Source organism: Sphingomonas lutea (assembly GCF_014396785.1).
Lineage (GTDB): Bacteria > Pseudomonadota > Alphaproteobacteria > Sphingomonadales > Sphingomonadaceae > Sphingomicrobium > Sphingomicrobium luteum.
In genome coordinates, this window is the sequence record NZ_CP060718.1 from 1 (window position 1) to 55,231 (window position 55,231).

The window sequence follows — 55,231 nt, forward strand, 5'->3', positions numbered from 1 at the left end:
CGAAGCGCCAATGTCGGCTCATGCACCGCGCGGTGTCCGAGTCGAACGATTCGGGAACAAACGGCCTTCGAACGGGTCGTAGCAGGACGGGGAAGCGAGATGGATTTCAGCACTGGGACCGCAGTTCCGACCGACGATGCCACGGCCGCCGCGACCGGCAGCAAGGCGGTGCACGCGCCCAAGTTCGCCGTGACCACCGACGACTCGCGCGATGCGCTGCTGACCGAGTTCGGCAAGGACACTCTGCGCGACCGCTACCTGCTTCCGGGCGAAGGCTACCAGGACCTCTTCGCGCGCGTGGCCGCGGCTTACTCCGACGATGCCGAGCATGCGCAGCGCGTCTACGATTACATCTCCAAATTGTGGTTCATGCCGGCAACCCCCGTGCTGTCCAACGGCGGCACCGGCCGCGGCCTGCCGATCAGCTGCTATCTGAACAGCGTGTCCGACAGCCTGGAAGGCATTGTCGGCACGTGGAACGAGAATGTCTGGCTCGCCTCCAAGGGCGGCGGCATCGGCACCTATTGGGGCTGCGTGCGCGGCATTGGTGAGCCGGTCGGCCTCAACGGCAAGACCAGCGGCATCATTCCGTTCGTGCGCGTGATGGATTCGCTGACGCTGGCGATCAGCCAGGGCTCGCTTCGCCGCGGCTCGGCCGCTTGCTATCTCGACGTTTCGCATCCGGAGATCGAGGAGTTCCTCGAGATCCGCAAACCCTCGGGGGACTTCAACCGCAAGGCGCTCAACCTCCACCACGGCGTGCTCGTCACCGACGAATTCATGCGCGCGGTGCGTGACGGCGACGAGTTCACGTTGCGCAGCCCCCGCGACCAGTCCGAACGCGGCAAGGTCGATGCGCGTTCGCTGTTCCAGAAGCTGGTCGAAACCCGCCTCGCGACCGGCGAGCCGTACATCATCTTCATCGACGCGGTGAACTCGACGATGCCCAAGCATCACCGCGATCTCGGCCTCAAGGTCACCACGTCCAACCTGTGCAGCGAAATCACGCTGCCGACCGGCAAGGACCATCTCGGCGCCGATCGCACCGCCGTCTGCTGCCTCAGCTCGCTCAACCTCGAAACCTGGGACCAGTGGAACGGCGACAAGCAGTTCATCGAGGATGTCATGCGCTTCCTCGACAATGTGCTCTCGGATTACATCGCCCGCGCGCCGGACGAGATGGCGCGCGCCAAGTACAGCGCCGAACGCGAACGCTCGGTCGGCCTTGGCGTGATGGGCTTCCACAGCTTCCTCCAGGCGCGCAACATCCCGTTCGAAGGGGCGATGGCCAAGAGCTGGAACCTCAAGATCTTCAAGCACATCCGCGCGCAGGTCGACCAGGCGTCGATGATGCTGGCGAAGGAGCGCGGGCCCTGCCCCGACGCCGCCGACATGGGCGTGATGGAGCGCTTTTCGTGCAAGATGGCGATCGCGCCGACCGCGTCGATCAGCATCATCTGCGGCGGCACCTCGGCGTGCATCGAGCCGATCCCGGCCAACATCTACACCCACAAGACTTTGTCGGGCAGTTTCTCGATCAAGAACCCCTATCTGGAGGCCTTGCTCAAGGACAAGTCGAAGGACGCCGCGACCGTCTGGAATTCGATCCTCGAGCAGGGCGGCAGCGTCCAGCACCTCGACTTCCTGACGCAGGAAGAAAAGGACGTGTTCAAGACCAGCTTCGAGATCGACCAGCGCTGGCTGCTCGAGCTCGCCGCCGACCGCACGCCGTTCATCGACCAGGCGCAGAGCCTCAACCTGTTCATCCCCGCCGACGTCGACAAATGGGACCTGATGATGCTCCACTTCCGCGCGTGGGAGCTGGGCATCAAGTCGCTCTATTACCTCCGCTCTAAGAGCGTTCAGCGCGCCGGTTTCGCCGGCGGGGTCGAGGCCGACAACACGCCTGAGTTGAAGGAAATCCAGCTCGGCGCGTCGACCGACTATGACGAGTGCCTGGCATGCCAATAATCCACGGTCAGCCGTCACGGCCTGATCCAGGCCTGTCTCCACGCGCGCAAGCGCTCTGGTTGGCGGCAATCCGCCAGCGCCAGCTCGCGGACGACGCGGCGCGCAAGGCTGCGCGATGATCCGCACGCGCATCTTCAAGGTCGGCGGCGGGATCGTGCTCAGCTTGCTCGCGCTCGAGCTGATCGGGTTCGCCGCGACCGTCTATTACGGCCCGCAGCTGGCCGAGATGCTGAAGAGGCAATCATGAGCGGCCTGACCACGTCCGACATCCTCAAGATCGCCGCCGCGCTGGCGCTCATCGTCGCCGGCATCTGGCAGTACCGCCGCCGCTCGGGCACGGGCGAGAACGCCAGCTACGGCAGCCAGTCGGGCGTGCTCCTGCTGGTCGTCGGCATCATCCTCATGATCTACGCCGTCGGCGGCCTCGAATACCGCCCCAGCCCGGCCGAGCAGGAGGCGCTCAGCCAATGACGCGCCCCATCCTCCACCGCGCCGCGGTTCACACAACTTCATGGTTCACGCAAAGGCGCAAAGGCCGCCAAGAGGTCGCAATCGCGCCCCACGCACTGCCGCCTCTTCGCGCCTTGGCGCCTTTGCGTGAAACAATTTCTCTCTTTGCCGCGCCCGCGGCCGCTCGCATCCAAGGAGCCTGACGATGCCCCTGCTCGAAGCCCGCAAGCAGTACAAGCCGTTCGAATACCCCTGGGCGTTCGAATATTGGAAGCGCCAGCAGCAGATCCACTGGATGCCCGAAGAGGTGCCGCTGGGCGAGGATTGCCGCGACTGGGCGCAGAAGCTCGACCAGACCGAGCGCAATCTGCTGACGCAGATCTTCCGCTTCTTCACCCAGGCCGATGTCGAGGTGCAGGATTGCTACCACGACAAATACGGCCGCGTGTTCAAGCCGACCGAGATCAAGATGATGCTGACCGCGTTCAGCAACATGGAAACGGTGCACATCGCGGCTTACTCGCACCTGCTCGACACGATCGGCATGCCCGAGAGCGAATATAGCGCCTTCCTCCAGTACAAGGAGATGAAGGACAAGCACGATTACCTCAGCACCTTCGGCGTCGACAATGACGAGGACATTGCCAAGACGCTGGCGATGTTCGGCGGCTTCACCGAGGGGCTGCAATTGTTCGCCAGCTTCGCGATGCTGATGAACTTCCCGCGCTTCAACAAGATGAAGGGCATGGGCCAGATCGTCAGTTGGTCGGTGCGCGACGAAAGCCTCCATTGCGAAGGCATCATCAAGCTGTTCCACACCTTCGTGAAGGAACGCGATTGCCTGACCAAGTCGGTCAAGGATGACATCCGCGACATCTGTCACCAGACGGTCGCGCTCGAAGATGCGTTCATCGAGCTCGCGTTCGAACAGGGCCCGATCAACGGCATGAGCCCCAAGGAAATCCAGAAGTACATCCGCTACATCGCCGACTGGCGCATGGGGCAGCTGGGCTTCAAGCCGATCTTCATGGTCGACGAACACCCCCTCCCCTGGCTCGCGCCTCTGCTCAACGGCGTCGAGCACGCCAACTTCTTCGAAACCCGCGCGACGGAGTATTCGAAGGCGGCGACGCGCGGCGACTGGAACACCGTGTGGGACAGCTTCGACCGCCGGCAGAAGGCCAAGGGCGATGCGGCGAACGATGCGGTCAGCGCAGGTGATGGACCGGATATGTTTGAGGCTGCTGGGGTGGCGGCGGAGTAGTCCGTTTTTATTGCTGGCGCCGCACCAAGCTTTTGCACTAGGTTTGTGCCGCTCGGCACACCAGTCCTATCTGGGTATTACTGCGTGTCGAAAAAGGTTTTCATCTCTTATTCCCATGTCGATCAGGCGCTGATCGACCGCCTTCACAAGCATTTGGCGCACTTGCAGCGGGATGGAACTATCTCGGAGTGGTATGATCGCGAGATTCATGCGGGTGGAAACATAGGCAATGAGGTAATGGCCGCGCTCGACAGCGCCGACATCTTTATAGCTTGTGCCAGTCCGGACTACATTGCGTCGAATTACTGTTACGAACGCGAGCTCAATCGTGCTTTGGAGCGCGAAAAGACTCCCATCGGAATGGCTTGAAACTCCATTGGCTCAATTCAAGGCTGTGCCGCACGACGGCAAAGCCGTGTCTGAGTATACCAACCAGAACCTTGCACTACTTGAAGTGGCAACAGAGCTACGTCGGCTCGCCAATCGTCAGCCAGTCGTCCCCAAGCAGGTAGAACGACCTGACACAAAGGCGGAGACGCTTCCTCAGGAAGCTAGGTATCGCATTCGGAAAGACTTCGATCAGGTCGATGAGCGTGATTTTGTCGAGCGGTCATACAACGAGATTTACCGGTTCTTCGAAGCATCGGTCCGAGAGCTTGAAGCGCTGCCTGATATTGAAGCTCGGCTCTCACCACTAGATTCGGGTTCCTTTTCGTGCACACTCATAAACCGGGGCTTTGGTCGCGGTTTTGAGACCATTCATGTCCGCCGCGGTGGTAGCTGGGGTGCGATTGAGTACCTATTCGGCGAGGAGAATTCGCGAACAGCTTCGAACGGCGGTTTTGCGGTCGAGGCTGACGACTACCAGTTGCATCTTAGGTCCACCGGGTTTCGTATATCCGGCGGCCGAATGCCCATGGATCGAGAAACCGTAAGCGCTTCCGAGGCCGCCCAACTGATGTGGGATGAACTCTTGAGCAAGGTGGGAATCGACTATGCCTGAAATGGTTGGCTACCGGTGTGAGACCTGCGGCCATGGGTTCGTTAAGCCAGTCCTCACCGACCGCGAGAAAGAAGAGGCGCGTCGCGAACGCGTACAGCTCTACTCAATTACCTGTGAGAAATGCGGCAGCCCCAAAATAGTACGAGTTTCGTGAGAATGACTACATTTCTTAATGCAGAAGGCCTCGGTTTCACAAACCTCTCCGCCGATTTGCCCTGCGGCTTATTCCTTACCAGACAGTATGAAAATGCCGCTTTTCTAATCTGTACCGCCTCACAAAAATTTGCTGTTTGCTTGGAAAAGTCGTCCGGTTTCAACGCAGTTGAACTTGAGGCGACAAACGAGGCGTGGCGTGGCTGCTTTGTGTCGAACGTCGAAGTTCAGGCCGATCTTTCAACAGCATTTACCAGCGCACAACAAGACATTGCTGCAGGCGATCTAGTCATCAACAAAGACGGAGTTTTTGTCGCTTCAAGGCCTGTCCGCATCGGCCAAGGACCTCATCTTGTCCGATGGACTGATGCTCCAACATTAGGAAGCGGAACTATCACGGGTGCATTCAACCGATGGCGCGTAATCCGCAGAGAAAACGACAATCTGCAAATTCTCAAAGAGGTAGACTCGGAAGCGTAGCCTCTCTTGAGACTTCATTTTTGCGCGATTGACTTCGCTCAGGACATATCGCTCTCCCCCTGAATGATCCAACCCACCCCCATCCAACCCCACGGCGCCCCACCCCCGCACGCGCATTACGTGCCCGCGATCTCCCATGCCGGCCTGGTCTTCACCTCGGGCCAGTTGCCGCGCCTGCCCGACGGCACGCACACCGCCGACCGCAGTTTTGAGGAGCAGGTGCGCCTGACGCTCGACAATCTCGACCGCGTGCTGACCCTCGCCGGCACCAGCCGGAATCGCGTCCTCCACGTCACCGCCTTCCTCGTCGGCATCGACCATTGGGAGGCCTTCAACCCCATCTATGCGGAGTATTTCGGCGACTGGCGCCCGACCCGCACCGTGGTCCCCGTCCCTGCCCTCCACTTCGGCTATCTGGTCGAAATCGAGGCGATCGCCGCGGCCGGCTAGGCCGCCCAACCACGGCTGGGCCGAATGTTCGGCCCCGATACCCCCTCCCCGCGCGTTCCCACCGTCATGCACAGCACACGCACCGGCTCCGGCCCGCCGCTCATCCTTGTCCATGGCCTCGGCAACACGCCGCGCGCGTGGGATCCGATCGTCCCCGCGCTCGCCGCCCGGCGCGAGCTGGTGATCCTCACCTTGCCCGGCCACGACGGCGCGCCAACCGAACATGACAGCGGCACCTTCGACGGGCTTACCCGCAGCGTGGCGGAATTCGTCGCCGCGCAGCGCCTCGACCGCGCGGCGATGGTCGGAAGCTCGCTCGGTGCGCGCATGGTGCTGGAACTGGCGCGGCGCGGCCATGCCGGGCCGGTCGTCGCGCTCAATCCCGGCGGCTTCTGGCGCGGCGGGGAGCGGACCTTGTTTCGGTCGACCCTGCGCGCGTCACTGGCGCTGCTTCACGGCCTTGCCCGCACACGCACGCTAAAGCCGCTGGCGCGCACCGTGCCCGGTCGGTCGTTGCTGCTTGCGCAGCTGTCGGCGCATCCATGGAAACTGGACGGGAACATCGTCGCCGCGGAGCTCGACGCGCTCGCCCACACGCCCACCGCCGCGGCGCTGATCGACGATCTCGCGCGCGGGCCGGAACAGCGCGGGCCTGCCGCGCCCGGCGCCGGCGCGGTGACGATCGGCTGGGGTCGCCACGACCGCCTGTGCCTCGCCCGCCAGGCGGCTCGCGCCCGCGCCGCCTTCCCCAGCGCGCGGTTTCACTGGTTCGCGCACAGCGGCCATTACCCGATGTGGGATGAGCCCGCCGCCACCGCGCGCCTGATCCTCGATTCGATCGCACCGCCCGCCGCTTAGGAGCGTGCGGCCTCAGTCGCCCCGATCGCCCCGATCGCCCTGATTGCGCGGCTTTTTGGTCTTGGCGTGCTGGCGGACATCCTGGCTGAGCGACTCGCCCTGGTCGTCGCTTTCCTTGAACTCGCCGTCGGTGTTTCGCCGCGCATAGCGCTTGTCCGTGCCGGTATCGATCAACTCGCGCTCGTTACCCATCGCAACCTCCATTCGCACACACCACGAACGCGTGAATCTTCCGCCGGTTCATTCGCACGCCGTCACCTTCGCGCCTTTGTGCCTTGGCGTGAAACCACTTTCCTACAGCAACCCATTTGGTTCATGGCTTTACGATTAGGAACCATAGGAGACGCACATGGGCGCACCATCGCAAGACCAAATCGACGAGGCCATGCGAACGGCCTGGCCCGCGGGCTGGATGAAGGCACGATCGTCAAGGAACTGGCGGACCTCAGCCGATTGTCGGACGAGGAGCTGGCGGCGTTCGGCATCGACGTGCGCGAAGCGCCGCCGCGCCCGGGCCGATCGCGTTCGAGCCCGCGCCGGTCCGCCGCCGGGTCGATGGCTGGACCGCCGATCGCCAGCGCGACTTCATCAATGCGCTGGCGGAAACCGGCTGCGTCAGCGAAGCCTGCGCCGAAGTCGGGCTCACTGCGCGCAGCGCCTATCGCCTGCGCGCGCATCCGCAAGGCGCGGCGTTCCGCGACGCATGGGACCATGCCCAGCACCTCGCCGCCACCCGCCTCACCGCGATTGCGTGGGAACGCGCGGTGCACGGCGGGTCCGACCGCCTCTATCGCGATGGCGAATTGGTGGCCGAGCGCCGCAAGCCGAGCGACCGCCTGCTGATGTGGCTGCTCAGCCATCACAATCCCGAAACCTACGGCTGGGCGGCGCGGCCCAACGCCGGCGCGCCCAACGTGAGCTTCTTCCCCACGATTCACGCCCGCCGCGAGCTTCCGGGCGCGCTTGACGCCCTCACCGACATCGACCGCTCGGCCTGCCCGGCCGAAGGGCTGGTCCTTGGCGATTTCCACGCCGGCGACGACCCCCCGCCTCGCGCGTAGCAAGTGCGACCTTTTGTGACCTTCCGCCAAGCCACCGAGCGCAGCGAAGCGATTTTCACCCAAAAATCGCGCCGCAGCGCGAAGAGCTGGCGAAGGCCGGCCAGTCGGCGCCGCAGGCGACCGGACTGACGTCACGGGATTCACTCCCGTGACGGCCCCACGCCAAGCCACCGAGCGCAGCGCCGCCACGAAGGTGCGGCGCGTGACCGACGGGGGCGAGACGCGCGGCATGGGCGCACCCCAACCGATCGGCGGCGTTCCGCCACGTTCGCTTTCCACCGGCCGCTGTGTTACAAGGGCAGATCGCACGGATACGGTTCGTAAGCCTGTGCGGCTGAGAGATCCCACTTCGGTTCGCATCGATGGCGCGCTCCCGCTTACCCTCAGGGAGTGCGCGTCATGGACCTCAATGATCTCTATCATCGCCGCGGCGTGTCGCTGATGCTCGCCGCGCGGGCGACGGGCCAGGCCGCGCGCGACGCGCATCGCCGCTTCGCTGCGGGTTATGCCGACAGGATCCGGGCGGCGATCCGCACCAACGCCGCGCCGGCCGCATGATCGACGGCGTCTCGCCCCAGGATGCCGCCGAAGGCCTGCGGGATCAGGCGGCGTCGTGCCGCCGCCTCGCCGCCCGCGCCCGCACCGATGCCGGCGGCGTCGCGCTGCGCGCCGTGGCCGACCAGTTCGACACCGACGCCCGCCGCCTCAACCCAATGAGCGAGCGTCGCGACGCGCCCGCCCCACCGACAAAGGACCAACCCGCATGACCAGCTACAACGAACCGATCGATGAGGCGGAGCTTGCCCGCCTCGGCATCAAGCGCGTGCCCGCGGACACCTTTCATTGGGGCGAGTTCCGCTACAGCAACGCCCGCGATGCGCTCGCCGCCGCCCGCCGCGGGGCGCGCAAATGAGCCGCGTGCTGTTCCTCGACATGGCCGAAGGCGACGTCGTTGCCCGCTGCCTCACGGAAAAGGTCGGCGTTTCCGCGATCGAGCGCCTGCCCAATGGCGGCACCCGGCTGGTGTGCATGAGCCGCGACGGCGCCGCGACCATGAACCACAAGCTCAAGAAGCATTTGATCGCCGGCAACGTCGTCCGCGCCGCCTATCGCCCCGCCAGCCCGCTTTGGTAGGGAGCGCCCGCGTTTCAGATTAGTGGCTGGTCACCTCGCCGATGCCGATCGACAGCGCAGTGAGGCCGATGGCGAAGGCGATCACGCCGACGATCACGATCCAGCTTTCCCATTCGCCGGGGTCGAACCACGCCTTTGCGGCGGGTCCGGTCGGGACCTCGACGCCCCGCGGCTCGCGGCGGATGCGCGACGGCTTCAGTTCGACGGTTGGCTTTTTCGACGACTTGCTCACTCGGCTACCCTAGCGCGCTTTGCTTACCGGTCGGTTATCAGGCGGCGCGTGGCTTGCCGAACAGCGCCGCTTCGTTCTGGCGGCGGCGGCGGGCAAGGACTTCGGCGGTGTGGTCGGCGCCCGCCGCATGGCAGCGGCGGTGGGTCAGGCATTGCTCGGCCTCGCCGTCGCCGGCTGCGATCGTCGGGCCGAGGTCGTGGCCGTCGGGCAGGTCGAAGCGCAGCAGGCGGCGGCAGCGGCGGCACGAATCGCCGTCACGCTGGCGAAGCGCGGCCACTTGCCGCGCGGTCTGCTCGCGCTTGTAGCGGAACGGGCGGAGGAAGCGGGCGGCGCTCATGGCCCTGGCTTAGCGCCAATCGCTTACCGCCGGGTTAGCGGCGCGTTGCGCGCGGCCTTGATTGCTGTAGCATCGTTCGAAGGGGGGATTCGGCATGTTGCTACTGGCGCTCCTGATCCCGCTGGGGATCGCGGCCTCGATCTTCATGGCCCTGCTGATCCGATCGGCGATGGCCCGTGGCGCGCTGCCCAAGGCCGAAGCGCTGGTGCTGGGCGCAATCACCAACTTCTTTGACACGCTCGGCATCGGATCGTTCGCGCCGACCATGGCGTGGTTCAAGTTCCGCCGCCTCCTGCCCGACCGCCTGATCCCGTGCACCATGCTCGTCGGCCACACGCCGCCGTCGATGACTCAGGGCATCATCTTCCTCATTCTGCTCGGCGTCTTCGTCGATCCCGTGCTGCTCGTCGGCTGCGTCCTCGCCTTGCTGCTCGGCGGCATCTTCGGTGCGCCCCTCGTTGTCCAGTCGCGGGTGTGGATCATCCAGTTGATCGTCGGCATTTCGCTGCTCGTCGCCGCAGGCTTCTATGGCCTCGCGAACCTCAACCTGATGCCGGGCGGCGGCACCGCGACGTCCTTGCCGCTGACACTGATGATCGTCGCCATCGTCGCCAACTTCATTTTCGGGCTTCTGCTCAACTATGGGGTCGGCAATTATGCGCCGTCGCTAGCGATGTTCAGCCTGATGGGCATGGACCCGCGGATGAGCTTCCCGATCATGGCGGCGGGTGCGGGCATGGCCGGCGCGGCAGCAGGCATCCGCCACATCAAATATGGGGAGATCGACCTCAAGCTTGCGCTCGGACTGACGATCGGCGGCATTCCGGCAGTGTTCGTCGCCGCCTTCATCGTCAAGGAGATGCCCTTGGCGACGCTGCGCTGGCTCGTCCTGGTCGTGGTCCTGTACGCCGGCCTCGTCATGCTCCGATCGGCACTCGGCGGGCGGCGCGACGAGCAGAAACTGACGCCCGAGGCCGCCGCCGGTCCGGTTTAGGGTGCAACGACGCGGCCCGCGCCGCGTTGCGGCAGGATCGGTTCGAAGAAGGAGGGCGACATGCGTGGATTGCTGTTGAGCACCTTGACGATGACCGCGTTGGCGGCAGCAGCACCGGCGACGGCGCAAAGCTGGACGAGCGGCGCGATCGGTTCCGGAAGCGCCTTTGCCGGCAGCCAGGGCGGACCGGGCCATGCAATCGGCATCGGCAGCCCCGAACGCCAGCACGGCGATCGCCGCAATCACCGCCGCGGTCGGGGCTTCGACGGCCCCGTCGTCTTTGGTGGCTGGGACCGGGACTATCAGGGCGACAGTGCATGGCGGGCCAACAGCTTCAACGATTGGTGGCACGAGCGCCCTAACCGCAGTTTCCCGCGCTGGATGCAGAACAACCAGAATTGCGAGCGGCAATGGTGGGGCGGCGGCCAGTGGCGCTGCTAGGCCGGAACTAGCACCAACTGCGCTTCCGACCGAGGTAGCGGTGGGCAAGCCCGCTTGCCCGCATATCGTCGGCAATCGATTGATAGCCGCCACCCGGAAGCACGCGGCGGACGATGCGCAGGTCCCGGCCGTAGCGGTCCTGCATCTCGTCGAACCGGCCGACCATCTCGAACGGGCCCTGGTTGAGCAGTGCCTGAAGCTTGCGGGTCGATTCCTCGGCCAGCCTCACCTCCTCGGCGCACGCGCCCTGCACTTCAGGGGCGTCGATGCCGATGATGCGGACCTTGCGCTGCCCGAGCTTGAAGGTGTCGCCGTCAACCACGCAGGCATGGCCCCGACCCCGGCCGCAGCGCGTGAAGGTCTCGTCGACCCGCTCCGGGTCGGTCGACAGGAACGCCGGCGGCTCGACCAGCGCCGGATCGAGCGTCGGCCAGATGCCCAGGGCCACGGCGCCGAGCAGGAACGGGCGCAGGTTGCGCAGCCAGCCCCGCCGCCGATCACGGCGCGCATCTTGCGGCCAAAAACGCGGGCCTGCGGCAGGGGCGGGTCGGCCGCGCCGCCAGCCGTTGCGCCTCAGTTGCGGAACTCGCGTTCGGCGTCTTGAAACCAACCCTTGCGCGCCATGCCTACTTCTTTCGTCTCGGCCTTGGCAGCATTGCGCTCGCTCCCGTCATGGAGCGGCAACGCGGCGATGAAAATGGCGATGGTCAGCACGGCCAGCGCCAGCATCAGCACCAGGAACGGCAAGGTGCTGAGCGTGAAGCGCGGCGTCTCGGGCGAGGTCCGCGGTCCAGGATCGCGGGCCCGCCGCGCGGTTCGCCGCCGCGCCAGCGACGCCAGATATTCGTCGGGCTTGGTCCAGCTCCGGGCGGCCGGGGGCGCGGCCGTATCGTCCTTGCGCGGCATGCCTCTCATCTCGGCCAGCGCTCGACCGATGGCAAGTCTAGCGGGCGGGCTGCAGCCCCAGTTCGGCGAGAAGTTTCGATCCGCACTGGACCTTGACCGTCGTGACGGCGCGGCTGTCGGGAATGGTGGCCGACACATCCCACCAATTCTCCGGCGCGGCATATCCGCCATTCTGGGAGATCGTCGGCGAAATGGTGGCCGTCGTCCCGCTGATATCCGCCGGCGCAAGCTCCGCCTTGTAGCGCGGGTCGGAGCGGTAGGCGCGCCCCTCGACCACGACGTTGCCCTGCCCGTCGCGCGACGCGCGCCAGCCTTCGGTCTCGGCATCCTTGAAGAAGCAGTAGGCTGGCCGCTTCTTTTCCGTCGCGGCGGCATTGGCGACGTTTGCGGCCGCATTCTCCGTGTCAGCAGGCGGCGCGCTGGTCGTTGAGGAATCGCAGGCAGCTGCGCCCAGGGCGCAGGTCAGGACAAGCATCGTTCGCATTCTCTTGCGCCTCTCCAAATGATCCCGGCCACAGTCACGCCCATGCCAGTACATCGCAAGCCCGGCTCACGCCGGTTGTGAGGGGAGCACGCGCGCCCTAAGTCGGCGGGCATGGCCGATGTCCGCTCCCCAACCCTCCCCGGCGACCCGCAAAGCGCCGAGGCGCCGCCGTCCCCGACCCATGTCACCACCCGGCGCGAGGATTATCGCGCTCCCGACTGGCTGGTGCCGGAAATCGCGCTCGATTTCTCGCTCGATCTCGAGCGGACGCGCGTTCGCGCCATCTTGTCGGTCGAGCGGAACGGCGACCACGACAGGCCGCTGAAGCTCGACGGCGACGGGCTGGCGCTGCTCAAGGTCAAGCTCGATGGCGCGGACGCTGCGGCGCGGCAAGACGGCGAGCAGCTGGTCATCGACATTGCCGGCGATCGCGCCACGGTCGAGACCGAGGTCGAGATCTCCCCCGCCGCCAACACGCAGCTGATGGGCCTGTATGCCTCAGGCGGAATGCTCTGCACCCAGTGCGAAGCCGAAGGTTTTCGCCGAATCACCTTTTTCCCCGACCGGCCCGACGTACTGTCGCGCTACCGGGTTCGGATGGAAGGCGACGCGGCGCGCTTCCCGGTGCTGCTGTCGAACGGCAACCGCGTCGCCACGGGCGAAGCGGCGGACGGGCGGCATTGGGCCGAATGGGAAGATCCGTTTCCCAAGCCCTGCTACTTGTTCGCGCTGGTTGCGGGCGACCTGCAGGCCAACAGCGACCGATTCACCACCGCGTCGGGGCGCGAGGTCGAGCTCAACATCTACGTCCGCGCCGCCGATCTGCCCAAAACGGCGCACGCCATGCACAGCCTCAAGCAGGCGATGGCGTGGGACGAGCAGGTCTATGGCCGCGAATATGACCTCGACCTGTTCAACATCGTCGCGGTCAGCGACTTCAATATGGGAGCAATGGAGAACAAGGGCCTCAACGTCTTCAACACGGCCTATGTCCTGGCCGACCAGGACACCGCGACCGATGGCGATTTCGACAATATCGCGCGGGTCGTGGCGCACGAATATTTCCACAATTGGTCGGGCAACCGGGTCACCTGCCGCGACTGGTTCCAGCTGTCGCTCAAGGAGGGCTTCACCGTCTTTCGCGACCAGGGCTTTTCGGCCGACATCGGCAGCGCCGCGGTCAAGAGGATCGAGGATGTGCGCGTGCTTCGCGCGGCGCAATTTCCGGAGGATTCGGGGCCGCTGGCGCATGCCGTCCGGCCCGACAGCTACCTTGAGATTTCGAACTTCTACACCGCGACCGTGTATAACAAGGGCGCGGAGCTGATCCGCATGTTCCACACCCTTCTGGGACCGGAAAAGTTCCGCGCCGGCACCGACCTCTATTTCGACCGTCACGATGGCGAGGCCGCGACGTGCGACGATTTCGTTGCAGCGCTGGAGGATGCAAGCGGGGTCGACCTGTCTCGGTTCAAAATCTGGTATTCGCAGGCCGGGACGCCGCACGTCCGTGCCCACATTTCGCATGATGCCGATGCCAAGGCGGCGCTGCTGCATTTGTCCCAGCATCTGGCGCCGACCCCGGGCCAGGCGGTCAAGCAGGTCATGCCGATCCCGCTTCGCACCGCGCTGATCGACAGGCACAGCGGCGAGCAGATCGGCGACGAACGCTTGATCGTGCTCGACGAGGCCGAGCAGGCGTTCCGCTTTGACGGCGTCGGCAGTGCGCCGATGTTGTCGATCAATCGCGGCTTTTCCGCGCCGATCCTCCTCGATGTCGCCCGCGGCCCGGGCGAGCTCGAGCGGCTGGCCCAGGCCGATGGCGATCCCTTCGCTCGCTATGAAGCGATTCAGGAATTGATGATGCGTGCCTTGGTCGCGGGCGCGCAGGCCAATGCGGTCGATGCCGATACGGTGGTCGAAGCGATCGCCGCGACTCTGGCCGACGACAGGATCGATGCGGCGTTCAAGGCCGAAGCCATATTGGCGCCGAGCGAGGCGTTGATCGCCGACCGCCTGGACGTTGTCGTCCCCGATGCGGTTCATCGCGCCCGCGACGCCCTGCGCGCGGCAGTGGGTGCGCGCTTGTCGGACGCGATGCTGGCCGCGCATCGGCAGGAGGGCGGAGCCGGAAATGATTTATCGCCCGAAGCTAAGGGCATTCGCCGGTTGCGCAGCGTCGCGCTCGGCTATTTCGCCGCCGGCGATGCGACGGCTGGCGCGGCGCTGGCCAAGGCGCAATTCGATGGCGCCGACAATATGACCGACCGGCAAGGCGCTCTCGGTTTGCTCGTCTCGCTCGACGGGCCGGAGCGCGTGCAGGCGCTTGACGCCTTCTACCTGCGCTTTCGCGAGGATCCGCTGGTGCTCGACAAATGGTTCGGGCTGCAGGCGATGGCGCAGCGGGCGGAAACGGTGGATGAGGTTCTCAAGCTCGCCGAGCACCCCGACTTCACCATTTCCAATCCCAACCGGCTGCGCGCGCTGGCCGGATCCTTCGCCGCGAACCATTGGGCGTTCCATTCGCCCGACGGCCGCGGCTATGCCTTTCTTGCCGACATGATCCTGGCGGCGGACAAGCTCAACCCGCAGACCGCGGCACGGCTGGTGCCGCCGCTCGGCCGCTGGCGTCGGTTCGAACCGCACCGCAGCAAGCTGATGCGGGCACAGCTCGAGCGCGTCGCGGGGACGTCAGGCTTGTCGAAGGACGTGTACGAGCAGGCGTCGAAAAGCCTGGTCTAGAGCGTCAGCCGCCGATCCACCGCGCGACGTCGGCGGCGACCTGGTTGGCGGCGCGGTTCAACGCCGGACCGACGGTGAGGTTGGTGCCATCGGCGGGGACGTTCGCGGTGAAGCGGCGCGCTTCGACGCGGGTACCGCCTTCGGTCGACAAGGTCGCGTCATATTGGACGACAACCTGGCCGGTCTGGGCATTGTAGCCGAACTGCTGGAGCTCGCCGTTGACAACGAGGCCGGGATCGAGCGCCGATTGCTTGGAGCCAAGCACCACGCGCCCCGTCGTCCGGCGAATCGTTTCAGCAACCAGGTCGGCAAACAATTTGTCGGGCGTATCCACCCACTGCAGGTCCTTGACGTACTGGACATCGGTCGGGCTGACCTGCACCGGCACGCGATTGCTGCGGATTTCCTTGGCGACCGCGGGCACGGCGATGGTCACGGCCTGCCCGGCGTTCGCCGTCCGCGCGATCGAGCCGGGATCCGCCGCTTCGGGCGTCAAAGTCAGCAGGGTCGCCGGCGTCTTGCCACCGCCGAGCAGTCCACTGAGCGAGCAACCCGCGACCGCCAGCGCAAGCGCAACCGGGGCGAGGACACGCAGCGCATTCGTCATCGCCGTCTCCTGGGATCGTAATCGGGGAGTTTTTCAGGCCCGAGCGCACCACCGATGCCGCCCTGCTCGACGCGCTGCGTGACGCCCTGGAGCGATTCGGTCAGGCCGCGCAGGTCACGAACCAGCCGGTTGACCTCGGGCAGGGTCGACTTGCTGAGGTTCTGCACGCCGGGCCGCGCATCGGCGATCATCGCATCGAGGTTGGCCGTGGTCTGCTGGATGGCGGCGATGGACTTGCGCAAATCCTGCGCTGCCGGCCGCCCCTCTTCATTCACCAGGCGCGTCGTGCTGTCGGCGAGGACGCCCACGCGCTGGGCAGCAACGCCGGCGTTGCGCGCTGCAATGCGCGCATCGGCAATCGCGTCGGCAAGCTCGGGCGCGCGCTTGGCAAGCACGTCCGTGGTGACTTCGACATTCTCAAGAATGTCGGACACGGCATTCTGGTTCTCGTCGCTCAGAAGTTCGGTCAGGCGCTCGGTCAAGCGATTGATCCGCTCGAGGACTTCCGGCGCGCTGTTGAGCAGGGCGCCAAGGCCGCTCGAGGTGGACGGGATGACTGGGCAGCCCTGCGGACCGTTCTGCGCGATCGGCCGGCTGCCGCGGGCGCCACCGTCGAGCTGGATTTCGCGCACGCCGGTGAAGCCGATGTCCTTGATCTGCGCGGTCGTGCCCTGAAGCACCGGCGTCTGTTCATCGACTTCGACCCGCACCCACACGAATTCGGGACGATCGGGCAGCAGCGAAATCTGCTTCACTGCGCCGACCGGCACGCCGGAGAAGGTCACGTTGGACCCCTTGTTGAGCCCGCCGACCGCCTGGCTGAAGTAAATGTCGAAGCATTTGACCGACCTGTCGGACAGGCCGGCAAGCCAGACGATGAACAGCAGCACGCCGGTGAGCAGGGCCACGGTCACCGCGCCGACCATCACATAGTTCGAACGCGTTTCCATCAGGTCCCCGCCTGCTCCTCATGACTGACGGCTGCCGCTCTTCCGCGCGGGCCGTTAAAATACTCTTGTATCCAAGGATGATCCAAAGCCAAGAGATTCGGAATCGTATCGACCGCGATGACCTTCTTGTCGGCAAGAACGGCAACCCGGTCACAAATTTCATGCAGCGTGTCGAGATCGTGGGTGATCAGGAACACCGTCAGCTCAAGCCGCTTCTGCAGCGAGCGGATTAGCTCATCGAACGCGGCCGCGCCGATCGGATCAAGCCCCGCGGTCGGCTCGTCCAGGAACAGCAGCTCCGGATCGAGCGCAAGGGCGCGCGCAAGCCCGGCGCGCTTGCGCATGCCGCCCGACAGCTCCGACGGGAACTTGGGCCCGGCGTTGGCGGGCAGGCCGCTCATCGCGATCTTGTAGGACGCGATCTCGTCGAGCAGCGGAGGTTTCAAGAACGGGAAATATTCGCGGATCGGAACCTCGACATTCTCCGCGACCGTCAGCGTCGAGAATAGCGCGCCGTTCTGGAAGAGGATGCCCCAGCGACGACGAATATTCTTGGCCTCATCGTCGTTGCGACCGACCATATTCTCGCCGAGCACCTCGACTTCGCCCGAATCGGGCGTCTGCAAGCCGATGATCGATCGCATCAGCACCGACTTGCCGGTGCCCGATCCGCCGACCACGCCGATGATCTCGCCGCGCCGGACGTCGAGATCGAGGCCATCGTGAATGATCTGTTCGCCGAAGCTGTTCTTCAGCCCGCGCACCTGAATCACGGTTTCGCGTTCCATCAGCGCCATCCGATCGAGCTGAAGAAAACGGCGAAAACGGCGTCGAGGACGATGACGAGGAAGATCGACTGGACGACGGCGGTAGTTGTGCGCGTGCCCACTTCCTCGCTGTTGCCCTGCACAAGCATGCCCTGGAAGCAGCCCGACAAGGCGATGATGAATCCGAACACGGGCGCCTTGATGAGGCCGATCCACAAATCGGTGATCGGGGTCACTTCCTGCAGCCGCTGAATGTAGGTGCCGGGGGCGATCCCGATGTCGAGCCAGACGAAGATGCCGCCGCCGATCAGCGCGGTCAGCATCGCCCAAAAGGCGAGCAACGGCATCATGACGATCGCGGCGATCATGCGCGGGATGACCAGCGCTTCGATCGGCGAGACGCCGATGGTGCGCATGGCGTCGATTTCCTCGGTAATCTTCATCGTCCCGATCTGCGCCGCGAAGGCCGAGCCCGAGCGGCCCGCGACCATGATTGCCGTCATGAGGGTGCCGAGCTCCCGCACCGTGATGCGGCCGATCAGGTTGATGGTGAATATCTCCGCGCCGAACTGCTCGAGCTGGACCGAACCCTGCTGCGCGATGACGATGCCGATGAGGAAACTCATCAAGCCGATAATTCCGAGCGCGCGGACGCCGACGACATCGAATCGCTGAACGACGGCGTTGACGCGGAATCGCTTGGGCCGGCGGATAACGTTGGCGAAGCCGACCAGCACCGCGCCGAAGAAGCCGAGCAGGCCCACCATGGTGCGGCCAGCCTCGAAGACCCATTCGCCGATTTCCTGGACGACCCGGACGGCACCGCCCTTCTCCTCCGGGCGGACGCGGGCGGGGACGTCGAATTCGCCGACCTGTTCGAGCAGGCTGACCTCGTTGCGGCTGGCGCCGACGACCTTGGCGCCGCGGTCGCGGACGGCGCGATAGACCAGCCACGCGCCAACCGTGTCCATGCGATCGACGTCGGACAGGTCGATGACCAGCGGATCGGACAACGCATCGATTTCGCGCTGGGTGGTCGCCGCGCGCGTGATCGTCAGCGCGCCCGCGACCTTGTAGGTCGAGGCTTGGCTTGCGTCCGTCGCGCTTTGCTCTCCAGCGTCCATCGGTGCGCGAGTGATGCTCGAATTGCTTCGGCTCGGCAAGTCGCACCCCTTCCCTGCCTCGTTCGCGCCCTCTATCGCGCAGCGCCATGAGCGAAGCGCCACTGCTGTTCGTGCCGGTCGGAGACAATGGCGCGATGATGTTCGGAATGCCCGCACGCGACCGGGCATGCCGGCTCGCGACCAATGCCGGCTTTGCTTGCGCGGATGCCCCTGAACCGGGTCGCGCAATGCTCCTCGCCAACATGCGCTACACCTGGGACCCCGCCTGGATTCGGGAAATGCGGGACCGGCCCGGGACGATGCTGACGCTCGGCGGAGAGCCCGTTCTGATCCACGTCCCCGTCGGCGCCAACCTTGCCGAGGCCAAAGCGGCGCTTGCCGAGAACCGGGCCGCGCAAGGCTACGACCTGATCGCGGCGGAGGACGTCGAACTCGAGAACAAGGTGCTGCGCAAGCGCGAACGCCCCTTCGTCCTGCCGCTCGATGCCACCGACCCCGAGCCCGCCGAGCGTGCTGCCTATGATGCCGCCTACAAGGGCGTCACCGACGCGCTGACGCTCTACCTGTGGCGCCGGCCGGCATTCCACCTGACGCGCTGGGCGGCGCAAGCGAAGCTGACGCCGAACATGATCACCAGTGTCGGCGCGGTGTGCTGCGCACTGGCCTTCTATCTGTTCTGGATCGGCGAATATTGGCTTGGCGTCGCATCGGGCTTCACCTTCATGGTGCTCGACACGGTCGATGGGAAGCTCGCGCGCTGCACCGGCGCCTCGTCGAAGTGGGGCAATGTGTTCGACCACGGCATCGACCTTGTCCACCCGCCCTTCTGGTGGTGGGCGTGGGCACACGGGCTTGCCGCCTATGGCACGCCGATAAGGCCGCCGGTGTGGGAGACGATGCTGCTTGCCGCGATCATCGGCGGCTATGTCGCCCAGCGCGCGATCGAGGGCATCTGGATCAAGCGCTTCAAGGGCATGGAAATCCACGTCTGGCGGCCGCTCGACAGCAAGTTCCGGCTGGTCACCGCGCGGCGCAATCCGAACATGGTGATCCTTGCCGGCTCCCTGCTGTTCGCACGGCCCGATGTCGGGCTTGAGCTGGTCGCCTGGTGGACGATCGTCAGCCTGATCTTCCACACCGTCCGGCTAGCGCAGGCGACCGAACGGTTGCTGCGCGGGCAGCCCGTGACCTCGTGGCTCGAAGCATGACCCACAACGCCATCGTCCTCGCCGGATCGCGCCCCGGCACCGACCCGTTCGCGCAAAAATATGGCGCGGAGCTGAAAGCCCTGATCCCGATCGCGGGCGAGCCGATGCTGGCGCGCCCAGTCCAGGCGCTCCTCGCCAGCAAATGCATCGGCAAGGTGATCGTTCTCGCGCAGGAGCCCGACCGGCTGCGGAGCGCGTTGCCCGGGGATGCGCGGGTGGAGCTCAGGCCGTCGGGCGCGACGATCGCCACAACCATCCGTGCGCTATGCGACGATCCCGCGACGCCGTGGCCGCTGCTCATCACCACGGCGGATCATGCGCTGCTCGAACCGGCGATGGTCGAGGAGATGTGCGCCGCGGCCGACGATGTCGATGTCGCCATCGGCGTGGTCGAGCGGCGCGCGCTGATGCGCCGGCTTCCGGGGACTCGGCGGACGTGGATCCGGCTGCGCGGCGGGGCCTACACCGGCGCCAACCTGTTCGCGCTGCGATCCCCCGCGGTCGCGCCGGCGATCGAGCTGTGGCGCAGCGTCGAGCAGGATCGCAAGAAGGGCTGGCGGATCGTTTCGGCGATCGGGCCCGGCACGCTAATCGGCGCAGCGCTGCGGCTGCTGACGCTCAACGACGCGCTCGACCGTGCAGGGCGGCGCGTCGGGTTAACGTTCAAGGCGGTGCGGCTCGACAATCCGCTTGCCGGCGTCGACGTCGACAAGCCCGAGGATCATGCGCTGGTCGAGGCCATATTGGCGGGCAAGGCATGAGCGATCTTGCGGTTTACGACATGGACCGGACGGTCACGCGCCAGCCGACCTACACCTATTTCCTGCTGCATTGCGCGACACGGCGCGCGCCGTGGCGGCTGGTGTTCGTGCCGGTCGTGGTGCTGTCGATGCTCGCCTATCTCGCAAAGCTGATCGACCGCGCCAGGCTCAAGGAGATCAACCACCATCTGTTGCTTGGGCGCACGATCCATCCGCGCGAGCTCAAGCCGCTGGTCGATAGCTTCGCCGAGCGGCAAGTCGCGACCAACATCCGTCCCGGCGCGCGCGACGCGATTGCGCGCGACAAGGCCCAGGGGCGGCGCCTGGTGCTCGCCACCGCATCGTACCGCCTCTACGCCGACGCCATTGCCGAGCGGCTCGGGTTCGACGACGTCATCGGCACCGGATCGATCATCGGCCTTGACGAGCGCGTCCATGCCCGCATCGACGGCGAGAATGCCTATGGCGAGGCCAAGATGCGGATGATCTCGGCGTGGGTCGAGAAGTCCGGCCTCCTCGGCAAGCACGGCCACGTGCGCTTTTATTCCGACCACGTGTCGGACGCGCCAGCGTTCCAATGGTCCGACGAGCCGGTCGCGGTGAACCCGCACGGCAAGTTGCGGCGACTGGCGGAAGCGCGCGGCTGGGCGGTCGAGGATTGGGGTTAGCTTTACAATCTTTTCACTACACGATTGCAAAGTGCGACATGGATTTAATTCAGGCCCTACGCGAGAGATTGGAGCGCCTGCCCAAGGTCATCGAAGCTCAAGTCCCGGGTGGTATCCGCTTGGCCGCACCTGATCCCGACGGCTTCGCCATTGAGATCTTGGACGGCCCAGACGAATGGACAGTCTTCCTTGGAGATGGGGCTTTCCACGATCATTTCGATACGGCCGATGAAGCACTCAGCTTCGTAGTCTGGTGCTACTCCGGAAAAGCTCGCCTCCGCGAATTTTCGCGCGGCAATATTCCGTCTGGCGCAGTTCTCGAGAGCCTTGAAGACAACACGTGGTCCGCAGTCTCTGAGATGAAGTTGATCTTCGTTCCCTTCTGGCGCGCGCGAACAGAAAGTGTCTTTCGGAACCCTAGCCTCCTGAAAGCGCGCTAAGCCGCAAAGCAAGGTCCGCTTGGACGATATGCGTTTCTAAAGTAGGTCCACGGCGCCGCGCACCGCCGCCGTGTAGGTCCGCCCCACGGGGACCGTCAGCCCGTTCATAAGCCTCAGCTGCGATCGCTGATCCGTGCGGACCACTTCGCGGATGGCATCACGCGCCACCCACCAGCTGCGGTGGACCTGCAGGCCGAGATCGGGGCCGATCGCGGCAATGGCGTCCGACAGGCGCATCAGGACGAGGTCCGAGCCCAGCATGGTGTGGACGCGCAGATAATGGTCCTCGGCTTCAAGCGCGACGATCTCAGTGCCGAGGCGGCTCGGCAAGCGCGACAGCAAGGTGCGCGGAATCGTGGCCGGCCCATCGGGCTTGTTCGGCTCCCCGTCGGGACCGCCGGCACGTTGCCGGGCGAGCGAAGCAGGATGAAGACGATCGCCAGTTGCACCGCGGCGACGGTTGCGAACAGCGCCGGGAGCTGGAGCGGCTGATAGGCATGGCCGGGCCGAAGAAGCGGCACGATCCAAGCGGCGACGAAGGTCAGCGGGAGAGCTGAGGCAATTGCCACGGCGATCAGACGCGGGCCGGGACGCGCGATGGATCCTGCGGGAATGAGCTTTCCCGCAACCAGCGCCGCGCCATAGCCGACGACCACCATGCCGACCCAAAAGGCGAGGCGAACCGACAGCGACAGCGGCGGATTCGACGCGAACGGTCCCGCAAATCCCAGCAACACGCCCAGGCCAAGTACGGGCACGGCGCGCTTCAGCAAGTCCCCAGCATGTCGTTGGCGCATCGTGAACGGCATCTCCGAAGTGCGAAAGGCTATTGGCGAAACGGTGGCTTGTCGAGGCGATCGGCGACCGATCAAGCGGGGCGACGCGGAACGATCCGCGACGCATAAAAAGGATTGAATCGATGAAACCTCTCCCCGCACTCCTGATCGTATCGGTCGCTGTTGCGCTGGCCAAGCCAGCGTGCGCCGAGCCCGCTACGCCCACGCTTGAAGCGTGCAAGGCAGCGCGCTTCGCGCCTAACGGGAAGACGCCCAATCTGCAGGGGCAATGGGATTTCCTGATGCAGGTCGGCAAGGCTTCCTCACCCGGCGTCATCGCCATTGGGCCGATGGACGGCGCGTACACCGGATCGCTGCATCCTTATCGCACCAATACCGTGGTCATCCGCCGCCTGACGCTCGACGGCGACGGCGCGGTCAGGATGTCAGTCGCCACGCGCGAGGGCGAAATCGGCTTCCGGGGGCAGCTGACCGGCGGGCCCGACACCATTTGCGGAAGCGGGCTGTATCACGGCGGCGTCGACTATCAACTCGTCGCGGTGCGCCGGCCGACCAGCTACGTGCCACGCTAGGCGCTAGTTTGCTGTCGCGCGATGGGAGTGGAAGAAGTCGATCTTCCACGCCTTGCCGTCATGCACGAGCACAGCGGACTCGAGCCAGGTCACCGGCTTCACCTGGCCGGCCGGGCCGGCGCTTCCGCTGTTTTGCCAGGCGGTCCAGGCAACATTGCACTGGCGCTGCGTGTCGAGCGGACCGACCGACCAGGTGAATTTCCGGCCGGCCGCGCGCGCGTCGCGGATGAGTTCGGCGAGCGCGATCCCGTCGTAGCGGTCGCCGCCATCGAACGAGTAAAAACGCGCCGTGGTTACCCGCCGAAAGGCGCCGAGGTCGTCCGTGCGCAGCGCCTGGTAGAAGGCCTGGACGGTGCGCTCAATCTCGGCCTCGGCGCGCGGTGACGCCGGGCAAGGCGCGGGGACGGCGTGCGCGCAGCCGGCCAGCATTGTCGCCGATAGGATCGCGGCTAGCGGCCGCTTCAAACTGCGTTCAGCGCGTTGGCGAAGTCGGCAATCAGATCGTCGGGATCTTCGACGCCGATCGAAATCCGCACCAGATTGTCGGTGATGTCGAGCGCCTTCTTGCGTTCGTCGGGGACCGACAGGTGGGTCATTGCCGCGGGCGCGCTGGCGAGGGTTTCGGTGCCGCCGAGGCTGACCGCGAGGTTGGCGATCTTCAGATTGTCGAGGAAGGCGAACGCCTCCTTCTCGCCGCCCTTCAGATAGAGCGAAAAGGTCGATCCCGCGCCAAGGCAATGGCGGCGATAGATGTCGGCCTGCGTCGAGCCCTCCTCGAGGAAACCGAGGTAACCGACCTTTTCGACCTTGGGGTGATCGCGCAGGAATTCGCACACTTTCCGCGCATTTTCGCCCGCGCGGTCCATGCGGAGCTCAAGCGTTTCGAGGCTGCGCAGGAGCATCCACGCAGTGTTGGGGTCGCAGATCGTTCCGATCGTGTTGCGGAACATCCGCACCTGATTGATCAGCCCCTTTTCACCAACCAGTCCACCAGCGACAAGGTCGCTGTGCCCGCCGACATATTTGGTCAGGCTGTAGATCGACAGATCGGCGCCCTGTGCCAACGGCTTGGCCCACAGCGGCCCCAGAAAGGTGTTGTCGATCGCGATCGGCGGCTTGTCGTCCGCGCCAAAGGCGGCGTCGCGCGCCGCAGCGACCCCTTCGACATCGACCAATTGGTTGGTCGGGTTGGCCGGGCTTTCGAGATAGATGAGCGACACACGGCCCTTGGCTTTCGCCTCGGCAATCACCGCGTCGATCTGTTCGCGCGACGCTCCCGACGGGAAGTCGAGCCACGACACGCCGAACTGGCCGAGGATCTTGGCGATCAACGTCTCGGTCGCGGCATAGAGCGGCCCCGAATGGACGACGACGTCGCCGGGCCGGACGAAGGTCAACAGCAAGGTCGCAATCGCCGACATGCCGCTCGAGAAGGCGAGCGCGTCATCGGCGTCTTCCCACACCGCTAGGCGATCCTCGAGGATTTCCTGGTTGGGGCCATTGAAGCGCGAATAGATCAGCCCTTCCGCGCCGCCCGGACGCTTGCCGGTGACGCCTTCGAAGAAGCGCTTGCCCGCGGCCGCAGTCTCGAACACGAAGGTCGAGGTGAGGAAGATCGGCGGCTTGAGCGACCCTTCGCTCAGCTCCGGATCGAAGCCATAGCCGAGCATCAACGTCTGCGGCTTCAGCTTGTGATTGCCGATGCTGGTCGGCGACGGCCGCGGCGTCCGATGCTGCGAGGTTTCGGCGCTGGCTTCATTTTCGGTGGGCAAAAGGGCTCTCCTTGGATGATGAGCGCTAGGCCCGTCGTCCGAAGAGGGTCAAGCCGGTTTCGGCGGCAGGCCGATCAGGCTGACTTGTCGCCCATAGTCCGCCTCTCCCCGGTGTGTGGCGCGGCGGTAGGAATAGAATCGGTCGGGATCGGCATAGGTGTCGAGGTGGAGCGCTTCGACCAGAGCAATACCCGCTGCCCGCAACCGTTGACCGACATAGCCTTCCAGATCGAACTGCCGGCCAGCGAAGAAGCGCGCGTTACCGGCATCGGCGGCGATAAAGCGGTCGCGGAAGCCGTCGTCCACTTCATAAGAGGCTTGCGCGATGCATGGCCCGACGGCAGCAACGATGCGGTCGCGGCGCGCGCCGCGCGTTTCCATCACGGCGATCACGGCGTCGGTGACACCGCCGATGGCGCCTTTCCAGCCGGCATGGGCGGCGCCGATCACGCCCGCCTCGCGGTCGGCGAGAAGCACGGGCGCGCAGTCGGCCGTGAGGATGCCGAGCAGGATGCCGGGGCGGTCGGTCACCAGCGCATCGGCGTGCGGCCGATCGTCGTGCGGCCAGGCACGCGCGCAATAGACGGCTTCCGCGGAATGGATCTGATGGACCGTGGCAAGCTCGGCGCCGGGAAGGACGGCGGCGACGGCGCGCCGGCGATTCTCGACAATGGCCGCACGTTCGTCGTTGCTGCCGGTGCCGACGTTGAGGCCCGCGAGATCGCCCGTCGAGATCCCGCCCCGGCGCCCGAGGAACCCGTGCGGGTTCCCCGGCAGGGTCGACGCCATGATGACTTCGACGGAGCTCATGCATGCCCCTGCATGATGACGTGCCGCAGGATCAGGTCTTCATCCGCGTGGCTGCCGACCATGAAGTCATACTTCCCTACGATGTCGAATCCGTAACGCTCATAGAACCGGCGAGCTCGATGATTGTCGATGAAAACGGAAAGAACCAACTCTTGCGCACCGCGGGAAGAGGCCTTGTCGAGGATCCACCTCATCAGGGCATCGGCGATCCCCAGGCCGCGCGCGCTGCTCCTCAGATACAGGCGCCGCAGCTCGAGTGCCGGCACATCCGTGTCATGCGGCAATCCCTTCGGCGCAAGCTCGATGAAACCAACGAGTTGGTGGTCGCTTTCGGCAACGCAGATGCTCACGTCGGGGTTGGCCAGATTTTCTTGCCATCTGGCGAGGGTGTTGCCGTCGAGGAACGCCTGCAGGTCCGCGGGACGATAAAGATGACCGAAGGTTTCGACGAAGGTTTCGGCGAACAGGTCTTTCAGTGCTGCTGCATCGCAATCGACTGCGTCTCTGTAGGTGACGTTCATCTCAATCCCGCGAGCTCGGGCCATGCCGGCGATCGAATCGCCATCACCTTGAATAGTTCGCCCATCTGATCTCGGCCCGTAAGGCGTTGCACCTGCGCCGCGAGCTCATCCGCGCGATCGGAGTTAGCGGCTGCCAACGCCGCCGCGCGTGCGCCGATGCCCAGCGCATTGAGCCATTCCCCCTGGCTGACGAGCGCCGACGCCACCGTGCCAGCCCCCGTCGCGGCGCGAGCGACGGCTTCGAAGTCGACATGCGACGTCAGATCCTGCTCGCCTGGGTCGGCCAGGACTGGCGAGTATCCGTGGCTGGAGACGGCCTGGAGCGTGTCGCCAGGGGCGCTGCGTGCATGACCATAATCGATGAACAAGGCGACACCGCCCTTGGCGGCAAGGCGGCTAGCGATCGCACCGACCGCCTGTTCGCGAGCCGGGGAGGTCTCCGTCACGTCCCCGTCTCGGTCGAAGGCAAGTCCGCCGGCCGCCACGAGCACGCGTCGCTCGGCCGCGCCGACCCATTGCTGGATCGGGAGAGCGTCGAGAAATTCGTTGCCCACGAGAAGCAGCGGCTGGAGTGGGATGTCATCGATCGATTCGTGCCAGATTGCGCCCGTGACGGCCTCTTTCTGCGCATCCCGAAGCACCGGACTGGTTTCGACCAAATGCACCTGCCCCGCAAAACCTGCCGAACGCAGCACGCGCAAAGCGTCCGCCGCAAGCGTGCCGCGCCCCGGGCCAAGCTCGGCATAAATGGCATCCGCGGGGGCGCCCGCGCGCATCCAGCAATCGGCCAGCGCCGCGCCCACCATTTCACCGAACATCTGGCTGACCTCGGGCGCAGTGGTGAAGTCGCCGCGTGCGCCAAACGGATCGCGCGTGCCGTAATAATATGCGTTGCAGGCGTCCATGAACGCCTCGACCGTGATCGGCCCTTCGGTGCCGATCCGTTCGCGCAGTGCCCGTTCGAGCGGGGTCAGGCAACGCTCTCCGCGCCGACCGTCGGCTCGACGCGGACGCGACGGCGCTTGGCGGTGAGCATCAGGTATAGGCCGCCGACGATCATCGGCACCGACAGCCACTGGCCCATATGCAGGCCGGTCGCCTGGGTGAAGGCGACAAGCTGCTGGTCAGGTTCGCGGATGAACTCCACCCCGAAGCGGAACAGGCCGTAGAAGAAGATGAAGGCGCCGACGAGCTTGCCCGGCTGGTAGCGGGCGTCGGTCTTCCAGAACATCCACCACAGGATGCCGAACAGGACGAGCCCTTCAAGGCCCGCCTCGTACAGCTGGCTTGGGTGGCGCGGGGGGCCGAGGACGCGCTCGCCGAACGGGCTGATCTCCTGGAAACGGATCGCCCACGGCACCTGCGTCGGCGCGCCCCACAGCTCCTGGTTCACGAAATTGGCGAGCCGGCCGAAGAACAGGCCGAAGGGCACGCAGCACGCGACATAATCGTGCACCCGCAGCCAGTTCAGCTTCTGCTTCCACGACAGATAGATGATACCGAGCGAGGTCCCGACGACCCCGCCGTGAAACGACATGCCGCCGTCCCAGAGCTTCAGGATCTCGAGCGGGTTTTCGAGATACTGGCCGAGATTGTAGAACAATACATAGCCCAGCCGCCCGCCAAGGATGATCCCGAGCGCGGCGTAGAAGACGAGGTCGTCGCCATGGCGACGGTCCATCGGCGAGCCGGGTCGTTTGAGCAGTCGCAGCAGGTACCAATAGCCAATGAAAATGCCGGCCAGATAGGCAAGGCTGTACCAGCGCAAGTCGAACGGACCGATCGACAAGGCGATGGGCGAAAGGCCTAGGTCCGGGAAGGCGACGAACGAACTACTATTGTTGACCTGCAAAGGACTTTCCCCTGAACCGAGTGCGCCTCATAAGAGGCGAGGCCGTAAAGGGCAAAAGGAGGGTGCGTGCAAAGCGAGCTCGACCGCAAATATGACGAGAACCTCGCGCGCTTGACCGCGCCGGGTGGGCGCCTGGTCATAAGCAAGGATGACAAGGGCCAGGCGATCGTGGCCAATTTCCCGCCGACGATCCCCGGCCTGCTGCGCGCCTTTTGCAAGCTGAACGCGGACGCCGAGGCCGTCGTCTCGGGCGACGAGCGCTTCACCTTTGCTCAATTGGACGAGATTTCCGAGCGGCTTGCGCATGCCCTGGTGTCGCGCGGGATCGCCAAGGGCGACCGCGTCGGAATCGCAATGCGCAACTGCCCGGCGTGGATCGTCAGCTACATGGCGATCGTCAAGGCCGGCGGCGTCGCGACCCTGCTCAACGGCTGGTGGGAAGCGGGCGAGCTTCAGCATGCGCTCGAACTGACCGAGCCAGCGCTGATCCTGGCCGATGCACCGCGCGCCAAGCGCCTTGCGCAATGCCCGCGCCAATTTCCGACCATCGGCCTGGCCGTCGACCAGCCGATCGAAACCGCCCTGGCGGAGCTGTTCGAGGGCGCAGACCTTGCCGCCCCGCTGCCCGACATCGCACCGGATGACGATGCGACGATCCTCTTCACCTCGGGCTCCACCGGGGAGTCCAAGGGCGCGGTCTCGACGCATCGCGCGGTGACCACCGCAACCTACGCCTATGCAACAGGGCTGATGTGCCTGCTCGGCGTCCTCACCGAGGCGGGGCGCGCGCCGACCAGCCCGCCGCGCACCCTGCTCAGCGTGCCGCTGTTCCATGTCACCGGCGAAGTGCCGGTGATGCTCAACAGCTTCGTCGTCGCGCGCTGCATGGTGGTCATGCCCAAATGGGACGCGAGCGAAGCGCTGAGACTCATCGAAAAGGAAAAGATCACCTATTTCGTCGGCGTCCCGACCATGAGCCTCGAGCTCATGACCCACCCCGACCGCGACAAATATGACTTGTCGTCGCTGCGCGACATCACCGCTGGCGGCGCGCCGCGGCCGATCAGCCATGTCGAGCGGCTGCAAAGCGAATTCCCCGAGGCGCAGCCGGCACTGGGCTATGGCCTGACCGAAACCAACGCCGCGGGGTTCAGCAATTTCTGGGGCAATTATGCCGCCAAGCCCGCCTCCACCGGCCGCGCACAGCTGCCCTATATCGAGGCCGCGATCCTCGGCGAGGGCGAACGCCACCTGCCGCCGCGCGAGGTCGGGGAAATCGCGATCCGCAGTGCGGCCAACATCAAGGGTTATTGGCGCAACCCGGAAGCGACCGCGGCGCTGTTCACGGCTGACGGCTACATTCGCACCGGCGACGTTGGCTATCTCGACGAGGACGGCTATTTGTTCATCGTCGACCGCAAGAAGGAAATCATCATCCGCGGCGGCGAAAACATCTCAGCCGCCGAGGTCGAGGCCGAATGCTATGCCTGCCCGGCGGTGGCCGAGGCAGCGGTGTTCGGCATGGCTGACGAGCGACTGGGCGAAGTGCCGATCGCGGTGATCTACGTCCGCGACGACGCCGAGCTGAGCGAAAGCGAACTGCGCGCGTTTCTCGACAGCCGGATTGCCAAGTTCAAGATTCCCGAACGCTTCATTTTTGCGACTGAGCCGTTGCCGCGGCTGGGCACGGGCAAGATCGATCGGCGATCGTTGAAGACCCAGTACGCCCATTGACGCTTGATCGCGGTGTGACCCCTCCCAACGACCATCCAGCGATCCCGGAACCGCAGATCGGCGTTTTGCTGATCAACCTCGGCACGCCCGATGCGCCGGAGGCGAGCGCGGTACGCCGCTACCTCGCCGAATTCCTAAGCGACCCGCGCGTGGTGGAAATCCCGCGGCTCGCGTGGAAGCCGATCCTGCACGGCATCATCCTGCGCACGCGGCCGCGCAAGTCGGCGCATGCTTATGGCCAGGTGTGGACCAATGAAGGATCGCCGCTGGCGGTCGTTGCGCGGCGGCAGGCCAAGGCACTGCAGGCGCGGTTGGGCGATTCTGCGCGGGTCGAATATGCAATGCGCTACGGCAACCCCGGGATCGAATCGACCGTTGCGCGCCTGCGCGACGCGGGGTGCAACCGGATCCTCGCGGCGCCGCTCTATCCGCAATATTGTGCAGCGACGACCGCGACTGCGAACGATGCCTTGTTCGGGGCATTGGCGCGCATGCGCGTGCAGCCGACATTGCGCATCCTGCCGCCATATTATGACGATGCCGTCTATATCGACGCGCTTGCCGCCAATCTGTCGCGCCAGTTGGCGGCGCTCGATTTCACGCCCGACCGCTTGTTGCTCAGCTTTCACGGCATGCCGCAACGGACGCTCGAGCTCGGCGATCCTTACCACTGCCACTGCCAGAAGACCGCGCGCCTCGTCGGCGAGAAGCTGGCGGTACCGACGGATATTGCGTTCCAGTCGCGCTTCGGGCGGGCCAAGTGGCTCGGCCCGGCAACCGATGCGACACTCGACGCTTATCCCGAGCGAGGCATCCGTCGCGTCGCGGTCGCAGCGCCGGGCTTTTCGGCCGACTGTCTCGAAACGCTGGAAGAACTGGGTATCCGCGGGCGCGACAGCTTCCTTGCCGCCGGCGGCGAGCGCTTCGCCCTGCTCGACTGCCTCAACGATTCAGCCGAAGGGATGACCATGCTGGAGCAGTTGGTCCGCCGGGAACTTGCAGGCTGGGTTCCCCGGACCTAAGCGCCGCAGCGATCAACAATGGGAGAGGACAGCATGGCTCGAGTGGCGATCGTCACCGGCGGCACGCGCGGTATCGGCGAAGCGATCAGCATGGCGCTGAAGGACATGGGCATGAATGTCGCGGCGAATTACGCCGGCAATGACGAGCGCGCGCGCGAATTCAGTGACCGCACCGGCATCCGCGCCTTCAAGTGGGACGTGTCCGACTATGACGCCTGCCAGGAAGGCGTACGCCAGGTCGAAAGCGAACTCGGGCCCGTCGACGTCCTCGTCAACAATGCCGGCATCACGCGCGACACGACGATGAAGCGCATGGATCACCAGAAGTGGCAGGAGGTCATCGACACCAATCTTGGCGGCTGCTTCAACATGGCCAAGGCGGTATTCGAAGGCATGGTCGGCCGCGGCTATGGGCGCATCGTCAACATCGGGTCGATTAACGGCCAGGCGGGCCAGTACGGCCAGGTCAATTACGCCGCCGCCAAATCGGGCATCCACGGCTTCACCAAGGCGCTGGCACAGGAAGGCGCGCGCGCCGGCGTAACCGTCAATGCGATCGCGCCCGGCTACATCGACACCGACATGGTCGCTGCCGTGCCGCAGGAAGTGCTGGGCAAGATCATCGCCAAGATTCCGGTCAATCGTCTCGGCAAGGCGGAGGAGATTGCGCGCGGCGTTGCCTTCCTGGTCGACGAGAATGCGGGTTTCGTCACCGGATCGACCCTGTCGATCAACGGCGGGCAGCACATGTACTGATGGAGGCGGTTCGCTACGCCCCGCCGGTCAAGCGTTCCGTGCTGATCGCGGGCCATGCGACATCGGTCAGCCTGGAGCCGATCTTCTGGTATGCCCTTGAAGCCGCGGCACGTGCGGGCGGGGCGCCGATGAATGCCCTGGTCGCGGAGATCGATGCCGCGCGGCTCGATTCCCCGACGCCGCCCAACCTGACCTCAGCGATCCGCCAATGGCTGTTCGCGCGCACGCTCGACAGCTGACCGCATCGCGGCGGCAAAAGGCGCGGCGGCCTCGGGCGCCTGTTCCAGGAACAGGGCCGGTTCGACCAGCTCCAGTTCGATGACCTGCAAACCACCATCATTGCCGATGACCAGGTCGACGCGCGCATATGTCGTGGAAACAGGCGCAGCGGCCAACGCCGCGCGGGCGAGTTCGAGCGCGCCGTCGGGCGGATCGCAGCGGACGATGTAACCGCCCCATTCAGGCTGCACCCGAAACTCCCCGGCTCGCGGGACCTTGCTCACGGCGTGGCTGAAGCGCTCGCCGAAAAAGATCAAAGAATATTCTCCCGCGTCCGTGATCCGGTCTAGCCACGGCTGTACGAGCATCCGCCAGCCGCGGACGAGGCCGGGGACAGGATCGCCCGGGCTTAGCCGATAGGTTCCGTAGGCACTCGCTGAAACCGTCGGCTTGACGACCAGATCGGCGGTTCCGAACTGCGTCCGCGCATGTTCCAGGGCCGCGTCGTCGAGCGAGGGAACGGTCAGCGTCGGTACCGTGGCAACGCCGCGTGCGGACAATTCGGCAAGATAGGCCTTGTCACTGTTCCAACGCAGTGTCGCCGGAGCATTCTCCACCGGCACTCGCTCGCGCTCGAAGCGCTCGAGCAGGCGGAGCCATTCGCCGAACCGCTGATGATAGCCCCAGGCAACCAGCGGCAGGAGGAGGTCAAATCCGGCAACACAACCCACGTCGTTCCACGGTGCCGTCGTGACATCAAACCCCCCTTCCCGGAGCGCGCGAGCTTGAGGGTCGAACGCCCAGCGCCAGTCGACCGCATAATCGGCCGGCGGGACGAGGATCAGGGCGCGCAAGGCTAGCGGGGGCGCACTTTGGCTCGCGATGACGGCCTCATCGCGACAAAAGAATGCGCGCCTGGCTTGCGATCTGCCCGAGCATCGAGGCGCTGACTTGCCCCTCGGCGCGCGCCCGCTCGACCAGCTTGCGGAACTGCGCGATTCGCTCGTGCTGAGCCTCAATCCAGGCCGTGACCGTGGCATCAGGGTCCTTGCCCCGATGGCGGGCGAGGAAGTCGATGCGGAGCTGCTCGAAATCGCGCGCCAGCCCGGCGGTCAGGAGCCGCTCCCACTGGTCGGACGGCACGAAGCGCGCGACCTGCTGCTGTGCCCAATCGACGCCCAGCGCTTCACCTAGAGTGGTATAGGCCCGGGTCAGCGCCAGCTCATCGCTCTTGCGGTCGGCGGCAAGCGCGGCGATCCCGAATATCCCGTCGAGCTCGTACAGGCGCACCAGCCCGCGAACGATGTCCTCACTTGCGCCAAGCGCAATCAACCGGTCGCGGCGCGCGGCGGCCTCATTGCGGACTTCAGAGCGGATCAGACGGGTTGCCTGTGACGCAATCTTGCGGACGCCCGGCTCCAGCCGCGCGCACAGCTTGCTGACGTTGGTCTCCCCACCGACCGAGCGAAGCACGTCCGACAGATGCGCACGCACCGTTGCCGCGGCAATTGCGAACAACTCCACTCTAATGGCCTCGGGAAGCGAATCCTCCTCGATCTCCAGCCACAGCTTCTCAAGGTCGAGCAGCCGTTCGACGACCAGGAAGGCACTCACGACTTGCTGGAGCGAGGCGCCCTCTTCCTCCGTGAGGTCGAACGCCATGCCCGGGCCAAGGCGATTGACCAGGCGATTGGCGACCTTGGTCGCGACAATCTCATGGCGCAGGCGGTGCGCGCGAATCGCCGCAGCATGGGCCTTGCGCATCGGCATGGGGAAAGCGTCGAACAATTGCGGCTCGAGCAATTTGTCGTCGGCCAGCTGCAGATCTTCCGCCGCATCCTGCAGCGCGATCTTGGAGATCGAGAGGACCACGGCGAGCTCGGGCCGGGTCAGGCCGCGATTTTCCTGCGCACGGCGGATCAGGTCCTCGTTCGAAGCCAGCCCCTCGACCTTGCGGTCGAGCCGGCCCGTGGCTTCGAGCAGCTCGATCGTCCGGGCGAAGCGAGGCACGGCATGCGCACCGCCGGCTTCGGCGACCGAGAGAGCCAGCGATTGAAGCCGATTATCTTCAAGAACGAGCTCCGCCACGTCGTCGGTCATCTTGGCCAGCAAGGCATTGCGCTTGGCCTCGGTCAGGCGGCCCTCGCGCATTTCGCGGTTGAGCGGGATCTTGATGTTCACTTCATTATCCGAACAGTCGACGCCCGCGCTATTGTCGATGAAGTCCGTGTTGATGCGCCCGCCGTTCTCGGCGAATTCAATCCGGCCCGCCTGCGTGATGGCCAGGTTCGCGCCCTCGCCAATGACCTTGGCGCGCACTTCGTCGGCACTGACGCGCAGCACGTCGTTGGCCGGGTCGCCGACATCGGCGTGCGATTGTGTGGAGGCCTTGATGTAGGTGCCGATGCCGCCGAACCACAACAGGTCGATGTCCGCCTTGAGGATCGCGTTGATCAGGCTCGTCGGGTCGAGCGAGCGGGCGTCGATGCCCAGCAGCTTGCGCATCTCGGCGCTGATCTCGATCGATTTTTCGGTGCGCGCGAACACCCCGCCGCCCTTGGAAATGAGGTCGCGGTCGTAATCGTCCCAGCTCGACCGCGGCAGCTCGAACATGCGCTTTCGCTCCGCCCAGCTCTTCTTCGCGTCGGGATTGGGATCGATGAAGATGTGACGATGGTCGAACGCGGCGACGACCTTGATCGACTTGCTGAGCAGCATGCCGTTGCCGAACACGTCGCCCGACATGTCGCCGCAGCCGGCGACCGTGACATCGTCGGTCTGCACGTCGATGCCCATTTCCAAAAAGTGCCGCTGGACGGAAATCCACGCCCCACGCGCGGTGATTCCCATCGCCTTGTGATCGTAGCCGTTCGATCCGCCGCTGGCGAAGGCGTCACCCAGCCAGAAATTGCGTTCGAGCGCGATGGCATTGGCGACGTCGGAGAAGGTCGCGGTGCCCTTGTCGGCGGCGACGACGAAATAGGGATCGTCGCCATCGTGGATGACGACGCCGTCGGGATGGACGACCTTGTCGTTGACGAGGTTGTCGGTGATCGACAGCAGTGAGCGGATGAAGATGCGATAGCTTTCGGTCCCTTCCGCAAGCCAGGCATCGCGATTGGTGATCGACGGCAATTGCTTGGGGTAGAAGCCGCCCTTGGCGCCCGTGGGCACGATCACCGCATTCTTGACCATCTGCGCCTTGACCAAGCCCAAGATTTCGGTGCGGAAGTCGTCACGCCGGTCCGACCAGCGCAGGCCGCCGCGGGCGATCGGCCCGCCGCGCAGGTGAATGCCTTCGATGCGCGGGCTGTAGACCCAAATCTCGCGCCACGGCACCGGTGCCGGCAGCCCGGGTACGCGCGCGGAATCAATCTTGAACGCCAGCGCTTCGGCCGCTGCCGGTGCGAAGGCATTGGTGCGCAAGATCGCTTCGACCAATGCGCGCAGGCGCCGCAGGATGCGGTCGTCGTCGATCGATCGGACCTTGGCTAGTGCGTCGTCGAGGCGTTGACGATTGCGCGCCACTTGCTTTTCGCGGTCTTCGGCCGCGGGATCGTGCGCGGCAACGAACAGGTCGACCAGCGCGCGCGTCGCATTGGGCGCGCGGCGCAGCGCATCGACGATCGTGATCAGGCCGAAGGAGCTTCCCGTCTGACGCAAATAGCGGAACCAGGCGCGCAGCCAGACGACCGCCTGCGTGCCGAGGCCGGCGTAGAGCACGAGCTGGTTGAACTCGTCATTTTCGGCGGCGCCGCAAAGCACGTTGGAGATTGCCTGTTCGATCTCCGGCAGGCGCGCGTTGATGGAAGCAAGGTCGGCTTCGCTTGCCACTTCGACGCGGAAGTCGTGGATAAAGCCGAGCTGCCCCACGAGCGCCGTGGGGACTTCCTCGAGAACGCGGAAACCGAAATTCTCCAGGACCGGGACGGCCTCGGACAGCGGGATGAGCGCGCCCTCACGATAGGTCTTCAAACGCAGGTGGCCCGGTGCATCGGCTTCCGACTGCGAAATGCGCACGCTTCGGTCGGCGTCGCTGTTCAGCGTGCACAAGCGCAGGATGTCCGCAGCGCCCTCCTCGGGCGCGGTTCGCGCGCGATAGCCGTCCGGGAAGGCGCCAAGATAGGTCAGTGCAAGGCGCGTGGCGCGGGCCGGACCGGCCGCCTCGATCAGCTCGCCTTCGACCGCCGGCGCCCAGCCGCGCACCATCTCGACCACGGCGGAGTCGAGCGCTTCCGTGTCGGGAGGCGGCGCGGCAGCGTCGATATATTGCGTGTAGCGGATGAGCGCGAGGTCGCCATCGCCAAGCTCCACCGACCAGCTGGTGATGTCGCGTCCGACCTCCGACCCGAGAAGCAGTGCGATCGCCGTCCGGCGGGAGGTGGTCAGGTCCTCGCGCGGCAGCCAGACGAAGGTGAAGAGCTGCCCTTTAAGGATGCTTCGAACCTGGACCAGGGTCGGCCGCGGGCGGTCGGCCAGCGACATTGCGGTGAGCACCAGCTGGCGAGTCGACTCATGATCGACGGTAATCAGCAGGTCGCGCGGAAGGGAGGCTACGGCGTGCCGCAACGCCTTCCCGGAATGGCCCTTGGGATCGAAGCCAAAATCCTTGTCCAGCTGTTCGAGGCGCGCGCGAAGCACCGGCACCTCTTCCGCCGGCACGGTCAACGCCTGGCTGGTCCACAGGCCGGCGTGAACGCCGATACCAACGATCTTGCCGCCCTCTTTAAGAGGAACCACGACGAGGTCGAGCGGCACGCGGCGATGAACGCTCGACTTTCGCTCGGCCTTGGCCATCAACGGCACCTGTCCGCCATTCTCGAAATAGCGCATGGCACCAAGTGCCCCGCCCTCATCCGTAGGCGCGCCGGGAACGCTGAAGATACCCAGCCCTTCGGTCGGGACCACGCCCGGCTTCTCGACATGGTAGCCGAGAAGCGTCATCGCCCCATCGGCAAACCAGTTCAGCAGCGCGGAGCCTTCGGGATCGTCGATCGCCGCGGCGTCGGCCCGCATCTTGTCCTGCAGCGGATGCCAGTCGCGAACCGCCAGCCGGACGTCGGTCAGCACGCGGCGCAGGTCGGCCGCCAATGCCTGGCGCGCCTTGGCGTCGATCCGGTCGAGCTCAATGTACATCATGGATTCGCGGCGGCCCTTGTCCGCGCACAGCAGCTCAACGCCATTAAGAACGCCCTTGCCGTCGCGGCGGACGCAAACCACGGGGTGAAGCAGGCGATGAATCGTCACCTGACGCGCGGCGATGGCGTTTGCGACCGAATCGACCAGGAAGGGCATATCGTCATTGACGATGCCGATGCGCATGCGCCGGTTGCCCGCCTCGCCGCCGGTCGACTGGACCGCGATCTCGATTTCGCCGGGCGCTCGCTTGGCGGCGACTTCCGCAAGGAATTCGGCAGCCTCCCGCTCACTGTCCCGATCGAAGCCGCGCGTCTCCCCGGGGAGCGCATTGCGGGTCAAGGCCTTGCGAATGGATTCAACGAGCGGCTGAGGCAGGCGCGTGTGGGCCGTCATGGGGTGATTGGGCTCCGCGAGTGGGGCGATGCGGGCGGCCTATAGACCCGCGCTCCCAAAGCGGACAACCCCGTGGGCTAGCTGTCAGGCGGCGCGACGGATGACGCGTTCGGCCAGGGGCTCGTCGTTGAGGACGGCGACCAGCTGGTGCTGCCCATCGGCACTTCGGCGCGTAACAACCACCGCAAATTCGGCCTCGACGGGCACATCGGCCAGCGCGATGGCCGGTGCCCGGCGCAGCTTGGCGCGGGCCGCGTCTCCGCGATCGTCCGGGCGCGGTCCCGGTCGGCGCGCAGCGCGCTCCGCGGCAACCAGCGCCTTGAGGCCGCCGGCCTGGCCTTCGATGAAATCGCGGAATTTCCCGGCTTCGACCTGCTGCCGGTGGGCATGGGAAAGCGCAGCCGCAAACTCCGTCAGCCGCGCCTTGTCGTAATCGACGCCGAAAACCAACTTCACGACCGGCGTCATCGGCGCCCGCGCCTGCGCCTTCACCCCAGAATCGTCGAGGATTTCGGCGTAGCCTTCAGGGTCGTCCGTCGCGGCCAAGGAGAAATCGTAGGCCAAAGCCAGCGCAGCGTAGAGTGCGCCGCGGGTGCGCCCCTCACCCAGCTTGACCGCCTCGGCCCCTTCGCGCGCCGCCCATAAGCGGTCTGCCAGACCGGCGTCGGCGTCGAGAGCAGGAACTGCCAGGCCATCGTCGTCGCTGTCGTCATGCAGCGGGCCGTCTTCCCAAGAGAAATGGGGAACTGGCTGGACATGCTCGTCCGCGGATTCGGAAACAGCCGGGACGTCAGCTGGCGGAGCCTCATCGTCGCCTCCCAGCAACAGCTCGGGAAACGCGTCCGGAACGTCGGCGGCGGAGGCCAGGTCCAGCATCGGCACCATCGGAACGAAGGCCGTATCGGGGGTAGCGTCCACGGCCTTCCAGTTGATGACGCCGTAGATGAAATCGATCGTCTCGCCGTCCGACGAGAAGGGCATGAGGATGCCGCGATAGCAGATATTCTCTTCGCGCTGGTTCACATATTCGGCTTCGAAGCCGATCGGCGCGCGGTTGGCGATGATCTGCAGATAATGGTCCGTCAGCCGCGACAGCAGCGACCGGCTCGGCACCTCCGAAGTCGTTCGTGCGTCGTCGGCCAGCCCGCATTCCTCGCGGATGGCGCCCCCAATGTAGGGCATCGCCGGGCTATCGCGGCCGCAGGTAAAATCGAGCAATACGCTGTGCGCCGAAAAATCCTCGAGATTGCCGGGTTCGAGATCCTCGATCGACGGGAAGTCGCGACCGTCGAGCAGCGACACCCAGTAATTATAGGCACGCACATGCATGCGCCGCTCGTCCGTACCGATCGCCGCAGCGACGGCGGCCGCAGATGCATCGGCGGCCACCGAAGGCTCGAAGTCACTTGGATACCCGCGGAACCCGTCCATTGCCGCTCCACCCCTTCATTTGGCAGAGAAAATGGCCCAGCGTGGTTACCATGAAGTTAATCACATCCATGATGCGATACGGCCTGATGCCCTTGCCCGCGCGCGGTCGCTTTGTTAGGGGCCCAGCCTTCCGGGAAGCCAAGCCGCTTTAGCTCAGCTGGTAGAGCACATCATTCGTAATGATGGGGTCAGGTGTTCGAGTCACCTAAGCGGCACCACCCTAAAATCGATGAGCGGCCGTGCAGGCGATCGTCTCTTTTGCGTAGCCCGCCCGTGATCTGATCCTACATTTGTGAACCGGCCAGTAAACGACAAGCACTCGATCTGAGTCGCGCGTCTGCCTGACTATAACGCCTTGAGAGAATGCGTTTCTTCGGGCGTTGCTAATTTATGTTATTTAGCCGATATTGTGACATCAGCTTGCCGACTGACTGATTGTGCAACTCGCGGCCCATTGGGCGGTGGGTTACCCGTTGTTGTGGAGACCGCGCATGGTCACGGAACCTGAATTTTCCTCGAGCGCCCACGCCAGGATTCTGCTGCCCTTTCGATCCTGACGCTCGCGCAAGCGGGCAGATCAGAGCCAGCGCGACAGCGCCGCCGATCCTCGGGGCACCTTCCCGATAGGTCGACCAAATTACCGCGGGGAGCGAAAACCATGAATACCGCACGCAGACCGGCGCGCAAACCGGCTATCCGCCTTGTCGGAGATGATGACCGGGCCGCCACGCGCTTCAACGTCGGGGAAAGCATCGCCTTAGAGGCGAGCGGCTTGGCACCGGCCAAGGTTCATGACCTCAACATTCGGATCGATCAGAAGACCGCGCTCGATTTGCGGCTGATCTCCGACCGGGACGGAAACATTCCCGCCACCGTGATCTGGGCGCAGCTGGGCTTCGACGACCCCGCGTCGGGCGCGCGATACACTTTGGTTGAAGCTCTTGAGAGGTTTGGCGGCAGGACGATAGAAATCGTCGTCCGGCAGGAACGGCGCAAAATCACCGCGGCGAAAGCTGTGATCGAAAAGCGCCTGACGCGGCCGCTCGTGGCCGTGGTCGACGCGGCCGGCCGCCTCCTCAATGCCGTCGACGAAGAAGGCGAAGAACCGCACCTCCTGCTGGCCGGCCTTGCATCATCCGGATCCGTGGTCGTGACGGCGGTAGCGCGCCAGCATGACTGGTACGTTGGTGCGCGCCTGGAAGAGGCATTGACGAGAACGGGTGATCCCGCGCGGATGGAGGTCGAGATCAGGGAAGGTGACGCCCGGGTCACGAGGTTCCCGCTGGCCCGCGATCTTCCGCCGGGCGCATACGACCTGATCGTGCGTCCGATCCGCTACGGCTACGAACATCACCTCGCCCCGCTCGTCACTCGACATGACATCATCGGAAGCAGGCGCATCACCGGCTTGGTGGTCCGCGAGGATTTCTGGCGCGCAAAGCCCGTCCTGGGGGCTGCGTGAACAAAATTCCGATCAGCGGGCGAACGGTTTCCGGCGCTCCCTATTTTCGCTTCACCGACACGTTTGAAGTCGGTGCCGATGTGTGGGGTGCGCTAGATCCAGGCATCGTCGATCCCGGCAATGTCAGCAAAATGTGCGCGCTCTACGTCATTCCGAGCAAGTCGGATGTGCAATGGAATGCGGACAATTCCCTGGCTCACCTGGCGATCCTTGGCGGGAATGCCGCGGTGCCGAAGATCAAGGTTCAAGCGGGCTGCATCAATGCCAACAAGGTGTTGTTGTGGCCCGGTGCAAGCCAACCCGGAGAGTATGACATCGTCGCCGACTTCGGAAATAATACACCGGACGCTGCAAGCTTCGTCAGCGACGCGCAATACAACACGCCGCTCGATATCATCGATGGCTACTTCATCGCCGGCTTCCGGGTTGTCGAGGACCCGGGCACCCTCGGCGATTGGGCGCAGGTCGGTCAGTGGTTCTACAACGAGACGACCCAAGGGATCGCGACAGTCGTCGACGAAGCGGGCTCGTACAGCACACCGGGTGGCTTCGCGAGCGTCAACGTTTCCGTCCCGCGCAAAGCGAACGTCTTCTTTCCCGCTGATGCGCCAGGCGTCACAAGCCCTGCGCAGATCAGCGGCGTGTCCGCAAACTATCCCTTGATCGTCGTGATTCACGGCAACGGGCACAACTACACCAGCTACGATTTTCTACTGCAGCATCTCGCCCGCAACGGGTTCATTGCCGCGAGCATCCATATCAATTCGGGCATGTCCGGGCTCGGGCGCGCCAACATGCTGTTCGAGCATCTCGGGATACTCAAGCCGGCATTTGGGTCGAAGCTTCAGAACAACATCGGATTGCTGGGGCACAGCCGCGGCGGCGAAGCGGTGATCAAGGCGGCACGCCTCAACCAGCAGCAAGGGCTAGGTCATGGCCTCAACGCCCTGATGGCGCTCGCTCCCACCGACCAGTACGGACACGAGACGCTCGTCGCGCCGTGGGCCACGCCGCATTTCGTTCTTTACGGATCGAGAGACGGAGACATCAAAGGCGACATCTACACACCCGGCTACACAACGGCGCAAACCGGCTTCGCCCTCTACGACCGGAGCGCCGACGCATCCAAGCAAATGCTGTTCGTGCACCGGGCAAGCCACAACGGTTTCATCAACTATAACGAGGATTTCAGCGGTGAAGCGTCGACCTGCATAAGCGTGGCCGACCAGCAAAAGGTGATGCTGGCATATACGAACGCCTTCTTCCGCAAGGAGCTTAGCGCCGACCCAAGATGGGAGGGCATGTTCAGCGGGGATTGGGTACCGCCGTCCGTGAGCGTCAATGGAACGCTGGTGCAGACTCAATTCCGCCGTGCCGCGGCGAGCGTCATCGACGATTTCCAGGCCAATGCAACTTGGACAACGAGTTCCAGTGGCGGAGCGGTGACCTCGACCGGTCTCCCGGTCACGCCGGCCGAAGGGAAGCTTAGGGATCATCCTGCAGCCAGTGGAATCGATCCCCTTTCGCCGCATGACAGCAGCGGCATGCGGATCCGATGGGACAATATCGGCGACAGGATCGACTGGGCCATCCCCGCCGGGCAGGGGAACGTATCGGCAGCTGACGTTCTGAGCATCCGCCTTGGTCAAGTGGCCGGAAGTGCGATCAATCCGGCGAACGCCGCGCAGAACCTGAGGATCGCCCTCAGGGATGGAGCAGGTAACGAACGCGCGGTGCGGGTTGGCGCTTTCAGCACACTGCCGTATCCGGATGTCCGGCCGGTTTCGACGCGCACCAAGTCCGCGCTCCTGACGGTACGCATCCCGTTAAGTGCGTGGACCATCGTCTGCGCCGGTCAACCGAAAGTCGACCTTACCAATGTGGTGTCGGTCAGCCTTGTTCTGTCCGAGACTCCGGCAGGTGAAGTCTGCGTCGATGAAATCGAATTCTCAGCTTGAAGGACATCAGGATGTTTTCCATTTCCCAGATGCTTTCTGTCCGCGAGCAGACCAAGCTCAGCACCCGGACCTTTGAAACCCTGCTCGACCTCAACGATCGGCCGCACCTGCTGCTCGCGATTGAGATCCGGGGCGCTATCTTCCCGCACATGAACGCAGAACCGTTCGTGCAGATTGTCGACGAACGCCGGCGCGGAGCCAGAAGCTGGATCGCGGACGTTGCCGACGATGGGTCCGCGATCACCGGCTATTTCCCGCTGGACGCAGACCTTTCCGGGTCGATCGTGGAATTTGGATACGGCTCGAGCGCATTCGGACGCATCGCGAACTATCGAGCCTCTGGTGAAAAGCTGGACCGCGACAGGCTTTCTGCAAGGACGGTGGTCGTCACCATCGAGCTCATTCGCAAGATCAGCAAGCTGAAGTCGGACGAGGATCCGTTGGCAGTCCTGACGGAATAGAGAGAGCGCCTGACAACCCTTTAAGCCGAAGGAGCCGGAGACATGGCAACGCAAGACAAGATGCTATCGGCGCGGCTTGTTGTCGACGTCGTCGATGTCAACGGTGAGCCCCTCAAGGCTGCGAAAGTGGAATTCAGAGGCGACAATAGCAAAGGTGCGGCCGCACGATTTGCACGGGAAGGCCACAGTTACGTCGCAGAAATCCGCACTCCGCTTCGCGGAGAGGTCCGCGTCACAAGCGAGGGTTACGAAGAGCAGGCTCGTGACGTCGGCCTCACGAGCGGTGAGAACCGGGAGCTGTTCGTGTTGGGCCCGCGCGGCTCCAGATATTATTTCCGTGAGAAAGTGCGGATGCCGGTGGAGGCGCCGAGAAACCTTTTCGCGCTTACCTTGTCCCAGCGTGCGCGGCGCGACGCGTCCAAGGTCAATGAGTTGCTGCGATCCCTGAAGATAAAGCCGCAGCGCGCTTCAGAGTTAGCCGAACGCTCCGGGACGTTCCTGTTCGAAGTGCCCGTGACCAACGCACGAGCGATGTTGGCCCGCCTATCCGAGCATCCCGCCATTGAGCATGTGGGCGCGGTCGTATCCCTGCGCGAGGGGGGCAACTTCTCGCACCTCACGCAGGATGTGATCGTCCGCTTCAACGGTCCCCGTCTACGGGACGTGCAACGGATAGCGGAAAGCCTCGGTTTCAGCGTCACGCGCGAAATCGTCTACGCGCCGCATAGCTATGTTCTGCGCTGGCAAAAGCCGGCAACGCTCGAGATTCTGGATGCCATCGAGCGTTTGGCGAAGCGGCCTGACGTCGAGTGGGCCGAGCCGAGCCTGGTCGTCACTCCCGAACTTGACGCGATAACGCCCACCGATTTTCTGTGGGCGGGCCTGTGGGATCGCCAGCTGATCGGACTTCCCGATGCGTGGCAGAATCTTCAGGATGCGGGCCTCGAGCCTTTTGGAGACCCGAACATACTGCTTGCGGTCTGGGACAGCGGAACGCAGACGGCGGCCGGAATCCCGACCAACGCCGACTTCACCGGTAATTTGAGCAACGGTCAGCCCAAGGTGCTCGCCGCGTTCGACTTCATCAACATGGTGGCTAATAATGACAGTCCGTGGAGCGATCACGGCTCGGGCGTCGCTGGCGTGTCGGCGGCGATGGCGAATAATCCGTCGCCGGTCGCCGGCCAGACGTACGGCCTGGTCGGCAGCGCCCCAAACGTGCAAGTCATGCTGTGCGCGGGCACGGCTTCGACCGATCTGTATGTCGCCGATCAGTATATCTGGATGGCGGGATTCGATCCTCAGAGCCCGGTCGCCGGCTTTCCGGCGACGCCGCCGCTTCGCGGCGCGGATGTGATCACCTGCAGCCTGACGCCCGGCGCGGGAGCAGCCCTGTCAGGAATCGCGAGGGCCGCGCTCGACTTCGTCACCACCTTCGGCCGCGGCGGCAAGGGAACGATGTGCTTCTTCTCGACGGGGAATGCCAACCAAAACAACGTCATTGCGCGCCCTTACGGCGCGTATGAAAAATGCTTCGGCATTGCTGCCATCTCCTACGCAAACGACGGCGTCACCGAGGTCCGTGCCCCCTATTCTGGATGGGGACAGATTGCCTTCTGTTCGCCGTCGCAGGACCAATCCCCCACGGTCCACAATCCTCCGACCGGCTTCATGCCTTGGGCCGCCAGCCATGCCGGCCTGGGCAATCTCATCAGCTTTCCGCAAGCTTCGACCACGATTTCTTCCGCAAGCGTCGCAGGCGCAAATACCCTGACATTCGTGACCATTGTGGGTTTCGCGGTGAATGACGTGATCCACGTGGGACCGATCGGTGCCCTTGGCAGTGAGCCGGCGAGAATCACTGCGGTCGATGGCGCGACGAATCAGGTCACGCTCGCCAGCGCGCTCCTGAACGCGCACGCGGCTGGAGACTTGATTCAGACCGGCCCGGCCAATCACAAGAATAACTTCGGCGGCACGTCGTCCGCGACACCCTTGTGCGCCGGCGTTGCCGCCCTTGTCCTCTCCGCCAACCCCGACCTGACCTATATCGAAGCGCGGCAGGTGATGCGCGACACGGCAATCAAGCTCGACCTCGCCAATACGGATCCGACCGGCCAATGGCTCGACGCCAGCGGGAACCCGTCCGTGACGTCCGGCCAGCCCGCGGTTCGAAGCCAATGGTACGGCTATGGACGGGTCGATGCGGAGGCGGCGGTCCAGGCGGCGATCGATTATGGGATGACCCGCGATCTCGTCATTCGCGACAATCTTTCCGACGTCGGAATCGTTGCGACCAGCGGCGCATTCTGGAACAGTCCCGATATCTGGTGCAGAACAACTGCGCCGGCGATGGACCCGGGCGCATTACCCGCCAGCTATGGCGCGGCGGGGCCGCACCAAACTCCGGTCCGAGGCCAGCCGAACTGGATCTATGCCCGAGTCCACAACAATGGCACGACGGCGTCGCTCGATGCATGGGTGCGGTTGTCGATCACGCATTTTCCCGGCCTGGAATTCACCTATCCGGAATCCTTTCAGCCGACCAACGGACCCGGGGATCCGCTACCTGTACCCGTGACCCCGGGAACCTATTTCATCGGAGAGGCAAAGGTTGCCGGCGTCCCCCCGGGCGGGGAGCAAGTGGTGGTGATCGAATGGCCGGCCGCCCTCATTCCGCCATCGACGGTCGCGTCCGGCACCGTAACTTGGCACCCCTGCCTGTTGGCGGAGATTGCGCCGCACGACGGCCCGGCGGCGACCGGCAACCATGTCTGGGACGACAATAATCTTGCGCAGAAGAACATTACCATCGTCGGCCCGGATTCCGCTTCAGACTTTGAGATGGCGGTCATCGTCGGAAACGAGGCCAATCGCGCAGACTTGCTCTATGTGGACATCTTCCGCGGCAAGCTACCGCCTTCGGTCGAGCTGTATGTCGATCTGATGGACCCCAGACTGTTTCGTCAGCTGCGGAGTATCCATGCGCCGCACGACCGGCCCGAGCCCCAGGTGGAGGATGGCGACGTAATGGTCAGGCCGTCGCTTCGGCCATCCCGTCTGCTTGAGCGCGCAGGCTGGCGGATCGGCCGGAAGAACGGCCGCAATGTCCTGCTGTTGTTGCCGAGGCCCCAGGTCCGCATCCCAATCTATGCGGGGGCCGGCCGCCTTGTCCCCATCATTGTCGGCGCAAGCGGAGGTGGGCGGTCTCCGACAGGGAGATACGAGATCGTCATCATGCAACGGCAGCCGAACGGCGAAGTCAGCGGCTCGGCTTCGATCTTGGTCGACGGGCGGCAATTAAGGACGAAAAAGCGCAAGGGCTAAACCCGCGTCGCGAGGTGCTTAGCTACGATACCGCGGCACAATCGTGCATTCCGGAGGCAAGCTCTTTAGCTAGCGTCCGGAAGGTGAGTCGACGCACGTCTTGAATGCACCCCCGTACCTTCTCGGGAGACCGGCCAATGAACGACCTGCAAGCCATCGGCGCCGTCATCGATGAGATGTACGCGATGATCTCGGGCCCGGCCGGCCCGCGCGACTGGTCGCGGCAGGCCAACAGCTTTCTGCCAGATGCGCATCAGGTGCGCACCTGGGTCGACGACGACGGCCGTCCGCAGCGCAAGGTGATGAGCCTTGACGAATATGCGGCGAACACGTCGCCCTTTTTCGAAAGCCAGCCCTTCTACGAAGTCGAGACCGCGCGCCGCATCGACCTATTCGGCAACATGGCCCACGTGTGGAGCAACTACGAAGCCCGCACCTCGCCCGACGATGCCGATGTCGAGCGGCGCGGGATCAATTCGATCCAGCTGTTCCGCGACCCCGAACTCGGCTGGCGGATTATCCACATGATCTGGGACAATGAGCGCAACCCCGACCTGGAATGGCCAAAGCGTCCCGGGGTAACCGTCGACTGATGCGCATTTGTGTCGTCGGCGCGGGGGCGATTGGCGGCTGGGTCGCCGCGCGGCTCGCGCTCGCCGGCAACAAAGTAATGGCGCTGACCAGCCGCGGCCCGATCGACGGCATTTCGATCGAGCAGGCGGGCGAGGTCCAAGTCGCGACCTTCGACCGATTCGATGGGCCCGCCGATCTGCTGATCGTCGCAGTGAAAGCGACCGATCTGCCCTCCGTTGCACCAACGCTAGGCAAGCACATTTCGTCCGGAACCGTCGTGCTGCCGATGCTCAACGGCGTGCCCTGGTGGTTTGTCGATGGCGAGCCGCTGCGCGCGGTCGATCCCGATGGCGCGATCGCCCGCGCTTTTCCGGTGAACCAAGTCATGGGCTGCGTGGTCCACGCCACGTGCAGCCGGACGGCGCTGGATTGCGTGCGGGTGAACTTCGTCGACAAATTGATTATCGGCGAACGCGACGGCTCGAGCAGCGTGCGGCTCGCACGGATTGAGGGTGTGCTGGCAGACGCCGGTTTGCGCCCCGACCTGACCGGCAACGTCCGCCGCGCCATCTGGTACAAATTGTGGGGCAATGCGACGATCAACCCGCTGTCGGCACTGGTCCGCACGACTTGCGACCGAATCCTCGCCGATCCCGAATGCCGCGCCTGGATGCTCGAGGGCATGGGCGAACTGGCAGCGGTAGGTGCTGCCATCGGCTGCCCGATCGGTGAGCGCGGCGAAGACCGCATGGCGGTCACCGCCAAGCTCGGCGCGTTCAAGACATCGATGCTGCAGGACGTCGAGGCCGGGCGGCCGATCGAGCTCGAAGCCCTGCTCGGCGCCCCGCGCGAAATCGCGCAGCGCCGCGACATCGTGACGCCTGCGCTCGACCGGCTCTACGCCGTCACGCGGCTGATGGCGGAGAGCTCAGGCTTGACCTGAGCCGACCACCCGTCCGACGCATTCGCCGAAGCCGATTCGCACCGCGCCCCCACCTTCGCACCAGGCGCGCAGCGTAATTTCGTCGCCATCTTCGAGAAAGCTGCGGGTTTCGCCATTGGCCAGCGTCACGGGCTGCTTGCCGCCGCGGCTGATCTCGAGCAGCGAGCCCAATCCCTCGTCTTGGTCGGTCGACAGCGTGCCGGTGCCGATCAGGTCGCCTGGCTGCAGGTTGCAGCCGTTGGAGCTGTGATGCGTGACGATCTGCGCGGCGCTCCAGTACATGGCCGCATCGGCCGAGCCGCGCGAGAGGACGTGCGGCGCGACACCCTCGGCACGCATCCGCTCGGTCGTCAGCGTGACTTCAAGCTGGACCGCCAGCGCGCCCGTTTCGCGGTCCGCCGCGTCGTCGAGATACGGCAGCGGCGCGGGATCGCCCGCCGGGCGCGCTGGCATCGCCTTGCGAAAGGGCGCAAGCGCGTCCGGGCTGACGACCCAGCCGCTGACGCTGGTATGGAAATTCTTGGCGAGGAACGGCCCGAGCGGCTGATATTCCCACGCCTGCAGGTCGCGCGCCGACCAGTCGTTGAGCAGGCAGTAGCCCGCGATATGCTCGCCCGCTTCGCCGATCGGGATCGGCGAGCCGAGCTCGTTGCCCTGCCCGATCCAGATGCCGAGTTCGAGCTCGTAATCGAGGCGGCGGCAGGCGCCGTAGGTCGGGACCTCCTCGTCGGGGCCTTTGCGCTGGCCGCCCGGGCGGATCACGTCCTCGCCCGACGGGCGCACCGAGCTGGCGCGGCCGTGATAGCCGATCGGCACATATTTATAATTGGGCAGCAGCGGCTGGTCGGGCCGGAACTGCTTGCCGACATTGGTCGCGTGATGAATGCCGACGTAGAAATCGGTGTAGTCGCCGACCAGGCAGGGCACGTGCAGCCGCACTTCGCTCTGGCCGATCAGCTGCGGCTCGATATCGTCGCGGTAGCGCGCGTCGGACAGCAATTCGGCAAGCCGCTCGCGCAGCCGCCGCTGTGCTTCGGGACCGCGCGCGAACCAAGCGTTGAGCACGGGCTGCTCGAAATCCTCACGCATGTCCTCGTCGAGCAGATCGGCGATGGCGACGAGGTCGAGGACATAGTCGCCGATCGCGACGCCCGGGCGCCGGCGGCCCTTGGCCTCGGAGAAAATGCCGAGCGGCAGGTTCTGGATGGGAAAGTCGCGGTGGCCGTTGGCCGAGGCGACCCAGCTCTTCAGCGATTGATCGATGGTCATGGCAATTTCGCCTTGGGGAAGCCCGCCCAGGCGGCGTCGTAATCGGGCTGTGCGCGGTCGAGCGCGAAGCGCGTCGGGCGATAGGGCCAGCAAGTTTCGACCATGAAGGCCATCGTCCCTTCTATCTTGTGGGGTTTGAGCTCGGCCTCGCTCGCCTTGCGCCAGCTGTCGACGTCGGGCCCGTGCCCGCTCATCAGATTGTGCAGGCTCAGCCCGCCCGGCGCGAAGCCGTCCGCCTTGGCGTCGTACGCGCCATGGATAAGGCCCATCGCTTCGCTCATCACGTTGCGGTGGAACCAGGGCGGGCGGAACGTGTCCTCCGCCACCATCCAGCGCGGCGGGAAAATGACGAAATCGGCGTTGGCACGCCCGGGCACATCGCTGGGCGAGGTCAGGACGGTGAAGATTGATGGATCGGGGTGGTCGAAGCTGATCGATCCGATCACGTTGAAGCGCGACAGATCGTAGCGCGAGGGCGCGTAATTGCCGTGCCAGGCGACGACATCCAGCGGCGAATGGTCGAGCGTGGTGCGCCACAGCGATCCGAGATATTTCTGGACGACCTCGGTCTCGCTGTCGTCATCCTCGAAGGCTGCCACGGGCGTCTCGAAATCGCGCGGATTGGCGAGGCCGTTGGCGCCGATCGGCCCAAGGTCGGGCAGGCGGAACGGCGCACCGTGGTTCTCGGCGACATAGCCGCGTGCTTCGCCGTCGACCTCGACCCGGAACTTCACGCCGCGGGGAATGAGCGCGATGCTGCCGGGGGCAACCTCAAGCCGGCCAAGCTCGGTCGCGATGCGCAGCGCGCCCGATTGCGGAATGATCAGCAGTTCGCCGTCGGCATTGACGAACAGGCGGCGGATCATCGATTTGTCGGCGCGGTATAAATGCACCGCGACGCCTTCGAGATCGGCCGGATCGCGGTTGGCGAGCATTGTCACCACGCCATCGACGAAGTCGGTGCTCGCCGGCAGGTCGGCCGGCGGATCCCAGCGCAAGCGATTGGGCGCCAGCGGCTCCGCAACCGTACCCGGCGCGAACAGGCGGGCGCCGTCGTAGCGGGTGAAGGGCCGGTGGTCGGCGGTTGGGCGCAGGCGGTAAAGCCAGCTGCGGCGGTTTTCGTGGCGCGGTGCAGTGAACGCGCTTCCGGACAATTGTTCGGCGTAGAGCCCGAAGGCGGGTTTCTGCGGGCTATTGCGGCCCTTGGGCAGCGCCCCCGCCACCGCCTCGCTCTCGAAATGGCTGCCGAAGCCGCTCTGGTAGCGCAGGTCGCTCATGGGCGCGGTGGTTAGTGCGTCGGGCGGACAAACTCAAACGGGCGCAGCCCAAAGGACCGCGCCCGTGCGCAGGCGGGACTCGCGGCCCGCCTGCATGAGCTTGAAGGATTAGTTGACGTTGACTTCGATCTTGTCCGGAACCGTGACTTCCGTGGTGTCCCCGCCGAACCCGAGCTGGTCGCGGAACAGGAACAGGAGCACGAGGACGACGATGATCAGCAGGACAACGGCAAGAACACCGCCGCCTCCGCCGCCGCCAGTTTCGACCACGGTCGTACGTTCGACCTCGGGCCTGTCGTTGTCGGCCATGGAATACTCTCCCTGTTTGCACGTTGTTGCAGCGTAACGAACGAAGCTTGGGGGTCGCGGTTCCCGCGCACCTTATCCGGCGTCGGGCGCTGGGACGGTGGACCGGCTTCGCGTGAGGGCGAGGAGCATGCCGCCGATCGCCAGCAGCGCACCGGCGATCGTCAGCGCGGTCCAGCGATAATCTTCGAGCCAGGTCGAGAAGCCCATGGCGATGATCGGCACCAGCGCGCTCGAATAGGCCGCTTTGCCTGGACCGATCTTGCGCACCACTGGGAGGTAGAGGCTGAACGCCAGCGCCGAGGCGAAGATCGCAAGATAGACGAGGCCGAACCAATAGCCGGGGCGCGTTTCGATCACTGGTGCGCCGGACAACGCGAGCGCGATGACGCCGTCCATCAACGCACCCAACCCCATCGCCCAGGTGAGCAGGCTGAACAGCGGGAAGCGCCGCACCTTGTCGCGGGCCTGGAAGACGTTGGCCGCCGATGCGCCGAGCATGCCGACGATGGTCAGCGCAATGCCGAGCAGGATTTCATCCGTTCGTGCCGGATGCTCGCGCAGTTCGTGGACGAACAGGAGCATGATGCCCGCGACCGCGACCAGCGAGCCCCAAGCGAAGCGCGCGCTCGGCTTCTGGCCGAGGAAAGCCCAGCCGAGCAGCGTGTTGGGGATCACCAGCAGCGCGAAGACCGTCGCGACCAGCCCCGACGTCACATGATGTTCTGCCAAATAGACAGCGTTGAAATTGATCACGAACTGGAGGGCGCCGAGGATCGCTGCGGCAAGAATGCCGCTGCGGGGCAGGCGCAGGCTTTCGCCGCGCGCCACGGCGACGACGGCCATTGCCGCCGCGGCGATGATGAAGCGATAGGTCACCGACCAGTGCGCCGGGACGGTGCCGAGCTGGTCGCGGATGACGATCCAGGTGCCGCCCCATATCAAAGTGAAGATGATGAAAGGGATGACGACCGACAGGTCGGCGCGGCGTTTGCTCACAAGGCGGCGATGGCGGTGGCGAGCCGGTCGACCTCGGCGCCCTGCTGGTCCCAGCTTGTCACCAGCCGGATTTCGCCAACGCCCCAGTCGTAGAAATCGAAGCCCTGCCCGCGCAGCGCCGCGGCCTCCTCGGCGCTCACCTTGAGGAACAGTTCATTGGCCTCGACCGGATAGACCAGCCTGCCGGGCGCAGCCTGCGCCAAGCTCTGCGCAGCGGCATTGGCGGCACGCGCATTGTCGAGCCACAGGTCGCCGTCGAGCATCGCGAGGATCTGCGCGGCGAGCATCCGGCCCTTCGACAGCAAATGGCCCGCCCGCTTGCGGCGGACCGCGATCTCGTCGGCCAGCTTGCTATTGAACAGCACCAAAGCCTCGGCATTGAGCCCGCCGTTCTTGACGAACCCGAACGATAAGGCCTCGACCCCGGCGCGCCACGTCACGTCGGCCGGCGATGCGCCGGTGGAGACGATGGCGTTGGCGAAGCGCGCGCCGTCCATGTGGAAGGCCAAGCTCCGCGATCTTGCCACCTCGCCCAAGGCACCCACTTCGGCGACGGAATAGGCCAGGCCATATTCTGTGGCATTGGTGATCGACAGCGCGGCGGGCTGGACCTGGTGGACGTCCTTGCGCACGCGGTCGCAGGCTGCGGCAAGCGCATCGGGCGTCACCTTGGCACCCGGCCCATCGACCAGCATCAGCTTGGCGCCCCCGCTGAAGAAGCCCGGTGCGCCCGCCTCGTCATTCTCGATATGCGCATCCTTGTGGCACAGGATCGCGCCGAATGGCGGGCACATCGCCGCCAGCGCCAGGCAATTGGCCGCGGTCCCGGTCGTTACCCAAAGGGCCCGGACTTCGGTTTCGAACACGTCCGAGAAGGCGCGGTCGAGACGCGCGCTATAGTCATCGCCGTCATAGGCAGTGCTGACCCGGTTCGACGCGGCGATGGCGTCGATCACCCGCGGATGCGCGGCGGCGGCATTATCGGAGAAAAAGCGCATCAATCCTCGTTCTTCTTGTCGCCGTCGGCTCCGATCTCCCGCGCCTGCGCCTTGCGACGCCGCAGGTTCTCGCGCAGCGCGGCAGCGAGCCGCTCCCGGTTGGCAGCGTTCTTATCGGCCAACGCGCCGACTCCGGCTTGACGCGCAAGGCCCGCCGTCATAGGCGCGCCGTTCCGCCTGAAAGTGCTGCCGTAGCTCAGTGGTAGAGCGCATCCTTGGTAAGGCTGAGGTCGTGAGTTCAATCCTCACCGGCAGCACCATTTTCACGCACAGACCATCCGGGGGATGGTCGAGCTTGAAAAGCCGACGGATGCCGTCCTGAGGTCCATCAATCCACCTCGATCGGCGCGCAGGCCTGCCGCAGCCACTCGAGATCCTCACCCGACAGCTTCGGCCCGATCCGCGCCAGCACATGCGCGTGATAGCAATTGAGCCAGGTCAGCTCGGCCGGATCGAGCATTTCGGCGTCGATCAGCCGCCGGTCGATCGGCGCGAAGGTCAGCGTCTCGAAGCCGAGCATGTCCTTTTCCGCGCCCGGAATGTCGCGTTCGACCACCAGCACCAGATTTTCGATCCGCATCCCATATTCGCCGGTTTTGTAATAGCCGGGCTCGTTGGACAGGATCATGCCCGCCTGCAGCGGCTCGTCGCCGCCGCTCTGCGCGCTGCCGACGGGCGAGATACGCTGCGGCCCTTCGTGAACCGACAGGAAGCTGCCGACGCCGTGGCCGGTGCCGTGGGCGTAATCGAGCCCCGCCTCCCACAACGGCCGCCGCGCGAAGCTGTCGAGCTGGCTCCCGCGCGTGCCCTTGGGGAAGACGGCGGATGCGATGGCGATGTGGCCCTTCAGCACCCTGGTGAAGCGGTCGCGCATCTCGTCGGTCGGCTCACCGACGACGACGGTCCGCGTGATGTCGGTGGTGCCGTCGACATATTGCCCGCCCGAATCGATTAGATAGATCGAATTCTGCTCAAGCTTGCGATTGGTCTTCTCGCTCGAGCGATAGTGGACGATTGCGCCGTTCGGGCCGGCGCCGGAAATGCTGTCGAACGACAGGTCGCGCAACTCGGGATTCTCGCGGCGCAACGCCTCGAGCTTGTCCGAGGCGGTCAACTCATCGACCTCACCCTTGGGCGCTTCGGTCTCGACCCAGCGGAGGAAGCGCGAGATTGCCGCGCCGTCGCGTTCCTGTGCGGCTTTCTGGCCGGCAATCTCGACCGGATTCTTGATGGCCTTGGGCAGGATCGTGGGATCGCGCATCGCGATGACCTCGGCCCCTGCCCGTTCCAGCGCCTCGAAGATCGCGGCGACCGCATGTTGGGGATCGACCACCACGCGCTTGCCCTTGAGCTCGCCCAACGCATTTTCGAATTCGTAGCGTTCGTGGATGCGCACGCCGTTGCCGAGATGCTGCCGCACGTCGGCGCCGATCTTCTCACCGGCGACGAACAAATCGGCGGTTCCGTCGGCATGCACCAGGGCATAGGCCAGCGCGACCGGCGTGCGCGACACGTCCTGCCCGCGGATGTTGAAGGCCCAGGCGATCGAATCGAGCGCGGAAAGGACCGCGGCGTCGGCCTTATGCTTGGTCAGCCAGTCGGCGACCTCGGTCCTTTTATCGGCTGCCGAGCGCCCGGCATGTTCGTCGGCCTGGACGACCAGTTTGGCCTTCGAAGCCTCGGGCCGGTCGGTCCAGATTTCGTCGATCGGATTGCGCTCGACCGCGACCAGCTCCGCGCCGCGCGCCGCCAGCGCCTTGCGCGCCGCGCTCACCCAATCGCGCGTGTGAAGCCACGGGTCGTAGCCGATGCGCCCGCCCTGCGGCGCATGTTCCTTGAGCCATTCGGTCGTGCTCGTTTCCGGCACCGACTGATAGCTCCATTCGGTTGCGCTCACCTGGCTGCGGACCTGCAGCGTGTAGCGCCCGTCGGTGAAGATCGCGGCCTCTTCGGGCAGCACGACGGCCGAGCCGGCCGAGCCTTCGAACCCGGTCAGCCAGGCCAGGCGCTGGGCATAGGTCCCGACATATTCGCTCATATGCTCGTCGGTCAGGGGGACGACGAACCCGTCGAGCGAGTTGGCCTTGAGTTGTTCGCGAAGGGCCTTCAGGCGATCGGCATAGGTAGACATCGGTAAAACTCCGTTGGCTTCCCAATTAGGGCAGCGCGGATCGCGGTCAAAGGCCCAAGATCACAAAGGTCTCGTCCGACGCGGCCTTCCGCCTCTGTGCGAAGGGTCGAAAGTTGTGACCTTCGCAAATCGCCGAATCTGCGGGCCCGGATCGCTTCGGATCTACCCTTCCGCAGCAGACATAGATGATGAGCAGCGCTGTAGGACACCGAAAAGTCGGACGGCCGGTGCCGGCACAGCTTTCCCTCTTCCGGTCGCAAGCCGTGCCGCTAGAAGCGCGGAATGAATATCCCTGCTGACCACCCGTCACCGCCAACTGCCGAACAGCGCCCGCACAGCTACGAACGTCACGGGGTGACGATCGAAGACCCGTGGCACTGGCTGCGCGATCCGAAATATCCGGCGGTCGATGATGCCGACGTGCTCGACTATCTCAAGGCGGAGAATGCCTATTTTGAGCATTGGGCGGACGAGCAGCGGCCGCTGCTCGACGAGCTGTTCGCGGAGATGAAGGGGCGGATCAAGGAGGACGATTCGTCTGTGCCCCTGCGCGACGGCGACTGGGAATATTGGTGGGCGTTCAAGCCGGGGGCGCAATATCGGACATGGTATCGCAGGCCAGCCACCTCAACTCCGTTCGTCCCGAGCGAAGTCGAGGGACGCCCGCCCCGAGCTGAAGGTGTCTCGACTTCGCTCGACACAAGCGGAGAAGGGGAAACCCTCTTCGATGAATCCGCCGAGGCCGAGGGCAAAGACTATTTCCGGCTCGGCGCGCTGGAGGTGAGCCCCGACGGAAAGCTGCTCGCGACCCTGGTCGATGACAATGGCTCCGAGCGGTTCCAGCTGCGCATTCGCGACCTTGCCACCGGCAAGGATATCGAGACCGTCACCGATGTCGGCATCGGCTCCCCCGTGTGGACCAGCGACAGCGCAGGTATCGTGTTCCTCGAGGTCAACGATAACTGGCGTAGCTATCGCGCGCGCTACCACCGCCTAGGGCAGCCGGCGGACGAAGCGGTCACGC

General features: G+C 65.0%; 60 protein-coding genes and 2 tRNA genes (1 of these 62 cut by a window edge). 35 read left to right on the top strand and 27 right to left on the bottom strand.

Annotated elements, in window-relative coordinates:
- The first annotated feature begins 99 nt into the window (after positions 1-99).
- The 9 genes from H9L13_RS00005 to H9L13_RS00040 all read left to right on the top strand — a co-directional run bounded on the left by H9L13_RS00005 (position 100) and on the right by H9L13_RS00040 (position 6,629).
- Positions 100-1,971: a ribonucleoside-diphosphate reductase subunit alpha gene (locus tag H9L13_RS00005; RefSeq protein ID WP_187537990.1), complete on the top strand. Its 1,872-nt coding sequence runs from the start codon at positions 100-102 to the stop codon at positions 1,969-1,971.
- 115 nt (positions 1,972-2,086) lie between these two features.
- Positions 2,087-2,218 (top strand): hypothetical protein, encoded by a 132-nt coding sequence (locus tag H9L13_RS12870; protein WP_268825691.1) that lies wholly within the window; start codon positions 2,087-2,089, stop codon positions 2,216-2,218.
- A complete protein-coding gene (locus H9L13_RS00010; RefSeq protein ID WP_187537991.1) occupies positions 2,215-2,442 on the top strand; it encodes a hypothetical protein in 228 nt (75 codons plus the stop codon). Before H9L13_RS12870 ends, H9L13_RS00010 begins: the two co-directional genes overlap by 4 nt.
- 184 nt (positions 2,443-2,626) lie before the next feature.
- Positions 2,627-3,685, top strand: coding sequence for a ribonucleotide-diphosphate reductase subunit beta (locus H9L13_RS00015; protein WP_187537992.1), 1,059 nt, complete (start codon positions 2,627-2,629; stop codon positions 3,683-3,685).
- An 84-nt stretch (positions 3,686-3,769) separates the two neighbouring features.
- Entirely contained in the window at positions 3,770-4,054 is a 285-nt protein-coding gene (locus H9L13_RS00020; protein ID WP_187537993.1) for a toll/interleukin-1 receptor domain-containing protein, read from the top strand.
- A gap of 7 nt (positions 4,055-4,061) precedes the next feature.
- Positions 4,062-4,688, top strand: coding sequence for a hypothetical protein (locus tag H9L13_RS00025; protein ID WP_187537994.1), 627 nt, complete (start codon positions 4,062-4,064; stop codon positions 4,686-4,688).
- Between the two features lie 156 nt (positions 4,689-4,844).
- Positions 4,845-5,321 carry a hypothetical protein gene (locus tag H9L13_RS00030; RefSeq protein ID WP_187537995.1) on the top strand — a complete coding sequence of 159 codons (477 nt, stop codon included), beginning with the start codon at positions 4,845-4,847 and terminating at the stop codon, positions 5,319-5,321.
- Positions 5,322-5,441: 120 nt separating this feature from the next.
- Positions 5,442-5,771, top strand: coding sequence for a RidA family protein (locus H9L13_RS00035; RefSeq protein ID WP_244954816.1), 330 nt, complete (start codon positions 5,442-5,444; stop codon positions 5,769-5,771).
- A gap of 24 nt (positions 5,772-5,795) precedes the next feature.
- The gene (locus H9L13_RS00040; RefSeq protein WP_235091008.1) at positions 5,796-6,629 is read left to right on the top strand and encodes an alpha/beta fold hydrolase; all 834 of its coding nucleotides are present in this window, start codon (positions 5,796-5,798) and stop codon (positions 6,627-6,629) included.
- A gap of 12 nt (positions 6,630-6,641) precedes the next feature.
- On the opposite strand, the gene H9L13_RS00045 is transcribed toward H9L13_RS00040, so the two are convergent.
- The gene (locus H9L13_RS00045; RefSeq protein ID WP_223176458.1) at positions 6,642-6,821 is read right to left on the bottom strand and encodes a hypothetical protein; all 180 of its coding nucleotides are present in this window, start codon (positions 6,819-6,821) and stop codon (positions 6,642-6,644) included.
- 572 nt (positions 6,822-7,393) lie between these two features.
- On the opposite strand from H9L13_RS00045, the gene H9L13_RS00050 reads away from it, so the two are divergent.
- The 5 genes from H9L13_RS00050 to H9L13_RS00070 all read left to right on the top strand — a co-directional run bounded on the left by H9L13_RS00050 (position 7,394) and on the right by H9L13_RS00070 (position 8,824).
- Positions 7,394-7,690, top strand: coding sequence for a hypothetical protein (locus H9L13_RS00050; RefSeq protein WP_187537998.1), 297 nt, complete (start codon positions 7,394-7,396; stop codon positions 7,688-7,690).
- Positions 7,691-8,089: 399 nt separating this feature from the next.
- Entirely contained in the window at positions 8,090-8,248 is a 159-nt protein-coding gene (locus H9L13_RS00055) for a hypothetical protein (protein WP_187537999.1), read from the top strand.
- Positions 8,245-8,457 carry a hypothetical protein gene (locus H9L13_RS00060; RefSeq protein WP_187538000.1) on the top strand — a complete coding sequence of 71 codons (213 nt, stop codon included), beginning with the start codon at positions 8,245-8,247 and terminating at the stop codon, positions 8,455-8,457. Before H9L13_RS00055 ends, H9L13_RS00060 begins: the two co-directional genes overlap by 4 nt.
- On the top strand, positions 8,454-8,603 hold the full coding sequence (locus tag H9L13_RS00065; RefSeq protein WP_187538001.1) for a hypothetical protein: 150 nt from the start codon (positions 8,454-8,456) through the stop codon (positions 8,601-8,603). The genes H9L13_RS00060 and H9L13_RS00065 overlap by 4 nt, the downstream gene beginning before the upstream one ends.
- On the top strand, positions 8,600-8,824 hold the full coding sequence (locus H9L13_RS00070) for a hypothetical protein (RefSeq protein WP_187538002.1): 225 nt from the start codon (positions 8,600-8,602) through the stop codon (positions 8,822-8,824). The genes H9L13_RS00065 and H9L13_RS00070 overlap by 4 nt, the downstream gene beginning before the upstream one ends.
- 19 nt (positions 8,825-8,843) lie before the next feature.
- On the opposite strand, the gene H9L13_RS00075 is transcribed toward H9L13_RS00070, so the two are convergent.
- Positions 8,844-9,056, bottom strand: a complete 213-nt coding sequence (locus tag H9L13_RS00075) for a hypothetical protein (protein WP_187538003.1) — start codon at positions 9,054-9,056, stop codon at positions 8,844-8,846.
- Between the two features lie 37 nt (positions 9,057-9,093).
- Positions 9,094-9,393: a hypothetical protein gene (locus H9L13_RS00080; RefSeq protein WP_187538004.1), complete on the bottom strand. Its 300-nt coding sequence runs from the start codon at positions 9,391-9,393 to the stop codon at positions 9,094-9,096.
- Positions 9,394-9,487: 94 nt separating this feature from the next.
- Here H9L13_RS00080 and H9L13_RS00085 point away from each other — a divergent pair, with 94 nt between their 5' ends.
- Together H9L13_RS00085 and H9L13_RS00090 are read left to right on the top strand one after the other, a co-directional pair.
- Positions 9,488-10,387, top strand: coding sequence for a TSUP family transporter (locus H9L13_RS00085; RefSeq protein ID WP_187538005.1), 900 nt, complete (start codon positions 9,488-9,490; stop codon positions 10,385-10,387).
- Positions 10,388-10,447: 60 nt separating this feature from the next.
- Entirely contained in the window at positions 10,448-10,828 is a 381-nt protein-coding gene (locus H9L13_RS00090) for a hypothetical protein (protein ID WP_187538006.1), read from the top strand.
- Positions 10,829-10,835: 7 nt separating this feature from the next.
- On the opposite strand, the gene H9L13_RS00095 is transcribed toward H9L13_RS00090, so the two are convergent.
- From H9L13_RS00095 to H9L13_RS00105, 3 genes are all read right to left on the bottom strand, one after another.
- Positions 10,836-11,276: a thermonuclease family protein gene (locus H9L13_RS00095; RefSeq protein ID WP_187538007.1), complete on the bottom strand. Its 441-nt coding sequence runs from the start codon at positions 11,274-11,276 to the stop codon at positions 10,836-10,838.
- A gap of 125 nt (positions 11,277-11,401) precedes the next feature.
- Positions 11,402-11,734 carry a hypothetical protein gene (locus H9L13_RS00100; RefSeq protein WP_187538008.1) on the bottom strand — a complete coding sequence of 111 codons (333 nt, stop codon included), beginning with the start codon at positions 11,732-11,734 and terminating at the stop codon, positions 11,402-11,404.
- 37 nt (positions 11,735-11,771) lie between these two features.
- Complete coding sequence (locus H9L13_RS00105) at positions 11,772-12,218, bottom strand: hypothetical protein (RefSeq protein WP_187538009.1); 447 nt, start codon at positions 12,216-12,218, stop codon at positions 11,772-11,774.
- 111 nt (positions 12,219-12,329) lie between these two features.
- Here H9L13_RS00105 and pepN point away from each other — a divergent pair, with 111 nt between their 5' ends.
- Positions 12,330-14,960, top strand: coding sequence for an aminopeptidase N (gene pepN / locus H9L13_RS00110; RefSeq protein ID WP_187538010.1), 2,631 nt, complete (start codon positions 12,330-12,332; stop codon positions 14,958-14,960).
- Between the two features lie 4 nt (positions 14,961-14,964).
- Here pepN and H9L13_RS00115 read toward each other — a convergent pair whose 3' ends face one another.
- The 4 genes from H9L13_RS00115 to H9L13_RS00130 are packed head-to-tail and all read right to left on the bottom strand — an operon-like array spanning position 14,965 to position 18,408.
- Complete coding sequence (locus H9L13_RS00115) at positions 14,965-15,567, bottom strand: ABC-type transport auxiliary lipoprotein family protein (protein ID WP_187538011.1); 603 nt, start codon at positions 15,565-15,567, stop codon at positions 14,965-14,967.
- A complete protein-coding gene (locus H9L13_RS00120) occupies positions 15,564-16,517 on the bottom strand; it encodes an MlaD family protein (protein ID WP_187538012.1) in 954 nt (317 codons plus the stop codon). The genes H9L13_RS00115 and H9L13_RS00120 overlap by 4 nt, the downstream gene beginning before the upstream one ends.
- Entirely contained in the window at positions 16,517-17,305 is a 789-nt protein-coding gene (locus tag H9L13_RS00125; protein ID WP_408022115.1) for an ABC transporter ATP-binding protein, read from the bottom strand. The genes H9L13_RS00120 and H9L13_RS00125 overlap by 1 nt, the downstream gene beginning before the upstream one ends.
- Entirely contained in the window at positions 17,305-18,408 is a 1,104-nt protein-coding gene (locus tag H9L13_RS00130) for an ABC transporter permease (protein ID WP_187539982.1), read from the bottom strand. The genes H9L13_RS00125 and H9L13_RS00130 overlap by 1 nt, the downstream gene beginning before the upstream one ends.
- A gap of 86 nt (positions 18,409-18,494) precedes the next feature.
- Between H9L13_RS00130 and H9L13_RS00135 the strand changes: the two genes are divergently transcribed.
- The 4 genes from H9L13_RS00135 to H9L13_RS00150 are packed head-to-tail and all read left to right on the top strand — an operon-like array spanning position 18,495 to position 21,485.
- Entirely contained in the window at positions 18,495-19,616 is a 1,122-nt protein-coding gene (locus H9L13_RS00135; protein ID WP_187538014.1) for a CDP-alcohol phosphatidyltransferase family protein, read from the top strand.
- A complete protein-coding gene (locus tag H9L13_RS00140; RefSeq protein ID WP_187538015.1) occupies positions 19,613-20,377 on the top strand; it encodes a nucleotidyltransferase family protein in 765 nt (254 codons plus the stop codon). Before H9L13_RS00135 ends, H9L13_RS00140 begins: the two co-directional genes overlap by 4 nt.
- Positions 20,374-21,045, top strand: a complete 672-nt coding sequence (locus H9L13_RS00145; protein ID WP_187538016.1) for an HAD family hydrolase — start codon at positions 20,374-20,376, stop codon at positions 21,043-21,045. The genes H9L13_RS00140 and H9L13_RS00145 overlap by 4 nt, the downstream gene beginning before the upstream one ends.
- 38 nt (positions 21,046-21,083) lie before the next feature.
- Positions 21,084-21,485, top strand: a complete 402-nt coding sequence (locus H9L13_RS00150) for a hypothetical protein (protein WP_187538017.1) — start codon at positions 21,084-21,086, stop codon at positions 21,483-21,485.
- Between the two features lie 36 nt (positions 21,486-21,521).
- Here the strand turns inward: H9L13_RS00150 and H9L13_RS12635 are convergent, their stop codons facing one another.
- Positions 21,522-21,815, bottom strand: coding sequence for a LytTR family DNA-binding domain-containing protein (locus tag H9L13_RS12635; protein WP_187538018.1), 294 nt, complete (start codon positions 21,813-21,815; stop codon positions 21,522-21,524).
- A gap of 589 nt (positions 21,816-22,404) precedes the next feature.
- Between H9L13_RS12635 and H9L13_RS00160 the strand changes: the two genes are divergently transcribed.
- On the top strand, positions 22,405-22,854 hold the full coding sequence (locus tag H9L13_RS00160) for a hypothetical protein (RefSeq protein ID WP_187538019.1): 450 nt from the start codon (positions 22,405-22,407) through the stop codon (positions 22,852-22,854).
- 3 nt (positions 22,855-22,857) lie between these two features.
- On the opposite strand, the gene H9L13_RS00165 is transcribed toward H9L13_RS00160, so the two are convergent.
- The 6 genes from H9L13_RS00165 to lgt all read right to left on the bottom strand — a co-directional run bounded on the left by H9L13_RS00165 (position 22,858) and on the right by lgt (position 27,809).
- The gene (locus tag H9L13_RS00165) at positions 22,858-23,283 is read right to left on the bottom strand and encodes a Cif family virulence factor (protein ID WP_187538020.1); all 426 of its coding nucleotides are present in this window, start codon (positions 23,281-23,283) and stop codon (positions 22,858-22,860) included.
- A gap of 32 nt (positions 23,284-23,315) precedes the next feature.
- Positions 23,316-24,626 (bottom strand): cystathionine gamma-synthase family protein, encoded by a 1,311-nt coding sequence (locus tag H9L13_RS00170; protein ID WP_187538021.1) that lies wholly within the window; start codon positions 24,624-24,626, stop codon positions 23,316-23,318.
- A gap of 48 nt (positions 24,627-24,674) precedes the next feature.
- Entirely contained in the window at positions 24,675-25,436 is a 762-nt protein-coding gene (gene pgeF, locus H9L13_RS00175; protein WP_187538022.1) for a peptidoglycan editing factor PgeF, read from the bottom strand.
- Complete coding sequence (locus H9L13_RS00180) at positions 25,433-25,957, bottom strand: GNAT family N-acetyltransferase (protein ID WP_187538023.1); 525 nt, start codon at positions 25,955-25,957, stop codon at positions 25,433-25,435. The genes pgeF and H9L13_RS00180 overlap by 4 nt, the downstream gene beginning before the upstream one ends.
- Positions 25,954-26,862 carry a class I SAM-dependent methyltransferase gene (locus H9L13_RS00185; RefSeq protein ID WP_187538024.1) on the bottom strand — a complete coding sequence of 303 codons (909 nt, stop codon included), beginning with the start codon at positions 26,860-26,862 and terminating at the stop codon, positions 25,954-25,956. Before H9L13_RS00185 ends, H9L13_RS00180 begins: the two co-directional genes overlap by 4 nt.
- A gap of 65 nt (positions 26,863-26,927) precedes the next feature.
- Positions 26,928-27,809: a prolipoprotein diacylglyceryl transferase gene (lgt, locus tag H9L13_RS00190; protein ID WP_187538025.1), complete on the bottom strand. Its 882-nt coding sequence runs from the start codon at positions 27,807-27,809 to the stop codon at positions 26,928-26,930.
- A 66-nt stretch (positions 27,810-27,875) separates the two neighbouring features.
- On the opposite strand from lgt, the gene H9L13_RS00195 reads away from it, so the two are divergent.
- From H9L13_RS00195 to H9L13_RS00210, 4 genes are read left to right on the top strand one after another with little or no spacing between them, the layout of a single operon-like run.
- A complete protein-coding gene (locus tag H9L13_RS00195) occupies positions 27,876-29,543 on the top strand; it encodes a class I adenylate-forming enzyme family protein (RefSeq protein ID WP_187538026.1) in 1,668 nt (555 codons plus the stop codon).
- A 14-nt stretch (positions 29,544-29,557) separates the two neighbouring features.
- The gene (gene hemH, locus H9L13_RS00200) at positions 29,558-30,565 is read left to right on the top strand and encodes a ferrochelatase (protein ID WP_187538027.1); all 1,008 of its coding nucleotides are present in this window, start codon (positions 29,558-29,560) and stop codon (positions 30,563-30,565) included.
- Positions 30,566-30,598: 33 nt separating this feature from the next.
- Positions 30,599-31,321 (top strand): acetoacetyl-CoA reductase, encoded by a 723-nt coding sequence (gene phbB, locus H9L13_RS00205; protein WP_187538028.1) that lies wholly within the window; start codon positions 30,599-30,601, stop codon positions 31,319-31,321.
- Complete coding sequence (locus H9L13_RS00210; protein ID WP_187538029.1) at positions 31,321-31,560, top strand: ribbon-helix-helix domain-containing protein; 240 nt, start codon at positions 31,321-31,323, stop codon at positions 31,558-31,560. Before phbB ends, H9L13_RS00210 begins: the two co-directional genes overlap by 1 nt.
- Here H9L13_RS00210 and H9L13_RS00215 read toward each other — a convergent pair.
- The 3 genes from H9L13_RS00215 to H9L13_RS00225 all read right to left on the bottom strand — a co-directional run bounded on the left by H9L13_RS00215 (position 31,516) and on the right by H9L13_RS00225 (position 38,503).
- Positions 31,516-32,394, bottom strand: a complete 879-nt coding sequence (locus H9L13_RS00215; RefSeq protein WP_187538030.1) for an ATP-grasp domain-containing protein — start codon at positions 32,392-32,394, stop codon at positions 31,516-31,518. The two genes, H9L13_RS00210 and H9L13_RS00215, sit on opposite strands and share 45 nt — an antisense overlap.
- A gap of 37 nt (positions 32,395-32,431) precedes the next feature.
- Entirely contained in the window at positions 32,432-37,072 is a 4,641-nt protein-coding gene (locus H9L13_RS00220) for an NAD-glutamate dehydrogenase (RefSeq protein WP_187538031.1), read from the bottom strand.
- Between the two features lie 84 nt (positions 37,073-37,156).
- Positions 37,157-38,503: a PAS domain-containing protein gene (locus H9L13_RS00225; protein ID WP_187538032.1), complete on the bottom strand. Its 1,347-nt coding sequence runs from the start codon at positions 38,501-38,503 to the stop codon at positions 37,157-37,159.
- Between the two features lie 142 nt (positions 38,504-38,645).
- Between H9L13_RS00225 and H9L13_RS00230 the strand changes: the two genes are divergently transcribed.
- The 7 genes from H9L13_RS00230 to H9L13_RS00260 all read left to right on the top strand — a co-directional run bounded on the left by H9L13_RS00230 (position 38,646) and on the right by H9L13_RS00260 (position 47,227).
- Positions 38,646-38,721: transfer RNA gene (locus H9L13_RS00230), tRNA-Thr, on the top strand.
- 440 nt (positions 38,722-39,161) lie between these two features.
- Positions 39,162-39,965 carry a hypothetical protein gene (locus tag H9L13_RS00235; RefSeq protein ID WP_187538033.1) on the top strand — a complete coding sequence of 268 codons (804 nt, stop codon included), beginning with the start codon at positions 39,162-39,164 and terminating at the stop codon, positions 39,963-39,965.
- The gene (locus H9L13_RS00240) at positions 39,962-41,923 is read left to right on the top strand and encodes an alpha/beta hydrolase (RefSeq protein WP_187538034.1); all 1,962 of its coding nucleotides are present in this window, start codon (positions 39,962-39,964) and stop codon (positions 41,921-41,923) included. Before H9L13_RS00235 ends, H9L13_RS00240 begins: the two co-directional genes overlap by 4 nt.
- A gap of 11 nt (positions 41,924-41,934) precedes the next feature.
- Positions 41,935-42,384, top strand: coding sequence for a hypothetical protein (locus tag H9L13_RS00245; protein ID WP_187538035.1), 450 nt, complete (start codon positions 41,935-41,937; stop codon positions 42,382-42,384).
- A 42-nt stretch (positions 42,385-42,426) separates the two neighbouring features.
- Complete coding sequence (locus H9L13_RS00250) at positions 42,427-45,711, top strand: S8 family serine peptidase (RefSeq protein WP_187538036.1); 3,285 nt, start codon at positions 42,427-42,429, stop codon at positions 45,709-45,711.
- A 137-nt stretch (positions 45,712-45,848) separates the two neighbouring features.
- On the top strand, positions 45,849-46,304 hold the full coding sequence (locus H9L13_RS00255; RefSeq protein WP_187538037.1) for a Cif family virulence factor: 456 nt from the start codon (positions 45,849-45,851) through the stop codon (positions 46,302-46,304).
- Positions 46,304-47,227: a ketopantoate reductase family protein gene (locus H9L13_RS00260; RefSeq protein WP_187538038.1), complete on the top strand. Its 924-nt coding sequence runs from the start codon at positions 46,304-46,306 to the stop codon at positions 47,225-47,227. Before H9L13_RS00255 ends, H9L13_RS00260 begins: the two co-directional genes overlap by 1 nt.
- Here the strand turns inward: H9L13_RS00260 and fahA are convergent.
- The 6 genes from fahA to H9L13_RS00290 form a co-directional block, all read right to left on the bottom strand.
- Positions 47,213-48,496 (bottom strand): fumarylacetoacetase, encoded by a 1,284-nt coding sequence (fahA, locus tag H9L13_RS00265; RefSeq protein WP_187538039.1) that lies wholly within the window; start codon positions 48,494-48,496, stop codon positions 47,213-47,215. The genes H9L13_RS00260 and fahA overlap by 15 nt on opposite strands.
- Entirely contained in the window at positions 48,493-49,773 is a 1,281-nt protein-coding gene (hmgA, locus tag H9L13_RS00270) for a homogentisate 1,2-dioxygenase (RefSeq protein WP_187538040.1), read from the bottom strand. Before hmgA ends, fahA begins: the two co-directional genes overlap by 4 nt.
- A 108-nt stretch (positions 49,774-49,881) precedes the next feature.
- A complete protein-coding gene (locus tag H9L13_RS00275; RefSeq protein WP_187538041.1) occupies positions 49,882-50,082 on the bottom strand; it encodes a hypothetical protein in 201 nt (66 codons plus the stop codon).
- Between the two features lie 72 nt (positions 50,083-50,154).
- Positions 50,155-51,078 (bottom strand): DMT family transporter, encoded by a 924-nt coding sequence (locus H9L13_RS00280; protein ID WP_187538042.1) that lies wholly within the window; start codon positions 51,076-51,078, stop codon positions 50,155-50,157.
- Positions 51,075-52,076 (bottom strand): threonine aldolase family protein, encoded by a 1,002-nt coding sequence (locus H9L13_RS00285; RefSeq protein ID WP_187538043.1) that lies wholly within the window; start codon positions 52,074-52,076, stop codon positions 51,075-51,077. Before H9L13_RS00285 ends, H9L13_RS00280 begins: the two co-directional genes overlap by 4 nt.
- Positions 52,076-52,237, bottom strand: a complete 162-nt coding sequence (locus H9L13_RS00290) for a hypothetical protein (protein ID WP_187540452.1) — start codon at positions 52,235-52,237, stop codon at positions 52,076-52,078. The genes H9L13_RS00285 and H9L13_RS00290 overlap by 1 nt, the downstream gene beginning before the upstream one ends.
- A 24-nt stretch (positions 52,238-52,261) precedes the next feature.
- On the opposite strand from H9L13_RS00290, the gene H9L13_RS00295 reads away from it, so the two are divergent.
- Positions 52,262-52,336 (top strand) — tRNA-Thr (locus H9L13_RS00295).
- Between the two features lie 68 nt (positions 52,337-52,404).
- Here the strand turns inward: H9L13_RS00295 and H9L13_RS00300 are convergent.
- Entirely contained in the window at positions 52,405-54,207 is a 1,803-nt protein-coding gene (locus tag H9L13_RS00300) for an aminopeptidase P family protein (RefSeq protein WP_187538044.1), read from the bottom strand.
- 282 nt (positions 54,208-54,489) lie between these two features.
- Between H9L13_RS00300 and H9L13_RS00305 the strand changes: the two genes are divergently transcribed.
- Positions 54,490-55,231 carry the start of a S9 family peptidase gene (locus H9L13_RS00305; protein ID WP_187538045.1) on the top strand. It continues 1,400 nt past the right edge of the window, so 742 of the gene's 2,142 nt are visible here — the first part of the coding sequence; it begins with the start codon at positions 54,490-54,492; its stop codon lies off the right edge, out of view.

Excerpts from the sequence above, each read along its gene's own strand:
- H9L13_RS00005 (WP_187537990.1), top strand. The coding sequence starts at position 100 with ATGGATTTCAGCACTGGGACCGCAGTTCCGACCGACGATGCCACGGCC.
- H9L13_RS12870 (WP_268825691.1), top strand. The coding sequence starts at position 2,087 with ATGATCCGCACGCGCATCTTCAAGGTCGGCGGCGGGATCGTGCTCAGC.
- H9L13_RS00010 (WP_187537991.1), top strand. The coding sequence starts at position 2,215 with ATGAGCGGCCTGACCACGTCCGACATCCTCAAGATCGCCGCCGCGCTG.
- H9L13_RS00015 (WP_187537992.1), top strand. The coding sequence starts at position 2,627 with ATGCCCCTGCTCGAAGCCCGCAAGCAGTACAAGCCGTTCGAATACCCC.
- H9L13_RS00030 (WP_187537995.1), top strand. The coding sequence starts at position 4,845 with ATGACTACATTTCTTAATGCAGAAGGCCTCGGTTTCACAAACCTCTCC.
- H9L13_RS00040 (WP_235091008.1), top strand. The coding sequence starts at position 5,796 with ATGTTCGGCCCCGATACCCCCTCCCCGCGCGTTCCCACCGTCATGCAC.
- H9L13_RS00045 (WP_223176458.1), bottom strand. The coding sequence starts at position 6,821 with ATGGGTAACGAGCGCGAGTTGATCGATACCGGCACGGACAAGCGCTAT.
- H9L13_RS00055 (WP_187537999.1), top strand. The coding sequence starts at position 8,090 with ATGGACCTCAATGATCTCTATCATCGCCGCGGCGTGTCGCTGATGCTC.
- H9L13_RS00060 (WP_187538000.1), top strand. The coding sequence starts at position 8,245 with ATGATCGACGGCGTCTCGCCCCAGGATGCCGCCGAAGGCCTGCGGGAT.
- H9L13_RS00065 (WP_187538001.1), top strand. The coding sequence starts at position 8,454 with ATGACCAGCTACAACGAACCGATCGATGAGGCGGAGCTTGCCCGCCTC.
- H9L13_RS00070 (WP_187538002.1), top strand. The coding sequence starts at position 8,600 with ATGAGCCGCGTGCTGTTCCTCGACATGGCCGAAGGCGACGTCGTTGCC.
- H9L13_RS00080 (WP_187538004.1), bottom strand. The coding sequence starts at position 9,393 with ATGAGCGCCGCCCGCTTCCTCCGCCCGTTCCGCTACAAGCGCGAGCAG.
- H9L13_RS00085 (WP_187538005.1), top strand. The coding sequence starts at position 9,488 with ATGTTGCTACTGGCGCTCCTGATCCCGCTGGGGATCGCGGCCTCGATC.
- H9L13_RS00090 (WP_187538006.1), top strand. The coding sequence starts at position 10,448 with ATGCGTGGATTGCTGTTGAGCACCTTGACGATGACCGCGTTGGCGGCA.
- H9L13_RS00100 (WP_187538008.1), bottom strand. The coding sequence starts at position 11,734 with ATGCCGCGCAAGGACGATACGGCCGCGCCCCCGGCCGCCCGGAGCTGG.
- H9L13_RS00105 (WP_187538009.1), bottom strand. The coding sequence starts at position 12,218 with ATGCGAACGATGCTTGTCCTGACCTGCGCCCTGGGCGCAGCTGCCTGC.
- pepN (WP_187538010.1), top strand. The coding sequence starts at position 12,330 with ATGGCCGATGTCCGCTCCCCAACCCTCCCCGGCGACCCGCAAAGCGCC.
- H9L13_RS00115 (WP_187538011.1), bottom strand. The coding sequence starts at position 15,567 with ATGACGAATGCGCTGCGTGTCCTCGCCCCGGTTGCGCTTGCGCTGGCG.
- H9L13_RS00120 (WP_187538012.1), bottom strand. The coding sequence starts at position 16,517 with ATGGAAACGCGTTCGAACTATGTGATGGTCGGCGCGGTGACCGTGGCC.
- H9L13_RS00125 (WP_408022115.1), bottom strand. The coding sequence starts at position 17,305 with ATGGAACGCGAAACCGTGATTCAGGTGCGCGGGCTGAAGAACAGCTTC.
- H9L13_RS00130 (WP_187539982.1), bottom strand. The coding sequence starts at position 18,408 with ATGGACGCTGGAGAGCAAAGCGCGACGGACGCAAGCCAAGCCTCGACC.
- H9L13_RS00135 (WP_187538014.1), top strand. The coding sequence starts at position 18,495 with ATGAGCGAAGCGCCACTGCTGTTCGTGCCGGTCGGAGACAATGGCGCG.
- H9L13_RS00140 (WP_187538015.1), top strand. The coding sequence starts at position 19,613 with ATGACCCACAACGCCATCGTCCTCGCCGGATCGCGCCCCGGCACCGAC.
- H9L13_RS00145 (WP_187538016.1), top strand. The coding sequence starts at position 20,374 with ATGAGCGATCTTGCGGTTTACGACATGGACCGGACGGTCACGCGCCAG.
- H9L13_RS00150 (WP_187538017.1), top strand. The coding sequence starts at position 21,084 with ATGGATTTAATTCAGGCCCTACGCGAGAGATTGGAGCGCCTGCCCAAG.
- H9L13_RS00160 (WP_187538019.1), top strand. The coding sequence starts at position 22,405 with ATGAAACCTCTCCCCGCACTCCTGATCGTATCGGTCGCTGTTGCGCTG.
- H9L13_RS00165 (WP_187538020.1), bottom strand. The coding sequence starts at position 23,283 with ATGCTGGCCGGCTGCGCGCACGCCGTCCCCGCGCCTTGCCCGGCGTCA.
- pgeF (WP_187538022.1), bottom strand. The coding sequence starts at position 25,436 with ATGAGCTCCGTCGAAGTCATCATGGCGTCGACCCTGCCGGGGAACCCG.
- H9L13_RS00180 (WP_187538023.1), bottom strand. The coding sequence starts at position 25,957 with ATGAACGTCACCTACAGAGACGCAGTCGATTGCGATGCAGCAGCACTG.
- H9L13_RS00185 (WP_187538024.1), bottom strand. The coding sequence starts at position 26,862 with ATGGACGCCTGCAACGCATATTATTACGGCACGCGCGATCCGTTTGGC.
- phbB (WP_187538028.1), top strand. The coding sequence starts at position 30,599 with ATGGCTCGAGTGGCGATCGTCACCGGCGGCACGCGCGGTATCGGCGAA.
- H9L13_RS00210 (WP_187538029.1), top strand. The coding sequence starts at position 31,321 with ATGGAGGCGGTTCGCTACGCCCCGCCGGTCAAGCGTTCCGTGCTGATC.
- H9L13_RS00220 (WP_187538031.1), bottom strand. The coding sequence starts at position 37,072 with ATGACGGCCCACACGCGCCTGCCTCAGCCGCTCGTTGAATCCATTCGC.
- H9L13_RS00225 (WP_187538032.1), bottom strand. The coding sequence starts at position 38,503 with ATGGACGGGTTCCGCGGGTATCCAAGTGACTTCGAGCCTTCGGTGGCC.
- H9L13_RS00235 (WP_187538033.1), top strand. The coding sequence starts at position 39,162 with ATGAATACCGCACGCAGACCGGCGCGCAAACCGGCTATCCGCCTTGTC.
- H9L13_RS00245 (WP_187538035.1), top strand. The coding sequence starts at position 41,935 with ATGTTTTCCATTTCCCAGATGCTTTCTGTCCGCGAGCAGACCAAGCTC.
- H9L13_RS00250 (WP_187538036.1), top strand. The coding sequence starts at position 42,427 with ATGGCAACGCAAGACAAGATGCTATCGGCGCGGCTTGTTGTCGACGTC.
- H9L13_RS00255 (WP_187538037.1), top strand. The coding sequence starts at position 45,849 with ATGAACGACCTGCAAGCCATCGGCGCCGTCATCGATGAGATGTACGCG.
- H9L13_RS00260 (WP_187538038.1), top strand. The coding sequence starts at position 46,304 with ATGCGCATTTGTGTCGTCGGCGCGGGGGCGATTGGCGGCTGGGTCGCC.
- fahA (WP_187538039.1), bottom strand. The coding sequence starts at position 48,496 with ATGACCATCGATCAATCGCTGAAGAGCTGGGTCGCCTCGGCCAACGGC.
- hmgA (WP_187538040.1), bottom strand. The coding sequence starts at position 49,773 with ATGAGCGACCTGCGCTACCAGAGCGGCTTCGGCAGCCATTTCGAGAGC.
- H9L13_RS00275 (WP_187538041.1), bottom strand. The coding sequence starts at position 50,082 with ATGGCCGACAACGACAGGCCCGAGGTCGAACGTACGACCGTGGTCGAA.
- H9L13_RS00285 (WP_187538043.1), bottom strand. The coding sequence starts at position 52,076 with ATGCGCTTTTTCTCCGATAATGCCGCCGCCGCGCATCCGCGGGTGATC.
- H9L13_RS00290 (WP_187540452.1), bottom strand. The coding sequence starts at position 52,237 with ATGACGGCGGGCCTTGCGCGTCAAGCCGGAGTCGGCGCGTTGGCCGAT.
- H9L13_RS00300 (WP_187538044.1), bottom strand. The coding sequence starts at position 54,207 with ATGTCTACCTATGCCGATCGCCTGAAGGCCCTTCGCGAACAACTCAAG.